The sequence below is a fragment of the Marinifilum fragile JCM 15579 genome, assembly GCF_001310955.1.
Taxonomy (GTDB): domain Bacteria; phylum Bacteroidota; class Bacteroidia; order Bacteroidales; family Marinifilaceae; genus Marinifilum; species Marinifilum fragile.
The window spans coordinates 115,343-173,013 of sequence record NZ_BAZX01000003.1 but is presented as its reverse complement, the minus strand read 5'-3'; the positions used below and the strand labels follow the sequence as shown (position 1 = coordinate 173,013).

Here is a 57,671-nt window from a genome sequence, read left to right as displayed (position 1 = left end):
CGTATCAACCTCCTTTAGGATTTTTAGGAGCCATTGCCAATAAGCTATTTATAAAATCGAAGCTGAATGAAATATTCGAATATCGAAGAAAAGTTTTAGATCTGAGGTTTAATGTTTCCAAAATGAAGGAGAAAATAACACCAGCACCGTAAACAATTCTAATCTTCCCAACATCATTAGGAAAGAAAGAAACCATTTTGCCAAATCTGGTAATTGATGGAAATTTTCCATTGGACCAATTTCTCCAAAACCTGGTCCAATATTGCCTAAAGTTGTAGCTACAGCACTAAATGCCGAATAAATATCAGGAGTCCAAAATGACATTAAAACTGCCGACATCATAAATATCAGAATATAGAAGACAAAGAAGGCCAAAATGTTAGTAACAGTTCTTTGATCAACAACTTTTGAATTGTACCGAATAGGAATTACAGCATTCGGATGGACCAATCTTTTTAGTTCGTAAAAACTATTTTTAAAAAGCAATAAAATACGAACCACCTTAACTCCTCCACCTGTTGAGCCTGCTGATCCGCCAACAAAGAATAAAACGAAAATTAGCATGCCCAAAAATGGTGACCAAAGCAGATAATCTGCCGTTGCATAACCAGTTGTTGTAATAATAGAAACTACAGTAAACAGTGCATCTCTAAATGCTTGCTCCCCAGTCACATTACCTGCTGCAATTAATCCAAGAGTTATTATAAAGGCAAAAAACAATACAACAAAGGTGTAAAACCTAAACTCCTCATCTCTGAAAACCTTGGTAAAACGCCCTGTTATCATTCCATATGAAAGTGTAAAGTTGGTACCCGCTACAAACATGAAAAAGATAATTGTATACTGGATATATGGTGATGTATAAAATCCTACACTTGCCTGTTTTGTAGAATATCCACCTGTAGCCATTGTTGTTAATGAGTGATTTATGGCATCAAAAAAACTCATTCCACCCACATACAATAGAATTGTTTCCAATGCAGTAAAAAAGATATACAATCCCCAAAGGTTTCTTGCTGTTTCTTTAATTCGTGGAGTAAGCTTGTCTGGTGTAGGTCCTGGAACTTCAGCTGCAAATAACTCGCGTCCTCCAATACCTAAAGTTGGCAGAATGGCAAGAAACATAACGATAATTCCCATACCACCCATCCATTGAGTAAGCGATCTCCAAAACAGAATGCCATGAGGCAATTCCTCAATATTGTTCAATATGGAAGACCCTGTAGTGGTAAAACCAGACATTGTCTCAAAAAATGCATCAGTTACAGAAGATATTGCACCGCTAAATAAATAGGGCAAACATCCAAACATTGAAAAAACAACCCAAACTAAGCTTACAATAATATACCCTTCTCTCTTACCTAAATCTTTTTTTACTCCTTTCGACGATAAATAACTAAATATTCCTACTGAAAAGGTTACTAATCCCGATTTTAAAAAAGCTGTGGTGTCATTTTCCTGATAGATTAATGAAACCAATAATGAAATGAAAAGAAAGAAACTTTCGCCAACCAAAAGCTTCCCTAGTATATTTAATATAACCTTAAATTTAATCACAGAATTTAGGATGAGATTTTAGCTAAAGATAAATGACAATTACTTGTTATAAAAATTTCCTTATCGATTCTTCCAAAAAGCAGGAACAAATATAATTAATAAGGTAAATAACTCTAAACGTCCTAGCAACATTAAAAACGAAAGTACCCATTTTGCTGCATTCGGTAGCATAGCAAAGTTGTCCACTGGCCCTACTTTTCCTAAACCAGGACCTATTCCCCCCATTGTAGTTGCAACTGCTCCCATGGCTGATATGAAATCTAATCCTAAAAATGCCAGTACGATGGTACTTGCAAAGAAAATGATAAAATACAATACTACGAAAGCTTGTATTTTAAATATAATATCCTTTCCAATTGCCTCATTATTATATCGAACAGGTATCACTGCTGAGGGATGAATCATCCTTTTAAACTCCAAAAAGCTATTTTTAAACAAAAGCAAATGACGAAGAATTTTTACTCCACCTGAAGTAGATCCAACACAAGCCCCTGTAAACATTAAACCAAAAATCAGCATCCACAGATAAGAAGGCCAAGCCGTATAATCAGCACTAACAAAACCTGTACTGGTAATCACAGATACTACCTGAAAAAGTGCATCGCGAAAAGAATGTTCCAAAGGTAAGTGATTTTTGAGTGTTAAGGTTAAGGTAATGATTGCTGTTATCAGCAGAATTAAGCCAAAATAAACTTTAAATTCCTGATTTTGAATCACCTTCTTCAAATTTCCTTTTATCGCAAAGTAATGAAGCGTAAAATTCACGCCAGCCAAAAACATAAAAAAGATAATTACATATTGAATGTATGTGGAATACCCCATAATACTATCATTCTTTGTAGAAAAACCTCCAGAAGCCAATGTTCCAAAAGAATGACAAACTGCATCAAATAATCCCATGTCTCCTAACATCAGGAAGATGATTTCCAAAGCAATTAAAAGCATGTAAATCCCCCACAATCTTTTGGCTGTTTCCTTAATTCGTGGGTGGAGTTTATCAACAGTAACTCCTGCTGCTTCAGCATTAAACATAGCCATTCCACCAAATCCAAAAATTGGTAAAATTGCAACGGTTAAAACCAAAATTCCCATTCCCCCTAAAAGGTGAGTAAGCGATCTCCAAAACAAGATACCATGTGGTAATGATTCTATATCACTAATTACCGATGCTCCTGTAGTAGTAAAGCCTGATATGGTTTCAAAAAAAGCATTGGTATACGAAGGAACATACGATCCAATCCAATATGGTAGTGCTCCAAAAATCGAAAAAAACACCCAAACCAAACTTACCACAAGAAAAGCTTCTCGTTTGTGAATTTCTGTTTTGTGGTTTTTTGTTATCAGAAAAAGAATTCCTCCTACAGCAATTGTAATAATAGCTGATTTCAGGAAACATCCCAAATCTCCTTCACAATAGAAAAATGCCATCAGTGCACAAAGAATCATAAAGACTGATTCAATTAGAGCTAACACTGACATTAAATAAAAAACATATTTTAAATTCATAGCTCCAAGAAAAACCCTTATCTACAAGACGATGAGTTATTAACAAAGAAAGAGCTTGTACAAGCTCTTTTAATATCCTATTTAAAAAATTTCTCTACTTTTTTGATGGCTGAAGGTAAAGTAAATACAACCACTTTATCATTAGCCATAATTTGAGTGTCTCCTGTTGCAATAATACTTTCATCATCGCGAATGATTCCTCCAATATTGGCATCATTTGGAAAATCTAAATCTTTTAATTCAGCTTTGGTTATTTTAGATCCTTCTTTTGCGGTAAGCTCCATTACCTCAGCATCTGAAACTGTAAGCCATTTGCAATGCTGAACATCAGCATCCATGGTGAAACGATAAATATAACTTGCTGCAAGAAGTTTTTTGTTAATCATGGTTCCCACTCCAATATTATCGGCAAGATCTATATAATCGATGTTTTCAACTTCGGCAATGGTTCTTCGAACACCCATTTTCTTAGCAAGCAAACAGGCTAGAATATTGGTTTCTGAGTTTCCCGTTACTGCGACAAATGCATCCATTTTATGAATCCCTTCTTCTTTTAGCAATTCTTTATCACGCCATCGCCATTAATCACCAAGGTATCTTGTAAACTATCGGCTAGTTTTAAACTTTTTTCCTTGTCAATTTCCAAAAGTTTCAGATTCATTTTTCGGCCCAACTCCATAGCAGTCTTTTGTCCTATTCTGCTACCTCCAAGAATCATGGCATTCTTCACTTCGTACTTTTGTTTTCCCGCCAAGAGCATTACTTTTTCGATACTCTCAGGCTTACTTACTACGAAAACCAAATCTCCCCTAGAGAATCTATTATGACCTCTAGGATAATAGTTGCATCCTCACGTTTAATTGCTACAGCACGAAAGTCAACATCACTAGTCATTTGAGCCACTTCGGCCATGGTTTTATCCATTATAATAGACTTACTGCTGATTTTGATTCCGTATAACAAAAGTTTTCCGCCTGAAAATTCATACATCTGACGAGTACCAGAACGAGATAAATAGCTTATTACCTCTTTTGCAGCTAGTTTTTCAGGATAAATCAATTCATCGATTCCTAAACTTTGCAGGTATTCTTTGTTTTCAGGAGTTAAATACTCTTGATTGTCGATACGTGCAATTGTTTTTATTGCTCCTAATTTCTTGGCAAGAATTGTTGAAGTAATATTTGTAGTTTCCGATTGCGTTACTGCAATAAATAAATCTGCCTTTTTAACGCTCGCTTCCTTTAAATCCTTCAACGAAGAACTAGATCCCACAATGGTTAATAAATCCAAATGAGAATCAACTTCTTTCAATTTTTCTTCATCCTGATCCAATAAAATTATATCATGATCCTGATGACTTAACATCTTCGCCAAATGAGTTCCAACAGCTCCTGCACCGGCAATAACAATCTTCATATCTTTATTCCGTTAACTAATATTTTTGGAAAAATTCGAGGCAAATTAACACAATATCGAGCAAATTCGATAATAAATCGTTAAAAAAAATTAAAAAGCCAATCTCTCTAAATTACCAAATCAGAATTTAAAATCAAAAGCATTAATTGAATATTATATTTTTGTACACCAATACTATTTATACAAGGACAAATCAACAATAAAAGCTCCTTTATCCATTATAACAAATAGTTTATCCAAACTATCTACCTTAGTATTTTGTAATCGTTGTAAATCATTTTTATATACAGATCCATCAACCACAATTGTACAATTGATCTGATGTTTCATTAATTTTTCTGCCTTTTTCAACGCTGATTTCCTCATCAAAACAATATCAGGATGGAGATGATTAAAAAGCTCAACCGATAAGTCATTATACCTTTGGATAATTAGAATTTTACTTCCAGCAAATTCCCAAAAATCTACTTCTTGTATTGTGTCTGTTTGGAGTTTATCAAGGTGATTTTGAATTTGATAATTATTAGCCAAGAACTTCTGCTTCGACATTTCCATATTTTTATCGCACAGATAACTTACTTGATTACCACTCCTAAATCCAATTAAGGAATTCCCCCCAGCGTTAAAAACAATCAACTCCTGTTTTTTAGGTCGAAAATGATTTAAAAGTTCTGGTATCTGAAAAAAGACAAGTAAAATCAAAAAACTGTAAACAGCCATTTTTCTTCTTAAAACCACAACAAAAACCAAATTGATGATTAAAGCATACATCAATAAAACCTGAAATGAAGAAAAGCTAATGGAATGAATAACGGCTGCTGGCAGTTCATGTATCCAAACAATAATTTGGTTTAATATTTTAATTAGATGTTGAAGTATCCATCCCAGTATATTTGAAAGTATTTCAACCTGGGACAATATCAGCAATAAGGCGGATAGGTAAATTAGTATACCCGCCATTAAGATTACCACATAACCCGATAATAGAAAATAAGAAGGAAATTGATTGAAATAATAAATTGTTAAAGGAAAGGTTGCAATTTGTGCAGCTAATGCCACAGTTGTTAATTGCCATAACTTATTCAAAATAGGATTTCGGACAAAAAGCAACTTATCAAATTTGGGTTGAAAGAATACGATTCCTACAACTGCCAAGTATGAAAATTGAAATCCCACCGTGAATAACAAGTAAGGATTATAGAACAATAGAAAAAAAGCCGACGCAGCAAGAGAATTAAAAACTCCTCCTTTTCGTCTCATTGCTTCACCAACAACAATGAAGCTAAACATGCAAGCTGCCCTCATTACTGAAGGCGATAATCCTGTTATCAAGGCATACAGCCAAAGAATGATTAAAAGAAGTAAACTACGAATCCACCGCCCATATTTTATTTTTAGCAAGAAACCCAATAGATAACTCATGATCAAATAAATGATTCCTACGTGTAGTCCCGATACTGCTAAAACATGCATAGCTCCAGCATCTGCCCAAGCTTTTCGCACTTCGGGATCGAGGCTTGTTTTGTATCCCAAGGTAAGAGCTGCCAAAATATCGAAACTTTCATTTTTAATTCCGTTATCACGATATATTTGCAAAAGTTGATCTCGCCACTTCCAAGCCAACGTGCGGACATTCATTCGATGATCTGTTGGCAGTTTAATCCAATTTGTGGGACTTACATAGGAGGTATATAAGATGTGACGCGTTTTTAAATATCCCGAGTAGTCAAATTCGTTAGGATTTCCTGCATTTTTAACACGCTCCACCTTAGAGTTGATTAACAATCGATCTCCAACATTCAACGGGTTTACTAAACTATCCTTTTTAAAGTATAAAATGATATTGGCAGTCTCTTTAATAGTCCTGTTCTTATTAACAGATTCTGTAATTCTTGCAACACACGAAAAAGTATTTGCCTTCTCAATCGGATTTTCAATTAATCTCAACTGATAAGCTTCGCATGAATCCATCTCACTCAAAAACATACTTTCCTTAACTACTTGGGTTCTAAAAACTCCTAAACAAGTAAACAGGACAAGCACTATTAAACCGAAAAAAGGTCGCAATTTGTATGATTTCTTCAGTTGTGGTATCAACACAAACAAAATCATTAAAACAAAACCAAAGGAAATCAGAATAAGAGCCAACTTATTAGATATTTCAAGCGATTCGGCTATAAAAATTCCAATTATCAGAAAAAATAGAATTCGCAAAAAAGGATATTGTCGTAGTAATTCCCGTAAATCCATGCAAACACATTTTATGGTTAATTGAATTTAAGAATTCCTACTCGAAAAAAAAAGTCCTTGCTAAAAAAAGCAAGGACTTATCTATTTATTATACAGAGCAATTGCGCTCACTAACTTTCTTTATCTGAAGCTAAATGCAATACCTCCTGTAATTGTATTGTATTCCTGAATGGTATAATCACCAAATATCTTAAAGAAGCCAAGATTTAATCTAGTACCAAGAGTTGCACGAACACCGCTTGCATCAAAATCAACGGATACTGGATCTACAACAGTTTCTTTTACAGTTGCTCCTGTTCCTTCCAATGTATATTCCAAATCATATGAGCCTTTGATATCCACATCCATTTTTGCTGTGTTGTAACCAACTGCACCATAAAATTCAATCAACTTTAAGTTTACCGATGCAATCGCCTGAAATGTATATGCATTGGTTTTGAATTCCATCTTTTGTCCCGAACCATTTAATCCTGAATCTTCCTGAATGTCATATTCCGAAGTTAAACGAGTATATGCAATTAGTGCAGAAATATCAACTGGAGTTTTATCAATCTTCAACATTTTTGACAAACTCTTCTGAAGACCAATACCAAACATTCCCACCTCTAAATCGGAAGATCCTACTTTAGGTAAGTACCTTACTTTTAAATCGGAATTGATTCCTGGAATACCAATACCAACTTGCAGCGTTGCAGTAGGAACAGCATTCATTGGCAAATCATCACCAATACCATCTGGCATAACAAAATCAGTCAACTTAACTTCTCCCATATCAGTTTTTATTCTCGCTTGAAGAGTTGTATTGTTTTCTCCTCCCATCAAGGTTTGAATTTTTGAAGATCCATTTACCAAAGTAATGTTTGAATAATCACTTTCTATAAATTGAAATGCTTCATCCTTGCTTGGAACTTTGGCCAAATTAGCTACCAAAGTAATATCGAAACCTAACTTTTTGTGGGTTCTGGCCGTTGAATACCAACCATTGTTCAATCCATACATAAAGCCTTTCGATACAGGATTCACATATTTTTCAGTCAACTTCGAAGCATCCTCGGTCCCTGCTAATAGAAACTGTTCAATATCCTGCGATTTACCCAAAAATGGCGCAAATAAAATAAGTAGTAGAATTAATTTTTTCATAGTATATAGATTTTAATTAGTGGCATAAACAATATCTGCTATTACGGAACAATGTAAAAATTGTTTAAATATTATTAATAATATCACAATTCGTTAGTTTATAAGAACTGATATAAGTCTACCAATTAATCCGTATGAACATTAAAAAACCCTACCGAATTGGTAGGGTAATATATTATCTTGGAAGTGTAAATTTATATTTTGCTTTAAACTTTCCTTTTGAGATTCCGGCAAGTTTTCCTCTTAAAAGTCGCTTTTTAATTGGAGCACAATGATCGGTAAACATGATTCCTTCCAGATGATCATACTCATGTTGAATAACTCTGGCAGCATAACCCGAATACTCTTCTTCATGAAATTCCCAATTTTCATCGTAGTATTCAATTTTAATAGTTTCCGGACGCTTCACATCTTCATTTAAACCAGGAATACTCAAACATCCTTCCGACATGGTCCATTCTTCTCCAGTACGTTCTGTTATTTTTGGATTGATGAACATCTTTTTAAAACCTTCCAATTCAGGTTCTTCTTCAGCAAAAGTTGAGCAGTCAATCACAAACATTCTAATCGATCGTCCTACTTGTGGAGCTGCTAGACCAACTCCATCAGCGAAATACATGGTTTGCCACATATCTGCTTTGAATTTTTCCAAATCAGGATAATCCTTGTCAATATCTTTGGCAACCTTTCTTAAAACAGGATGGCCATAAATCGTAATCGGTAATATCATTTTTATACTCTTATTTACTCTACAAACAATCTAAAACAGGTTTCGTTTGGTTTCCATGTAAGATTGTAAAATTATCGTGGCACTCACTTTATCAATCATAGCTTTATCCTGACGTTGCTTCTTTTTTAAGCCACCATCAATCATTGTTTGAAATGCTATCTTTGAAGTAAATCGCTCATCAACCATTTCTATAGGGGTATCTGGAAATTTTTTCTTTAATTTCCCTAAAAATGGTTTCAAATATTTCATTGATTCGCTATCCTCATTATTCAACTGCTTTGGATATCCTACCACAAAAAGTTCAACTTCTTCACTTGCCATATATTTTTCCAGGTAGTCAAGCAAATCTTTGGCTGCAACAGTATCCAATCCATTTGCTATTATTTGCATAGGATCTGTAACCGCTAAGCCAACTCTCTTTCTTCCGTAATCAATTGCTAATATTCGTGCCAACAGATATTATTTATACTAATTTTGAATTGCAAAGATATAAAATCCATTCAGACTTTTATCTGCTTGGCTAATTTTGGGTGGTTTTTAGAATGGTAAGTTAATTAGAATCCAAGTGAAAAATTTCATAGATCTCCTTTATCATCTCTTCTCTGTCTAATTGAAGTGCACAAAAGGTGTTGTAAACTGAAACATAACAATCTTTTCCCAAATTCAACTCATGCGCTTTAATTTCATCTGCTATGTTTGCATTTAGTAAAGCCGTTTGGCCAATAATTACTGGAACTATATCGATTTCATTCCTATGAAGAATATATAGACCTGGACGATTTTTAATCTCATCCAAATTTGAAAAAGGTCCTCGAAACGAAAAACGCCCAATTTGAATAGTCATATCAGTTCTTGTTTAAACAAAAAATCAGGAAAACTCCTGATTTTGAAAGTAAGAATAATTACTTAAACAACTCGTATATGAGACAATATTTTTAGAATAATATTCCCAAATGAATGCTCAGGCGATTAAATTCCTCCCGTAAAATCTCTTTATCATCGGTGTAATCATTATACCATGTGAGTTTGTTTTTCTGGTATCGATACCCCAATCCCAGACTAAAACTTGTACTTCCTTTTCCACTAAAAACAATACCTATTCCCGGATTTATTAACCAGGCACCTTTGTTGTCCATCTCTTCACCATTGTTGTAGTAATAATTTGTATTTTCCCTATTTTCGAGTGCAAAAGAATAACCTGACTGACAAAACAGATACGTATTTAATCCTTTAACTTTATGATGGTAGCGAATATCCGTGAATAAAGGAATTTGGGTTTCTTCAAAGGTTTCTAAACCAATTCCACCTCCCAATGACAGGCCATTTTTAAAGAGGTAATTTGCCGAACACATCAAACTAAAAGGAGCCTCGTTTTCATTCCCATTACTGCCAAGTAAAACTCCAAATTTAGCATCTACAAAAACTTTTTGATTTCTAATGGTAAGACTGTCTTGTTTAAACTTTGGCAATCTTTTTCTTTCGTATCTTATTTCAGCAATGTCTTCCATATCAAATTTCCAGAAATTTTTATCCAGTGTTTTCAATTCAAGAAATTTTCCAGGAACCTGTCTTACAATAGTTCCTTTTAATACATTGCCATTCTTGAGTTGGACAACATCAATTCTTTTTTGTGCACTTACCTGAGTGGTTAGTAAAATACCAAACACAAGCAAAAGGATCGGTTTTAATAATGGGCTTATAGTCTTCATAATTCTTCATATTGTTTCTCTTTTGATGGAACAAATCAAATTTGGTTGCGTCGCACTACAAATTAACTTTCAAAAACTTACACGCAACCTATATGATCCGAATGCATCTATAGGTTAGGTTGAAAAAGTTAAAATCTAATCCTAAAATGCAATTCATATGAAAACAATAATCAAAACTTCATTGATACTATTCATAGGTGTCTGCTTCTTTTCTTGCGATGACGACATTTCTCATGAGTATACCATTAATGAACCAGTGTATATGAGTACTGCAGATTTTAAAAATGCAGTAAAATCGGAAATCTCAAGAAGTATGGAAGAAACAGGAAAAATATATTTCTATGGAGATTATATATTGGTAAATGAAAAATTCCAGGGCATCCATGTAATCAATAACTCAGATCCTTCCAATCCCATTACAGAAAAGTTTATTACCATTCCCGGAAATATTGATATGGCAATAAAGGACGATATGCTTTATGCCGATTCGTATACCGATTTGGTTGTTATTGATATCAGCAATATCGATCAGGTAACAGAAAGCAAACGATTTGACGATGTATTCTTTTACAGTTTGCCTCCGACAAACAATAATTACAGATATGGTGATATTGATCCTAAAAAAGGCATTGTAGTTGGTTGGGAAGTAAAACGTACCAGCGAAAAATACCAGGCACCAAGATATTACCCAATGTACGATTACATGACGAATTCAGCGGCTGAAGCCAGTTCTAAAGTCGATGGTTCAAACATTGGCAAAGCTGGTTCCATGGCTCGATTCATGATCCAGGGTAATACCTTATATACCCTAAAATCATCATATGCTTTAAATATCTATGACATAGCAAACACAAACGAAGCAATGTTTAGTGGAAGTTTAAATTTAGGATGGGGAATTGAAACAGTTTTTGCACACAACAATCACCTTTTCTTTGGTGCTAACCAGGGAATGTATATTTACAATATCAGCAATCCATTTGCACCCGAATATGTATCGGAATATTCTCATTTTATGAGTTGTGATCCTGTAGTAGTTGAGGATAATTATGCCTACATAACGCTTCGTGCAGGAAATTGGTGTGGTCAAAATACAAGTCAGCTTGATGTTGTTGACATTAGCGATTTAAGCACTCCAAGTCTTCTAAAATCGTATTCAATGACAAATCCATATGGAGTAGGAATTGATGGTGACTTACTTTTTGTATGCGATGGGACAGCAGGTTTAAAAATCTACAACAAATCTGATCCATTAAACATTGCCGCAAATCACCTAAGCACATTTACGGATTTGACTCCTTACGATGTAATTCCATTGGGAAATATCCTGGTAGTAATTTCTCCGGAAGGATTACTTCAATACGATTATACTGACATTAACAACATTCAATTGCTTAGCTCCATAAAAATTAAAAGCGATGAATAAGAATCAACAAAGGCTGCCTCTTACGAAGCAGCCTTTGTTGTAATTTCTTTTTATAGGAAAAACCATAAAACAGAAGGAATAATTACACCAAGTAGAGCCAATTTCCAACCTCTTTTTTTAAAGCCATTCCTTCCTTTGGTAATGACCAATCCAGTAATACAGATCAGCAGTACACAAATGGCGAAAATATCTGAATACCAAACCCAAGCATCACTTGCCGATTTGTGTAAATCGACCATTTGTCCTAAGATTGGACGTGTTCTGAAACTTTCAATCTGACCTTCTCCTGTAAACGGATTGATGTATGCATAAGCATTATCGAAATAGAGATTATATCCACCTCTTCTCCACGCTGTGCCATTCAATTTTAGCTCAATGCCTTGAGTTTTTAGAGCCTTTTGAAAAAACTCATCCGAAATAGCATTTTTATCTTTGGGTAAATCAAATTTTACATCCACCGCATCGTATACATAGTCACGCGGATCCCAGGAGTGACGATGATTCAAAGCAATTCCAGAAATTGAAAATGCCATTAATAGTCCAACATAAAAGTAAGAGAAATCTCTGTGCCAATTTCGAAGTTTCAGATTCCAGTTCATATTCTAAATCCTTTAATAAATTTTTATGGCTACAAAGAAAGAAAAAACTACTCTATTCTAAATCATATGTATTAGTGATTTTTAATTTGGAAATTAGGTTCATTACCAGATTATTTTCTATTCTTTAATCGATTTAATATTGGATTATTTCATTTTTGCCACCTAGACTGGCAAACTTCCATTTAAACACTGTAAAGTACATTCACCAAAACTTTGAGACGACAACTGCATATACTTTGAGACAACAACTGCATGCACTTTGAGACATTGAGTGCATGTACTCTTAGGTGTTGAGTACTGGTACTCTTCAACTCAATAAAAGCATAGAAACAAAAAAGGCTACCCCAATTGAGGTAGCCTTCTATATTGAATCGATATTTCTATCGGATTACTTCAAGTTTGCTTGAGCAGCAGATAGGCGTGCGATTGGCACACGGAAAGGAGAACATGAAACGTAATCCAATCCAGTTCTATGACAGAACTCAACTGATGATGGCTCACCACCGTGCTCACCACAGATACCTAATTTAAGATCAGAACGAGTTGCACGACCTTTTTGTGCACCCATTTCAACCAACTGACCAACACCAGTTTGATCAAGAGCCTGGAATGGATCTTGCTTCAAGATACCTTTCTCAATGTAGATAGGTAAGAATTTACCAGCATCATCACGAGAGTATCCGAAAGTCATCTGAGTTAAGTCATTAGTACCGAATGAGAAGAATTCAGCAACTTCAGCAACTTCGTCAGCAGTTAAAGCAGCACGAGGAATCTCGATCATAGTACCTACCATGTAATCAACTTTAATTCCTTTTTCTTCGAATACTACATCAGCAGTTGAACGGATGATTTCTTCCTGCATCTTCAACTCTTTAACAGTACCGATCAATGGAACCATGATTTCTGGTTTTGGATCGAATCCTTCTTTCTTCAAGTCACAAGCAGCTTCGATGATAGCGCGAGCCTGCATTTCAGTAATCTCTGGGTAAGTGTTACCTAGACGACAACCTCTGTGACCCAACATTGGGTTGAATTCGTGTAGAGACTCTACTTTTTCAGTAACAACCTTCACGTCAACACCAAGTTTTTCAGCCATTTCTTTCTGAGAAGCTTCATCGTTTGGAGTAAACTCGTGCAATGGTGGATCTAGTAAACGAATAGTTACACCGAATCCGTCCATAGCTTTCAAAATTCCGTAGAAGTCTTCACGCTGGATAGGTAATAATTTAGCCAATGCTTCTTTACGACCTTCAAGATCTTCAGCAAGAATCATTTCACGCATCTTCCAGATACGATCTCCTTCGAAGAACATGTGCTCAGTACGACAAAGACCAATACCTTTAGCACCGAAGTTACGAGCAGTTTCAGCATCAGCTGGAGTATCAGCGTTAGTTCTAACATACATACGAGTGTTAGCTTCTGCAAGATCCATGATCTTACCGAAATCACCATCCAAAGAAGGGTTGATTGTAGCAACTTCTCCTTCGTAAACAACACCAGTAGAACCGTTCAATGAGATGAAATCACCTTCGTTGTAAGCAACACCATTAATAGTCATTGTTTTACCAGAAACTACTAATCCTGCAGCTGAAGAGATACAACATTTACCCATACCACGAGCTACTACAGCTGCATGAGAAGTCATACCACCACGCTCAGTCAAGATACCAACAGCAGCGTTCATACCTTTCAAGTCTTCTGGAGAAGTCTCACGACGAACAAGGATTACTTTCTTACCATCAGCAGCCCAAGTTTCAGCATCCTCAGCTGAGAATACGATCTGACCTGTAGCAGCACCTGGAGATGCAGGAAGACCTTTAGAAAGTTCTTTTGCAGCAGCAAGAGCAGCAGTATCAAATACTGGGTGAAGAAGCTCATCCAATTTGTTTGGCTCCTGACGTAATAAAGCAGTCTTCGCATCGAAGTAACCTTGCTCCATCATATCAACAGCAATCTTAACCATAGCAGCAGCAGTACGCTTACCGTTACGAGTTTGCAACATCCAAAGTTTACCATCCTGAATGGTGAACTCCATATCCTGCATATCTTTATAGTGATCTTCAAGTTTTTGCTGAACAGCATCTAATTCTTTGTAGATCTCTGGCATAGCTTCTTCCAATGAAGGGAAGTTAGCTTTACGATCTTCTTCAGAAGTACCGTTACGCTCAGCCCATCTTTGAGAACCGATCAAAGTAATTTCTTGTGGAGTACGAACACCAGCAACAACGTCTTCACCTTGTGCGTTGATCAAGTACTCACCGTTGAACAAGTCTTCACCTGTTGCAGCATCACGAGAGAAACATACACCTGTAGCAGAAGTTTCACCCATGTTACCATATACCATAGCCTGAACGTTTACTGCAGTACCCCACTCCTCTGGAATATTCTCCATACGACGGTAAAGGATAGCACGTTCAGTGTTCCATGAATCAAATACAGCGCAAACAGCACCCCAAAGCTGATCCCATGGATTAGTTGGGAAATCTTTTCCAGCTTTAGCTCTAACAACTGCTTTAAATTCTTCTACAACACCTTTAAGATCTTCTACTGACATTTCGTTATCAGCAGCGTAACCGTTAGCTTCTTTAACTTTGTCAAGAACTTGCTCGAAAGGACAGTGCTCACCAGCTTCAGCTTCAACGCCCATTACTACATCACCATACATTTGGATGAAACGACGATATGAATCGTAAGCGAAGTGTTCGTTACCTGATTTCTCAGCAATCAACTTCACTGTTTCGTCGTTCATACCCAAGTTCAATACAGTGTTCATCATACCTGGCATAGATACACGAGCACCTGAACGAACAGATAACAACAATGGGAAAGCTTCACCTTTAGAGTCAAACTTAGCGTTCATTGCTTTTTCAGTTTCAGCAACAGCAGCTTCAACTTGACCTTTAATCATTTCTACAACAGCTTCTTTTCCTTGCTTGTTGTATTCAGTACAAACTTCAGTAGTGATAGTGAAACCTGCTGGCACAGGAACACCGATTAGGTTCATTTCTGCAAGGTTAGCACCTTTTCCTCCAAGCAGATTTTTCATGTCTGCTTTACCTTCGGCCTTACCGTCACCAAAAGTATAAACGTACTTAGTACTCATAATTATCGCTTTTTAGTTTTAAACGTTAAAGTCCCAAACAACAGGATCCTTAACAACAATTATATTATTAGCTTCTATTTATTTAAAACAATAAATTTAAAGGGATTAAGCATGATTTTTGTCACACAAAAACACGCACACAAAAGTAGTTTTCTTTTTTTAATTTTAAAAATATAATTCCCTCATTTAAGTTGCTTTTGTATAGATTTTTTTAGAGTACGTACACTTTTCTTTTTCAAACGTTTGCGAAAAATTAAACATCTTTTTTTAATACATATATTTCACAATAAAAGCCTGTTCTCAGACAGGCTTTTATGTTTATAATATTAGTATTTTATCTCATCAGATTTTTATTAATAACTTCTTCAGGATGCAAAAGGAAATCAAGATATTGAGCTCTATAATAAACATCCGATGCTTTTAATTCTTTATCTGACAATTTGCCTCTAAATTCATCAACAGACTTGTATCCTTTTTGATCCATCCACTCTTTAATTTCAAACAGTACTTTTTCAATAATCATTGGTGTGTTTTTGTATAAAGAGCTAACCATTTGAACTGCGTTGGCTCCGCTTAGAATCATTTGCAGCACATCAGCAGCTCCATAAATTCCATTAGCTCCACACAAATCTCCTTTAACTTTTCCATGAGTAAGACCAATATATCTTAAGCCAAGTTTAAAATCTCCTGGATTGCTCAAATTAAAATTGGTAACATGAGCTTCCGTTTCAATATCTATTTCTGGCTGGAAAAGACGATTGAATAAAATGAAAGCCGAAGCACCTGCCTCATCTAGCCTTTGGACAAAATTCAAAATATTGGTGTAGTATGGACACAATTTAATTGAAAATGGAATAGAAAGTCTTTCTTTTAGAGTCTTTACAATTTTAACTTTTTCCTCTTCCATTTGCTCTGCAGTTTTTGTACCATCAAATGGCATTTGATAAAAGTTTAGCTCTAAGGCATCCACTCCCACATCTTCTAACTCTTTAGCATACTCAAACCAAGTAACATCGTACAAGCAATTTAAACTGGCAATTACAGGAATATTGACATTTTCCTTTACCTCCTTAAGTTTAAGCAAGTGAGCTTTAGGTCCTGCATGTTCTAACGCAGGAAATAGTGAAGTCATTTCGGCATTTCGATGTGCATATTCGTCCAATTCATCAGAAAGCTGAGCTCGTTCCATAATGATTTGCTCTTCAAATAGAGATTTATAAACAATTGCTGCAGCACCTGCTTCTTCAAGATCTTTAGCTCCCTCAACGGTAGCTGATAGGGTACAAGCCCCTACTATAATGGGATTTTTTAAATTTAATCCCATGAATTCAACATTTAAATTTGCCATATGATTTTGGATTAAAAATTTATTGGGTACTAATAAATTTAAGAAATGAACTTGATAATTTCAACTCTATTTTCATTTTCAACCATCTGAATATCACAATAAATTACATAAAATCCTTTAAATACAAGACATGCAAGTCTTATATTTTTTTTCTGAGAAAGGCAGAATAGTAAGATCCACCAACTTACAATTCTGCCTTTCCGATCCGGAGCTATGCTTTAGGATCTATAAATTCATAACAATTATCGTATACTTTTAGTTCTCAAATCATCAATTAGACACAATCATCCATCTTGGGTACGGTATTTTTAGATATTACTCTCCCATTTTATACAAAACAGTTAGGATGCTAAACTTTACTAAGCTGTCATATTAGCAATAATTCAAAAAAAGGGGCTCTTAATAAAGAGCCCCTCATGATATTATTAGATCAAAAACTTATGCAAGTTCTTTTTCTTCTTCAGAATAATCTAATGAAGCTTGACGCTTGTAAGCTTTATATCTCCACTTCGCATTCTCTTCAGCAGCTACGAATAATTCCTTAGCTTCTTCTGGGAATGATTTCTGTAGAGAAGTATAACGTACCTCACCCATTAAGAAATCCTGGAAGTTTTCCCACTTAGGTTCTTTTGAATCAAGAACAAATGGGTTTTTACCTTCTGCTTCTAACATTGGGTTGTTACGATACAAGTGCCAGTATCCAGCTTCAACAGCTTTTTTCTCTTCAGCTTGTGATTTACCCATAGATGCTTTCAATCCGTGAGAAATACAAGGAGAATATGCAATAATCAATGATGGTCCTGGGTAAGCTTCAGCTTCTTTCAATGCTTTGTAGTACTGAGCCTGGTTTGCACCCATTGCTACCTGAGCTACATAAACATATCCGTAAGACATTGCAATCATACCAAGGTCTTTCTTTCTGATACGCTTACCAGCAGCAGCAAATTTAGCTACAGCACCAACTGGAGTTGATTTAGAAGCCTGTCCACCTGTGTTAGAGTAAATCTCAGTATCCATTACCAATACATTTACATCTTCACCAGAAGCCAATACATGGTCAAGACCACCGAAACCTATATCATAAGCCCAACCGTCACCACCGAAGATCCAGATAGACTTCTTAACTAGGTATTGCTTCAAGCTCAAGATTTCTTTAGCAACTTCGTGATTTTCATTAGCTAAAGCAGCTTCAACTTTTGGAGAAGCAAGCTCTGAAGCTTCAGCATTGTCTTTACCTTCTAACCATTCAGCAAATGCAGCTTTAGTTGCATCGTTAACAGCATCCATGTTCTCTTCCATGCGTTGAGCAATACGAGCACGCATTTTGTTAACACCCTCTGCCATACCATAACCATACTCTGCGTTGTCTTCAAATAAAGAGTTAGCCCAAGCTGGACCTTTACCGCTCTTATTGTTCTTACAATATGGAGTAGATGGAGCAGAACCACCGTAGATAGAAGAACAACCAGTAGCATTAGCTACAATCATTCTTTCACCGTACAATTGAGTGATTAATTTGATGTATGGAGTTTCACCACAACCAGCACAAGCTCCAGAGAACTCGAATAATGGCTGAGCGAACTGTGAGTTCTTCACATTGTTCTTAGGAAGAAGTTCTTTGTATCCTACCTTTTCATCCATATAGTGCCATCTCTCTTTCTCAGCATCCTGAGTTTCAAGGTGCTTCATTTCAAGAGCCTTAGCTTTAGGAGCTGGACAAACATCAACACAGTTACCACAACCTGTACAATCTAGAGGAGCAACCTGAATACGGAAGCTTAACCCTTTAAGATCTTTACCTGTAGCTGGCTTAACAGCAGTTCCTGCAGGAGCTGCAGCTACTTCTTCTTCTGTCAACAAGAATGGACGGATAGCAGCGTGAGGACAAACGTAAGCACACTGGTTACACTGAATACAAGTTTCTTCTTTCCATTCAGGAACACTAACCGCGATACCACGTTTTTCATATTTAGTAGTACCAGCTGGGAAAGTACCATCTTCTCTACCCTTAAATGCAGATACTGGAAGATCATCACCAGTTTGAGCGTTCATAGGATCACAAACATTAGCTACGAACTCAGGACGACCTGTTGATTCAGTCTTGAATCCTTCTGCTTCGATGTTTTTCCATTCAGCAGGAACTTCAACTTCAATTACATTTTCACCACCAGCATCAACAGCCGAGAAGTTCATGTTAACAACTTTTTCACCTTTGTTACCATATGACTTCACAATTGCTTTCTTCATTTCTTCTACTGCCAATTCGAATGGAATTACACCAGTAATTTTGAAGAATGCAGCCTGCATAATGGTGTTGGTTCTTGTACCAAGACCTAACTCTTCACCTAATTTAGTACCATTGATGATATAGAATTTAATATCATTTTCAGCAATGTACTTCTTCATGTGATCAGGTAAGTGCTTCTTAGTCTCTTCAACATCATAGATAGAGTTCAACAAGAATGAACCACCTTTTTTCAATCCTTTCAATACATCGTATAAGTATACGTATGCAGGAACGTGACATGCTACAAAGTCAGGAGTAGTCACAAGGTAAGTAGAACGGATTGGATCATCGCCGAAACGAAGGTGAGAAGCAGTAAAACCACCTGATTTTTTAGAATCGTAAGCAAAATAAGCTTGACAATACTTATCAGTTGATCCACCAATAATCTTGATTGAGTTCTTGTTAGCACCTACAGTACCATCAGAACCTAATCCATAGAATTTAGCTTCGTATAATTTTTCAGAGTTTACTTTCAACTCAGCTTCCAAAGGAAGAGATTTGAAGGTAACATCATCAACAATACCTAAAGTGAATTGGTTTTTAGGTTCGTTCATTGCTAAGTTCTTGTAAACAGCAATAATTTGAGATGGAGTAACATCTTTAGAACCTAATCCGTAACGACCACCAACTACAATAGGAGCATTTTCTTTTCCGTAGAATACTTCTCTTACGTCAAGATACATTGGATCACCATTAGCGCCTGGCTCCTTAGTTCTGTCAAGAACACAAATTCTCTTTACAGATTCTGGAACAACACTTAAGAAATGCTTAGCTGAGAATGGACGATATAGGTGTACACCAACCATACCAACTTTTTCACCATTTGCAATCTTGTAATCGATAACCTCTTTGATAGTTTCTGTTACAGATCCCATAGCGATGATGATGTTTTCTGCATCTTCAGCACCATAGTAAACGAATGGCTTGTATTCTCTACCAGTTAACTTGGTAATTTCGTTCATATAACCTTCTACGATTTCAGGTACTTTTTCGTAGAATGGGTTTGCAGCCTCGCGAGACTGGAAGTAGATATCTGGGTTTTGAGCAGTACCTCTAGTTACTGGAGATTCTGGATTCAAAGCACGGCTACGGAATTCTTGAAGAGCTTCCATATCTACCAATTCTTTCATATCGTCTGCATCAACAGCTTCAACTTTTTGAATTTCGTGTGAAGTACGGAATCCATCGAAGAAGTTGATAAAAGGAACGCGAGACTTAATTGCAGTAAGGTGAGCAACTGCTGAAAGGTCCATTACTTCCTGTACAGATCCTGATGCCAACATAGCAAAACCAGTTTGTCTTGCAGAATAAACATCTGAGTGATCACCAAAAATAGAAAGTGCCTGAGCAGCCAATGCACGAGCACTTACATGGAATACACATGGTAATAACTCTCCAGAGATCTTATACATGTTAGGAATCATCAACAATAATCCCTGAGATGCAGTATAAGTAGTTGTTAATGCACCAGCTTGCAAAGAACCATGAACTGCACCTGCAGCACCAGCTTCTGATTGCATTTCAACTAGACGAACAGTTTCGCCAAAAATGTTTTTACGACCTTGTGCAGCCCACTCATCAACATTCTCAGCCATAGGCGAAGAAGGTGTGATTGGGTAAATACAAGATACCTCACTAAACATATATGCTACGTGAGCGGCAGCAGCATTACCATCGCAGGTAATGAATTTTTTTTCTCTTGCCATTTTACTCCTCCAATTAATTTTAATTAATGGTAGTTTAATTTATTTCTGTTATTTAATTCTCTAATATAAAAAACCGAACAACCACAAAGGAATTTTATTTCCTTCGCCGCGTTCGATCATATCAGCAGCTTCAAATAAATCTTCGGTTCTAATATTAGACTCAGACATATTTGTATTACCTGTAATCTTAAAATTGTATTTGTCATCCACTAAAAAGTGTCCCATATCTGTACTTGTAAAAAGTCTTGTTGGTGCTACCTGGTTGTAAAAAAAGGTTTCACGCAAATTGTCCTGATCAATATTCTCAGGAGATATGGCATACAGTAAATTGGTATTGTGTAAATATACCTTATTAGGCTTTTTAGATGAATCTTTATAGCTATCCTTCGAGTTAAGCAAACGAATTAATCTTGCATTTTTCAGATATCGCAAATAATTCATAATAGTAGCTCGTGATGTTTCCACATCGTTAGCCAACTTGCTTACGTTAGGCTGAAATGGCACATTACTCGAAATGATATAAAGTAGTTTCTTTAGCTTTGGCAGATATTTTAATTCTATTTGGTTCAAATACGTAATATCAAATTCCAACATCAGGTTGATAATTTTCAACAAATTATCAATGAAACTTTTCTCTTCCTGATAACATGGATAATATCCGTAACGCAAATAATCATTAAAATAAGCCAGAGGTCTTACTTTCTCAAGAATTTCATCGACAATCTCCTCATGATTTTCGATAATCTCCTCTAAAGAATAGCTCTTAAATTTGTTCCCAGTTTCGTGATTTAAAAATTCTCGGAATGATAATCCATTTAGGTAGTACACATTCACAATATCTTTAAGCTCTTCGTTTGTCTTTACTCTTAAGATTGAAGAAGCCGTAAATATAATTTTTAAATCACCACATTGCTCGTAGCAAGTTCTTAAGTCTTTTGCCCAATCAGGATATTTATGAATCTGATCCAAAAGTAACAACTTACCACCTTTTTTATAAAATTCATCTACAAACGAAACCAGTCCTCTTTCTGTAAAGAACAAATTGTTCATGTTTATATAAAGACATGATTTATCGTTCGCACAATTTTCTCGAACATAGTCTAACAGGAAGGTTGTTTTACCTACACCTCGGGCACCTTTTATAGCAATTAATCGTTGCGACCAATCAATTTGATCAGCCAATTGGCGACGAATATTACTCTTTTTGTTTTTCAACAAACTATTATGTGTCTGTAGTAAGGTGTTCATACTTTTTCGAAATTTACATCGCAAATGTAGAGAATTAAAGCTTAATTTTGTAATCTCGAGATTACAAAAGTGTTTGTTTTTTGCAATTTATACTTATTTAAAATAACATGCCGCACAACAGCTTTCCCTTGATATTGCTAATCATTCGATAAGAAATCAATTCACAAAAAAAGAGGCAGTAAAATTACTGCCTCTTCTATATTCTATTGTATTTGACTTATTTGTCGTTCATCGAAATCAAGAATTCCTCGTTCGAACGAGTTTTTCTCATTCTATCGCTGATAAACTGCATAGCTTCTACAGAATTCATATCTGTTAAGAAGTTTCGAAGTACCCAAATGCGATTCAACTGGCCTTCGTCCAGTAAAAGATCTTCGCGACGTGTACTCGAAGCTGTAATATCAACTGCAGGGTAAATACGCTTATTAGATAACTTACGATCTAATTGAAGTTCCATATTACCGGTTCCTTTAAATTCTTCGAAGATCACTTCGTCCATCTTAGAACCAGTTTCGGTTAATGCGGTTGCCAAAATGGTAAGCGAACCTCCATTTTCGATGTTTCGAGCAGCTCCAAAGAAACGTTTTGGCTTGTGAAGTGCATTTGCATCAACACCACCAGAAAGTACTTTACCCGATGCAGGAGAAACTGTATTGTAAGCACGAGCCAAACGAGTAATCGAATCAAGTAAGATTACAACATCATGTCCACACTCAACCATACGTTTTGCTTTTTCAAGCACAATATTAGCCACTCTTACATGACGTTCAGCCGGTTCGTCAAATGTCGATGAAATTACTTCAGCATTTACACTTCTGGCCATATCAGTTACCTCTTCCGGACGCTCATCAATCAATAAGATAATCATGTAAGCTTCAGGATTATTGGCAGCAATTGCATTCGCAACTTCTTTCAATAATACAGTTTTACCTGTTTTTGGCTGAGCAACAATCAAACCTCTCTGCCCCTTACCAATAGGTGCAAACATATCAACTACACGAGTAGATAGTGAATTTGAAGGACCTCCTGTTAGGTTAAATTTTTCATCTGGGAAAAGTGGAGTCAAGTGATCAAAAGGAACACGGTCACGAATCACCTCAGGCAAACGACCATTAATCTTTTCAACCTTGATTAACGGGAAATATTTTTCACCCTCTTTTGGAGGACGGATAGATCCATTAACAGTATCACCAGTTTTTAAACCAAATAGCTTAATTTGAGACTGAGATACATAGATATCATCCGGAGAATTCAGGTAATTATAATCTGATGAACGAAGGAAACCATAGCCATCAGGCATAATTTCCAATACACCAGAACTATTTATAATCCCATCAAATTCGAAAAGTTTTTCTTTTTCTCTTTTTTCAAATCTTTTTCTGTGCTGATTTTTATCCTGTCTATCATTTCTGTCAGCTGTTCTTTCCTGTTTCTCTGGTTTTGATTTTTCTTCTTTAGCAACAGGCGCCTCTTCTTTCTGACTTTTTACCTCTTCTTTATTTTCAGGTTCAGCTTTTACTAATTCAGCTTTTTTCTCAACAACATTTCTTGTACTTTTTTGTTGTTCAGGAGCTTCTTCAGCTTTCTTTTCTTCTGGTTGAATCTGAGATGCAGCCTCTTTCACAACCTCTTTAACTGGCTGCTCTGTTTTTCTTCTTCTTCGTAGCTTAATCTTAGGCTGATCTTCTTCTGCTTTCCCTTCAGTTTCAGCCTTTTTAATTCTTTTTCGAGGAGTTTTTTTCTCGTTAGATTTCATTTCAGAAGCTACAATCGCCTGTTGATCAAGAATCTTATAAATTAAATCTTGCTTTTTAAAAGATTCAACTTTCTTAATTTTAAGTTCTTTAGCAATTTCTCGCAATTCAGGCACAAGCTTCTTGTTTAATTCAAGAATATCGTACATATATAATTTATTAATATTTTTTGGGTAATGTTTTTATAGATAGAATTGTATTTGAACAATACGGAACCTGATCTTTCGACCTCTAAATGAGAAGAATCAATCGGAATTCAAATGCAATATTACGCAATTAGTTATAATTCGCAAAAAATAATTGCATAATAATCCTGAAAATAGAAATTATGATGATTTTCAGGATCAATTCCACACCTCAAATTAGTCCCCGTCGATTTCTTTTTTTAAATCATTTTGCTATATTTAAATATTAATGACGGAGTTAGGCTTCATCATTTTATACCAAAATTCCACTATGAGACAGCTAAAAATTACCAAACAAGTAACAAACAGAGAAACTCCTTCACTGGACAAGTATCTGCATGAAATTGGGAAGGTCGACCTGATTTCGGCAGAGGAAGAGGTTCAACTTGCCAGGAAGATAAAAAAGGGAGATAAAAAAGCTCTGGATCGACTTATTAAGTGTAATCTGCGTTTTGTTGTATCTGTATCAAAGCAATATCAGAACCAAGGTCTTAGCTTACCGGATTTAATTAATGAAGGAAATTTAGGATTAATTAAGGCTGCCCAAAGATTTGATGAAACAAGAGGTTTTAAATTTATTTCTTATGCAGTTTGGTGGATTCGTCAATCAATTTTACAAGCCTTGGCGGAGCAAGCAAGAATCGTTCGCTTACCATTAAACAAAATTGGTTCTATCAATAAAATCAACAAAACATTCTCTCAACTTGAGCAAGAATATCAGCGTGAACCTTCGGCTGAAGAAATTGCCCACATTTTAGAAATGAGCCCAAAAGATGTAAAAGAAGCCTTAAAGGCATCTGGTCGTCATGTATCTATGGATGCACCAATCAATCCAGAAGAAGAAAATACGCTTTATGACATCTTATTAAGCAATGATGAAATTAGTCCTGATAAAGCTTTAATTAGAGATTCGCTTAAAAAAGAAATTGAACGATCTTTATCCACATTATCTAAACGAGAGGCCGCTATCATTCGTTTGTATTTTGGTTTAAATGGAAAACCTCCATACTCGCTTGAAGAAATTGGAAAGGAATTTGGTTTGACTCGCGAGAGAGTTCGTCAGATAAAAGAAAAAGCCATTAAAAGGATGAAATCAACTTTTAGAAGTAAAATCTTAAAAACCTATTTAGGAGAATAAAATCATATTTTAATCAATGATACTTAAAGGATAAGGGAAAAAATTCAGCATTTCTTTCTTATCCTTTTTTAATTATATCTTTGCGCCAAAGAAAAATACTAATATTAAACAATCAAATGCAAACAATTGTTTCACCATCGTTATTATCAGCAGATTTCACAAACCTGAAAGCTGACATTGAGATGGTTAATAAAAGCGAAGCCGATTGGTTTCACCTAGACATTATGGACGGTGTTTTTGTGCCTAATATCTCATACGGGTTACCAGTAGTACAGCAAATCAACAAAATTGCTGAAAAGCCATTGGATGTTCATTTAATGATTATTGATCCGGATAGATATGTTGAGGCATTTCAAAAGGCTGGTGCTGATTACCTAACCGTACATTACGAAGCTTGTACTCACCTACACCGCACAGTGCAAAATATCAAACAACACGGTATGAAAGCCGGTGTTTCACTAAATCCTCACACTCCTGTTTCTGTTCTTGAAGATATTATTCAGGATCTTGATTTGGTACTATTAATGAGTGTAAATCCTGGATTTGGAGGCCAAAGCTTTATTGAAAATACTTATAAAAAAGTAAAGCAATTAAAAAATTTGATTGCTGAACAAAATGCCAATACAATAATTGAAATTGATGGTGGTGTTAATTTGGATACCGGAAAAAAATTACTTGAAGCAGGAGCCGATGCCCTAGTTGCAGGTAGTTTTGTTTTTGGAGCTGATGATCCAACACAAACCATATCAAATTTGAAAAATTTATAATATAAGAAAAGACCAAATGAAATTTCATTTGGTCTTTTTCTTTTTACACAGTTACGGCATTTTTACCTTCCAGATAATCCTGCAAATAAGCAAAATGCTTTGTAAGTTTTCCTTCTTTAGCTATGGTAGCTCGTTCTAAAATTCCCTCTGGGTCATCACCAAATAAGGCTTCGTAAACATTCTTAGCTAACGCTTCTCCAAAATCAATGGATGAATCTCGAGGCAATTCACCCGGTAAATTATCAACAGCCATAACCGTAACATTGCGTTTGTCTACAAACGGGATAGCCTCTTCTTCAGTAAATCTATCATATCCATAAAAAGAGGACGCAATGGTAGAGGCTCGTAAAGTCGATGGCAATGGTCCATCAATGTCACAACTAACATCTGCAATAACCGAAATCCTGAAATCATCTTCCTTATAATCCTCAGGAGTTAGAAACCTTGGGGCTTTCGGATCCCAATAATGACATGCTATATATAAATCGGTGACCTTTGAAAATTTCTTAAATGTTGATTGGTACATCTCAGGATGATCGTAAAAATGTTGCAAATCAAAATCCGAACCATCAATTCTTTCAACATATTTATCCGGATCAATCCGGCACACAACAGGTTCATCATATTCTGTCGTTAAAAACTCATCCGGATCAACTTCCTTTAAATTTAAAACTCGAATGGTTTGCATGGCTCCCATTGCAACTCTTCCTCCTCCTGTTATCAGAATCTTAATGGGCTTTAGCGTAATCTTTTTTAAATGCTCATACATTTCATTCATATCCAAACATGTTCCTGCAGGAGGCAAATCGAAGAAATCAGTCCTCATTCCTCTAGCCCGTAAAGCTTTGTATGCCCCAACTACTCCGGCCCAATGTCCAAATGCCACAAGTCTCTGACCCGATAAATTGGTTAAATATTCATAATCAATCAATGTAATGTTTCGTTTAATAACTTGTCGAAGCAATTCTCGATTATGAGCTTGTTGCTTTGCAGTATGCGAAAAAAACAGATAGGTTTTATTTGGAATTAAAGTAGGAATACTCACCTCCTTAACTCCTATTAAAATATCACATTCTCGAAGATCTTCAGTTAAAAAATAGCCTTGATCACGATACTCTGCATCGGTAAAACATCTTATATCGCTAGGTTGAATAAAAATGCTTACATCAGGATATTTTTCCAGTATTTTAAGGCCTGTTATAGGTGGAATAGCCACTCTTCTGTCAGGTGGATTTTTTGTCTCTCGAAGTACTCCTACTCGAATGCGATTCTTCATAATTAAAAATTTTAGGTGTGAGTCAAAGGTGTTCCTGATAATTTAAGCTTAACTGATATCAAAAAACACTATACTTATTTAAATTTAATAAACATTTAACAGATTTCAGAATTTCCATTAAATTTTTAACACACTATTCCATTACTGATTTTTAATCTGATACAAAAAACGGAAGGTAAAAAATGCACTAAAACAGCTATTTCTGATCTAATAAGTTTAACAGCTAAATGTTTTTTACTAATTTTGCGTGAATTCTAGGGGCTGACGTGGTTTTGACAGCATGTAGAATTGATATGTAAGCATGTCGAGCGTTGTGATTCCAGCTCGTAAATATCGGATCTCACACTTTTTAATTGGCGAAACAAATTACGCTCTTGCTGCTTAATCGAATCATAGTAGATTAAAGCTTTATTGCGGCACAAGGATGCTGCGACGAGACATCCCGCTTATGGTTCCACCTTGTTCCGGTAAGTATATGGGGTGCTAGCAATTCAAGGTTAGCAAACTTCAAGCTTCGGGGAGTTCGCGAAATTTAGAAGATAAGTTATGATCCGGGTGTGCTTTCCCAAATCATAATCGAAAACCAATAAATCACTAAGCATGTAGAAAGCCTATTGGTCGCATGTTTGGACCAGGGTTCGATTCCCTGCAGCTCCACACAACACAATACCCGTTTGAATCAATGATTAAGGGTATTGTGTATTTATAAACTAGCCTGAATATTAAAAATACATCTAAACATATTATCCTTCTAAAATAAAAAGAAGCCCTTTATTCATATGAATAAAGGGCTTCTGATATCAGATTAATATTTTATGTGAATTTCTATTTAATTTTCCAAATGCCAAAATACTCTTTTGGGGATAACCTGTCGTTTAATTCCCGGACCTTCCCACTCAACTACCAAATCAATATTATCGGAACATTGATAGAAACCCATCTGTATTTGATGCAATCCCTTCTCCAATTTCAAACTTGCCTGCTGACCAAATGTAAGAGTTTTTCTGCCATCACTTTCAAACAGTTCTTCACCATTAATGCTCAATTTACATCCATCGTTCGAGGACATATAAAAAGTATACTCGCCCGACTTTGGAATATTAATCAGTCCTTTAAAATCAATTCCAATCCATTCTTTTCTTAAACAAACATCTAAAGTGGGAACAGAAACAATTCCTGTTTTCGCAGGCTCATCCAATTCATAATCGTAAACAGAACGATAAATTCCTTCGAAATAAGAATATTGCAATCCTTTTTGGACCTTCTCTGCAAGATAGTTTCCAGAGTTTTGCTTTGTTAATCTTCGCTTTACTACAATTCCAGGTTCACATCCTTCTTTGTAGGTTCTGAAACTCAAATTTGAACTTTTATTAATTTTAAACGGCTTTTTAAATTGTTGGCTTTGTTTATCTGGTTCAGATCCATCGAGGGTAAAGTAAATTTCAGCTTCGGGATCATTGCATTTTATATCTACCAAAAATTTTTCTATAAACACATCTGATGATTCTGTTAGGTAAGCAATTGGTGCAGCTTTAAACTCAACATTCAAATCAAGATTCGCACCCCATCCTTTATTTGGAGTATCCGCCATTTCCAATACCAAATTTCCTCCTTCTAGAATATCTGAATGTGATAAAAAACTCACATTCAATTTTTCACCATTCAGTTTCGCCGATTGTATATACTTGTTCTTCTCGCTATTGTTATTTGCCGTGAGAGTAAAAGTTTTTCCATTATCCAAATGAATTTTCACTTTAGAAAATATTGGTGACCCAATGGCATATACAGGTTTACCCGGACAATCGGAATAAAAGCCCATTGCGCTTAATACATACCAGGCCGACATTTGACCACAATCTTCATTTCCGCACAAGCCATCAGGCGTATCCTGGTATTGTGTAGCCATGATTTCACGAACCATTTTTTGCGTTTTCCAAGCTGCCTCGGCATAGTTGTACAGGTATGCCATATGATGACTTGGTTCATTTCCATGGGCATACTGACCAATTAAACCACTTACATCGGTATCATCGCCCAAATCATGCTCCATTTCGGTTGCAAATAGTTTATCTAGCCAATGTTCCAACTCCTTTTTTCCTCCCAATAAATCGATTACACCAGGAATGTCATGAGGAACAAAGAGGCTGTATTGATATGAGTTTCCCTCGGTATAATTATATCCCACAGCGGTAGGATCAAAATTTGGAACCCATTTGTGCTCATCGGTTTTACCACGCATAAATCCAACTTCCGAATCATAAATGTTGCGATAGTTAGAAGCCCTATTCATGTAGTATGTATACCTATCAGTCTTCCCTAGTGCTTTGGCCACTTGTGCTATGCACCAATCGTTATAGGCATATTCCAATGTTTTGGATACGGCCTGACTGCTTTTATTTGAAGGTACATATCCTAAAGTTCGGTAGGCTTTTAATCCTCTCTTATCGAGCATGGCAGTTCGCTCCATCTCGGTGTAAGCATCCTCCAAACTAAAATTTGTAATTCCTTTTACATGTGCATCTGCAATTAATGAAACAGCATGATAACCAATCATACAACGGGTATCATTAGAAGCCAATTCCCACATTGGATATTCTCCAAACTCTTTACTCTTTTGAACCAAACATTGTGCAAATTCACCAGATCGATCTGGCTCAATAATGGTTAACAATGGATGTAATGCTCTAAAAGTATCCCACAAAGAAAAAACCGTGTAATTCGTAAATCCCACTGCTTTATGAACTTTCCCATCCATACCACGGTACATACCATCAACATCCTGAGAAACATTAGGGGTTAACAAGGAGTGATAAAGTGCGGTATAGAAATTACGTTTTTCCTTCTCGCTTCCTCCTTCTACCTCAATTTTTCCAAGGCTTTTACTCCAACTCTCTTTTGCATTAATTCTTGCTTTTTCAAAATCAATTTCTTTAGCTTCTGCTTCCAGATTTTTACGTGCACCTTCGATACTAACATTTGATAAAGCAACTTTAATTTCTATGGTTTCACCAGCCAAAACATCAAAGAAGGCAAGAGATTGTAGCTGAATTCCTTTCGTTTGTCGTTCTGATATGACTTCCTTCTTATCTTCAAATATTTTAGCAGATTCAAAAGGTTTAGAAATCTCCATTGCAAAAAACAAATGTTGATCACCAGCCCAATATTTAGATCTTCTTTTTCCTTCAATTCGATTATTTCCAACAATTCTTATTTCTGATTCAATTACTGGATCACGATGGATTAGATCTAATAGTAATTTTACTTTGCCCGCTTCTTCGAAAGTATATTTATGGTATCCAACTCTGTTCCCTGAAGTTAACTCAACTTTTACCTTGTAATCATCCAAATAAACAGAATAATAGCCGGGTTCTGCACGCTCCGATTCATGAGAAAAACGTGAACGATAACCTGCATCCGGATTTTCACTTGTTCCTGAATATAGATTTACGTCACCTGTAATTGGCATCAATAAAACATCTCCGTAGTCTGAAACACCAGTTCCCGATAAATGCGTATGGCTAAAACCAATAATAGATGAATCGGAGTAATGGTAGCCACCGCAACCATCCCAGGATTCGTCGTTACGAGTATCAGGGCTTAGTTGCACCATTCCAAATGGCACCTGTGCACCAGGATATGTGTGACCATGAGCACCTGTTCCAATAAAAGGATCAACATACTGTGTATAATCCTTTTTTGTATCACACGAATACAAGATTATACTTAAGACTAAAATCGATATAAAATTTCTCATTATTGTGGTCCAAATTGTTAATTATAACTATTTTTTTATCAAGACACCTCTTAAAGTTAAGTATTTATCCCTTAAACAATTTTTTGTTAAAGTATATATAACGAAAGGTTCCAGCGCAATATAGCTAACTGGAACCTTATGGTTGTTTAGTAGATCTTCTAATTCGAACTATTCAGCAGTACCAAATAACTCCAATTCGCCAATCATTATTCTTTTGTTATCTTTCTCTTCAATTTCAGCAGTCATAGAGATTCTATGGTAAGAGTAATACTCTGAATTGGTGAAAGTAAATTCTTTTCTTTCTTCGAAAGCTACTATTCCTGTTTCAGATACAGAGGTAATTTTAGACCAGTTTTGGCCATCATTCGAACCTTCTAATACAAAAGTATCAGGTGTAAACACATAATCGATACCTAAAATATTAGCAGTTGCTGTAATTGCTACTTTAGTAACATTGTGTTTAGCTTCTGTTTCGAAAATAAACCAAGTGTTGTCATTCATATTAAAAAATGAAGTTCCTGCATCATTATCAAAAGCAAAACTTGGTAATCCCCAATCGAAAAAGTCAAAACCTTCCTCTTGCCAAGTCGCTATAGAATTATCAGTAATATCAACAGTTTCTGAAGAAGAACCAGAATTCCCGCCTTCTTTGGTTCCCATTAGCTCTAATTCAGCTAACTGGAAAATTCCACCTTGATCGGTATTTTCAAAATCGAATTTATAATATTTGTACTCTTTGTTATTATTAAAAGCAAAAGCTTTGGTCTGATGTCTTTCTTCAAAAGAAACATCTTCTCTAGTATCTAAAACATCCCAATTTTCGCCATCGTTACTAGCCGAAAGAATTACTTTTTTAGGGTCTCTACCTGGAGCGTCATCAGCAGATGTTAAAGTGTAAGATGAAACAACAGAAGCAGTTTCGCTCTCCAAACGCACCCATGTGTTATCAGTAAAGATCAAAAATTTAGAAGCAATATTATTATCAATGATATTTCCTACTTCTTCACGAGAAGGAGAGTCAAACTCAGTATCTCTAATAGCTGTAAAGCCTGTATCTGTAACATCAATTAGATCTGCTACAGGCTCCTGATTAGTATATACAGCTCTTCTCTAGCCTCTCTCATTTCTTTTAACTCAGCATCTATTTCAGAAATTTTTCCTGAAGCAATATCCGACTGATACTCGTTCCACAACGCACTTACCGAAGCATCTGCTCCTAATATTATTTTAATTGCTTCTTCCCACGACCATGGGTTGATATTTTTTGCAGTAGCATTAAACTTGTAAATGAACTTAGGATCTTTTGAATGCAACCAATCGATAAAGAAAGCAGAAGTATTGTAACCATCATTCCAGTTTCCACCAGCCTGACGCTTGCTAATAGGAGTAAAGCCTTCAACATAGCGAACGTAATCAGCCAAACCTTCAATAAAGCCATAAAAATCAGTTCCCGACTCATATCCTCCAGCTCCTTGAGGCTCGTATTGGTACCCATGAGTAATTTCATGAATCAATACTCCTTCAATTTCTCTAATCAATTCTTCATCGCTTAAACCTTGATTTTTCTTTTGAACCAAATAGCTTGAGCTAAAATCGATCTTGATATGTGGAGCAGAACCTCCTTTAGCAGAAATGGTTTCAGAATCTTTTACCGTATAGGTAATATCAGTAACCTGATTAACATCATTAGCTAACAAGAACATTTCGAAACATACTTTTAAGCAAGCACGTTTAATAAAATCTTTCTCGTTAGGTATTAACTCCTTATACAAAGCACCATTTTCATTAATGGTTTGATTGGTAAAATGAATTGTTGGAAAAGCAAAGTTATCCCATCCTGCATCATCTGTTACTGTAATAAAATCAATAACTTCTTTAACATTCTCACCATACTCGTTACTAATTTTTAAGCTTGCCTTAAAAGATCCTAATTCGTTATAGGTAACAATAGGATTTTCTTCGGTACTAGTAGCAGGAGAACCTCCTTCGAAAGTCCACTCAATGTTCTTTGCATAAACCGATGAGTTGGTAAACTGTACCGCATCCCCAGGAAATACAATTTGCTTATCAGATACAAACTTGGCTTCTACATTGGCCTCAACTTTATCAAGTTGAAACGATTCTTCTTTATCGCAACTGCTTAAAGTTGCTAGTAATGCAATAAAGAAAACACTTACTAATTTTCTCATAATTAAAATTGTTTAGGGTTATTTATTTTTACAATCAAAATTGATAATTATTATTTATTCGCATTTAAATACGCCTGATACTCATCCCATAACGATTGAGTAGATTGATCAAATATTTTATTGGTAGCTGCATCCCAAGACCATGGAATAATTGTTTTTGCTGTTTGATTCATTTTGTATACAAAATCAGGATCCTTTGTGTGCAACCAATCAATGAAAAAAGCAGTTGTTTTGTAGCCATCATTCCAATGACCGCCAATTTTTCTGTACTTGTAGCTAGAATACCCTGCTTTTAATCGAACATAATCAGCTATTCCTTCTAAAAAACCGAAAAAATCAGTTCCTCCCGCATAAGCTCCTGCTCCTTTTGGAGAATACTGATAACCATGAGCTAATTCGTGATACAAAACACCCACAATCTCATCTACCAAATCCATATCGCTCATTTCTCCTTTTTTATTTTTCAGGTACAATGAGCTAAAGAAGATATTGATATGTGGTGGATTCCCTCCTTTTGCTGATATGGTTTCTAAATCCTCTATAGAATAATCTAAAACATTTAGAACATCAACTTCATCAACACTTCTGTATAAAATCTTACAAACATCTAAACAAACTGTATTGATTAAATTTTTAGGATTTGGCACCAATTCTGTATACAAATCGCCATTTCCTTCCTAAAGTTTTATTTACGAAGTTTATTTTAGGATAAGAGAATTGATTCCAAGCACCTTTGCGTTTAACATTCACATAATCGTTTAAGATTATAGTGTCTTTCAATCCCTTATTCTCGGCTATTAATTGCACAGGATATTTCCCAAAACTTTCATATTTCACTTTTGGATTTTTTGCTGTACTTGTTTCTGGATTTCCTCCTTTAAAATACCAATGGTAAGCATCTGCCTGTACAGACAAATTGCTAAACTCAACCAATCCTTTTGTGAAAAAAGCTCTGTTTTCTGCTTTAAACAAAGCTATTGGAGTGTTATCATTACTATCCCAAGCAGCCAATAATTCTACTTCGGAAAGTTGCAAAATATCGTTTCCATTACTTTCCAATTGCAAACGATAATATTTATAGTTTTCTTTTGCAGATACAGGAAAGCTTAGTTTTTGATTACGACCTGAAAACTGTAATCCTTTTTGCCTATCAATTTCTTGCCACGATTTTTTATCATTACTAGCTTCTAAAACACAAATCATCGGATCACGTTCTTCGGCATCTCCTCCCGATACCAGAGAATAGGAACTTAACTTGCATTTTCTTAAAGTGGTAAATTGAATGCTGGCACTGCTGTTAAATGTTAAATATTTTGAATAACTATCACCATCAACCAACTTACTAACATCCTCACCAACAGGAGAATCATCTCTGTCGGATATTACTTCACACTTGTAACCTGTTACATTTACAGGAGTGGTTTCCTGCAAATTACAAGACATAAGTAGTGCTGTTACACATGCTAACAGCATGAGTTTACTTGTGTTTTTTATCATGTTTATTTTATTTCGCTTACTGTTATTTTTAAGTGATTTAAAAAGGGTTTTCTATAGCCAAAAGTCCGGCTTCCAGCCATAGAAAATCACATTAAAATTATTTTGTAGTAGAATAAGGATAAGAATCCTTTGAAATTCCGCGCTTTTTATTTGGGCGACTGCTCATTTCGAATAACAACTCTCCTCCATTTACAATATCAGTATGGTTCACATAGTTTTTATCCCACTTTTTACCATTTAATTTTACCGATTTGATATAAATATTCTTCGATGAGTAATTTTTAGTTTTTACGGTAAACTGCTTGCCATTTTCTAAATTTAGAATTGCCTGATCAACCGAAGGTGCGCCAATTGCATACTGACCAGAACCTGGACAAACAGGATAGAATCCTAATGATGAAAAAATATACCAGGCCGACATTTGTCCACAATCATCGTTACCGCATAAACCATCAGGTTTGTTCAGGTACTTGGTTTTCATTATCTGATTGATTCTCTCTTGAGTTTTCCAAGGCTTACCTGCCCAATTGTACATGTAAGCAACATGATGACTAGGCTCATTTCCGTGCACATATCCACCCATAATTCCCTCACGAGTAATGTCCTCGTTATGCTCAAAATATTTGTCAGGAATATGCATGGTAAAAAGCGAATCCAAATGATTTGAGAAACGCTTCTCACCACCCATTTTGCTAACCAAACCACTAACATTCTGAGGAACATATAAGGAATAGTTCCACGAATTTCCTTCAATAAAACCAGCTGCATGAGTATCCAAGGGATCGAATGGACTTACCCACTCTCCTGCTTTGTTTTTGGCTCGTACATAGCCTGTTTTATCATCAAATAAATTTCTCCAATTTTCCGATCGCTGTATGTATTCTTGTGCAATCGCATCTTTTCCCATTGCTTTCGCCAATTGCGCAATTGTGTAATCATCGTAAGAATACTCTAATGTGATAGATGCTCCCACTCTGCTTGTTTCGTGAGGCACATACCCATAACTTAGATAATCACCAATACCATCGTATTTTTTATAATTTGCACTTGATAAACAAGCCTCCAAAGCTCTTTCTTTATCAACACCTTCCAATCCATTTACCAAAGCATCGGCAATTACAGGTACTGCGTGATAACCAATCATACACCAATTTTCATTACCAAAATGGCTCCAGATAGGAAGAATTTTATGAACACTTTGATCGTAATGTGCCAACATCGAATTGATCATATCGGCCGAACGTTTTGGCTGTATCAGCGAAAGCAAAGGGTGTTGTGCCCTGTAAGTATCCCACAAAGAAAAAACAGTATAGTTTGTAAAACCTTCAGCCTGGTGAATGTTGTGATCCAAACCTCTGTATTTTCCATCCACATCCATGTATTCAACAGGATTAATGAATGAATGGTATAAAGAAGTATAGAAAGTAACTTTTTTCTCTTCAGACGCCGCCACTTGCACACGACTTAGTTGCTTTTGCCACTCTGCTTTGGTAGCCTTTCTAACTTTGTCAAAATCGAAATTAGGAATTTCTGCTTTCAAGTTTTTTAACGCACCTTCGGTACTCACTGCCGATAAGGCAAATTTTACTTTTATCTTCTCATTTTCCTCAGTAGAAAAATCAAAATTCGCAGTTAATGCTTTTCCGGCCATTTCGGGAAAATTATCCGTTTCGTCGAATTTGCGCCAAAAACCATTGTACACTACTTTTTCATTATTACGACATCCGTAATTTTTAATAGGCTTAGAAAAAGTCATGGCAAAATATTGGTAGTTCGATCTTGCCCAACCTCTTGTTATTCGATAGCCTGTTACCAAAGTATCGTTTTCAACACGAATGGTAGACCACAAAACCTTGCCATCGTAATTATAAATCCCATGAGTTAAATCAAGAATAATATGAGCGTTATCAGTAGCTGGAAAAGTATACTGATGAAATCCTACGCGCTGCGTGGCTGTTAATTCAGCTTTCACTTTATAATCATCCAATTCAACAGTGTAATATCCAGGTTCTGCTTTTTCGGTTTCTTTTCGAAACATTGAACGGTAACCTTTTGATGTATCGTCAATTGTTCCTGGATTGTAATTTACCTTCCCAACAGTTGGCATGATTAGGAAATCCCCTAAATCGGAATGTCCTGTTCCGCTCAAATGTGTGTGGCTAAAACCAACAATTGATTTGTCCTGATATTGATATCCAGCACAGTAACGATAAACTTCTTTATTATACTTTCCTTCGTGAATAAATTGTACACTATCCGTATCGGGACTCAACTGAACCATTCCAAAGGGAGCACAAGCGCCTGGAAATGTATGTCCCATTTCTTCAGTTCCAATAAATGGATCTACATACTTTGTTAAATCAGTATCCTGAGCAAATGCTCCTCTTCCTAAAACAAGAAAGAAACAGCAACTTATGGCAAAAATAATTGATCTCATAAATCTGTATTTTAGTAATTTGTTACTAATTTATAAAAATACTTTTGTCTGGCTTTAAGCGATTACTTCTCATTTAAACCATCAGAAAATGAAGGAGGGCAAGATGATTTTGATGATGCAAAGCCTTTATTCATAACATCACCTAAAACAAACTCTATTTTCCCTCCATTCACTATATCTGAATAACTAAACCAAGCTTTGTTCCAATCAATACCATTTATTTTTACCGATTGGATATAAATATTTTTCTCTGAAAAATTCTTAGCAATAACTTCTATTGCATTACCATTGCTCATATACATTTTGGCATATGGTAAAGCTGGAGAAGTGATTATGTACTGATCGCTACCAGGACAAACTGGATAGAAACCCATAGCATTAAAAATATACCAGGCCGACATCTGTCCACAATCATCATTCCCACAAAGTGAACCTGGTTGATTGCCATATTGCGTTTCAATAATTTTACGTGTTAACTCTTGAGTTTTCCATGCCTGTCCAGCATAAGAATACAAATGACTAATATGATGACTAGGCTCGTTTCCATGCCAGTAATCTCCAATTCTACCGTGAATGTCATCTACTCCTAAATAATCTTTCCCCTCTTTATTGGCAAAAACAGCATCTAATTTCTGAGTAAATTCCTGATTTCCACCATAGCAGTTAATTAATCCCTGAACATCATGAGGAACGGTCCATGTGTACTGCCAGGTAGTACCCTCTGTAAAAGCACCCAAGTGTTTGAAAAAATGAGGATCAAAATCCTGCATCCACTCTCCTTTACTATCTTTAGGTCTCATCCAACCAATTTCTGAATCGAACAAGTTTTGATACGCCATGGCTCTTTTTGAGAAACGCTCAAAATCTTCAGTTTTACCCATTGCCTTAGCCATACGAGCAATGCAATAATCGTCGTAAGCATATTCCAGGGTTTTCGATACTGATTCGTTTTCTATATCGTATGGCACGTAACCTAATTTTTCGTATTCTTTTGTTGCATCGTATTCGGGATGGGTTGCCGAGTGAACACATGCTTGATAGGCCAAATCCCAATCTACACCTTTTACTCCTTTAAAGTAAGCATCAACAATTACAGGCACAGCATGATAACCAATCATACACCAGGTTTCGTTATTCCAAAAAGACCAAATTGGTAACAATTTATCTGGGCTTTGTTTGTAATGCTCCAACATAGAATTAATCATATTGGCATTTCTATCGGCCTGTGTTAAGCAAAACAACGGATGCGTTGCACGATAAGTATCCCACAATGAAAATACGGTATAATTGTCAAATCCTTCTGCTTTATGAGTATTCTGATCAAAACCTCGGTAAGAACGGTCTACATCAAAATAAGTATTGGGTGCCATAAATGCATGATATACGGCTGTATAAAAAGTTTCTTTTTGAGCTTTGCTTCCTTCTACTTCGAATTTAGCCAATTCGTTTTTCCAAAGGGCTTTTCCTTCAGATTTAATTTTTTCAAAATCCCAATGAGGAATTTCTGCATCTAAGTTTTTCATGGCATTTGCAGTGCTTACTGCGGAAATACCCACTTTTACCATAATTTGTTCCGCTTCCTTTGTACTATAATCGGCAACAAATTGAATGTCAGGACCAGCTGACTCGACACTACTTCTAAATCGGTAGGTTTTATATGAGTCGTATTTTTCTTCCTTTTTGTTCGAAAAAATACGAGTAGCATCGAAAGGACGAGAAAATTTAGCAGCGAAATAAACATAGCGTTCTTTTGCCCAACCTTTTACCTGGTGCATCCCAGTAATGGTATTGTCATCCTCAACTCTAATATTCGACCAAATTACCTTATGACGCAATACATGACTCAAATCCAAAACAATATGTGCACTATCTGATTTTGGAAAGGTAAAACGCATTAATCCAGCTCTATTACTGGCTGTTAATTCCGCTTTAATTTGGTAGTCATCCAACAAAACAGAGTAATAATTGGCTTCAGCAATCTCATTTTTATGAGAAAAGCTTGATAAATATCCAGGTTCAGTTAAATCTTTTTTCCCTTCGTTAATGTACAATTTACCTGTTGTAGGCATAAATAAAATATCACCTAAATCAGGAATTCCTGTTCCATGCAAATGAGTCATGGAAAAACCATAGATGGTACTATCAGAATATTCGTAACCCGAGGCAGCTCCCCAATCCCATTTTTCAGTATCCGGACTTAACTGTACCATTCCGAAAGGAACCTGAGCACCAGGATAAGTATTTCCTTCGCCTAAAGTACCCACCAAAGGTTTTACAAACTTTGTGTAATCTCCCCCACTTTTAAGATTTCCATTCTTTTTTGCCGAACATGCTTGCAAAAGCGAAGCTGCAAAAATGAAAACTCCTAACAATAATTTATTCATGCTTTACTATTTTCTATTAACTACAACAATTTAGGCAGCTAAATCTTATTAGTTGAACTGGGCAACAAGTGCCCAGCTCAAATTTCTTAATTAATAACCGTCGTTTTGTTTCAGGTTGGTATTGATATCTCTTTGAGTTTGTGGTATTGGAAATAGAATTCTTGTAGCGTCACTAGTTGATTCTTTTTCCCAACGAGGCTGTAAGTATTTTTCAAATCGAATTAAATCGGTTCTACGGTGTCCTTCGTAAGCAAACTCTCTACCACGCTCTGCCAATAACTCATCTAAAGTTAAGGTAGTTGTAGTGTATTTGTTTTCTGCAAATTTATCTCCAAAGGCACGTTCTCTCACTTCATTTACCAAATCAACCGCAGTTTGATCTGCTTGTCCGTTGCTTTGACGCATAATTGCCTCTGCTTTGTTCATAAGTACCTCTGCATAACGAATTAAAACAATATCGTACTCTTGATTCCAGTTTAAACCTGCAATGGCCTCATATTTTTTACAACGTGCTCCTTCAAACAAACCTTCACTATGAAAAGTTGTTACCTCTTTAGAATAAACAAGCTGTCCACTACCTGGATTTCCAGCTTCAATATATACAGGAGTTCCATCAGCATAAAACTGAGGACCAACCGCAAATTGATTTTTACGAGCATCATCATCACTATAAGAATCATAAAAACCCTCTTGTGTGATAATTCCGTTCCATCCACCTGCATCTACATGGTTGCTCCAGTAACAAGTAAGTGCGTGCAAAGGTGCTGACATAGAAGATCCTCCTTTTTGGGTAAGCACCTGAATGTTTTCTTTTGATAAATTATTATCTTTTGAGAAAGCATCCAAGTAGTCTGCCTCTAACTCGAAGAAATCAGAAGAAATAACAGCATCACACATTTTTATGGCATCCTCGTACTTATCAATGCCAATATAAGTTTCGGCATTTAAATACAAACGAGATAGTAAAGCTTCAACACTTTGCTGACTAAAAAATCCTTGAGCATAAGGTTCGAAAGCATTTGGTAAACTACCCTTAACAGCCAAAAATTCTGTTTCTACAAATTCGAATACTTCTTGTGCTGATTTTGTTTCTGGATAGTAAGGATCTCCTACTTTTGTTACAATCGGAATGTTTCTCCAAAAGTCAAGACCAATCATGTGCATGTATGCTCTGTAAGCTCTCAATTGTGCTTGCATTTCAGCTTTAGAAATGGATACTCCCATTTCTTCAAAATCCTTATCTTCTATCCCTTCAAGAACAGCATTGGCAAAACCAATACCTTCCCAAACCGTATTCCATGATGATTCTATCTCGCCGTGACGAGTACCCCAAGTATGCTTGTGCAATTCAGACCAAAGCGCATTATCATAACCATGATTTTCTGATGTTTTGGTTGTCCATGCTGCCATATCTGTACCTAAAGTTCTCAACTTTAAATAGTAATAGGTATCACAGAAAAGCAAATGTGACCAAGGACGCATATAAGCTCCTTCAATTTCCTCAGCTGAAGTATAAAAATTAGTAGTTAAGTTACTACTGTACACTTTCTCATCTAATTCGGAACAAGAGTACTGCATGAACAATGCTAGAACTCCTACTATAAATAATGATATTTTTTTCATTCTATAATCTCCTCTAATTAAAATTTAACAACAGCGCCAATTGTAAATGTGCGTGTTACAGGGTAAAAATTCAAATTATCAAATCCTGGGGTTATACCAGAATGACCTCCAAGTTCAGGTGATAAGCCTGAGTAATTAGAGAAAGTATGCACATTGCTACATGATACATATACTTTTGCATAGGAGATGTTATTCCATTTGCTTGTATCAAAAGTATATCCTAAAGAAATATTCTGAATTTTTAAATAATCTCCATCCTCTAAATAGTAATCAGAATATTGAGAAGGAGCACGTAATGGACTTGATAAAGCAGATGTATAAATATTACTTTGAGGAAATTTATCAAGATTCTCCATATAAATTCTACCAACATTAAGCACTTGATAATCGAAAGCACCACGCATAAAAATCTCTAAATCGAATCTTTTGTATTGCAAGCTATTGGTTAAACCAACAAAATAGTTAGGCATTCCATTACCAATTACTTCTTTATCGGTATCAGCATGGTAACCTTCAACTTCATCATTAAGATCTTTGAATACCCATCCACCATTTTCATCGAACTTATCGAAACGAGGGCCATAAAAATCACCAATAGATCCACCTTCTTTTACTCTGTAGGCACTACCTAAACCATTGCCTGGTAAATCTCCGGCATAGAAAGGAACAGGTTCTTCATCGGCATTAGATAATTTCTCAACCTCGTTTACATTGTAAGAAGCATTAAAATTAGCGTTCCATTTTACTTCTGTATCCTGAAGAATTTTAGCATTAACACTTACCTCAATACCCTTTGAAGAAATCTCACCAATATTACTAACAATGGTAGGCTTAATTAAAGAAGGAACAGGAGCAGCTGCACTATACAACATATCATCTGTTTTTCTTGAGTACAAATCTACACTACCATCAAAACGATTTTTTGCAACAGCATAATCGAAACCAATATTGTATTCTTTTTTACGCTCCCATTTCAAATCAGGATTTGGGTTTTTTTCTAAAGCGTAAGCACTTACCACATTTCCATTGAACACATAAGGCAAGCCTTCCTGAACAACAGTTGATAATGAATTATATGGTCCTGTAGCCGGGTTACCAGTTTCACCATAACCAACACGCAATTTTAGGTAATTAACAAATGATAGACTTTCCATAAAATCTTCATCAGATATGGTCCAACCTGCAGATACGCCATAAAAATTACCCCATTTGTTATTTTCTCCAAAAATAGAGCTACCCTCTCTGTTGTAACTAACTGTTAATGCATATTTATCATCATAAGTATACACTAAACGTCCTCTCCAGGATTCAAGGATTTTCTCACTTCTTCCACTTCCCATACTTGCTGGCCCATTCAAATCCTGAACTCCATCATCATTAACAGGATTTGTTAATTTAAGTCCTGAACCAATAGAATGCCATAAAAATTTATCGTTTACAAAGCCCGAGTTACTCATAGAGTAGGTATACCAAGTATCCTCTTCGTGAGTGTAGTTGGCCATTACATTAATATCGTGCTTATCGAATCTTTTTCTGTAATTGATGTTTCCCTCGTAAGTATATTTATAGCTATAAAAAGATGATGTACTTGCCACACCCTTAATATCATCTTTTGCTAAATTTTCATTTTTCGATGAAGTATAAGATCCTGAATTTGCATCTTCCACTTTCCAGGCAGCTCTACCTCCAACAGTTAAACCTTCAACTACTTCGAACTCAGCAAAAACATTCGCTAATAAAACTTTCTTAATATTCTCTGTAGAGTAATTTCGTATGTTTCCAATTGGATTATCTACACCAAATTCCTGGAAGGTTGCAAATTCTCCATTTTCTTCATACACTGGTCTGGTAGGATTAAACTTTGCAACAGAACCAAAAGCGCCATAATCTGCTAATCTATATTTTGCTTGAGAAGCAGATAAACTCAAACGCACATTTAATCGATCGTTAATCGCTTTGTGATTGATATTAATACGTCCACTTAAGTTTTTCTTAAAAGATTCTAAAGCAATACCTTTATTGTCCATATAATTAATAGATGCGCGATAATTGGAATTTTTGTTCCCTGCACTAAATGCTATATTATGAACCGTGTTGTGATTAGACTGTAGCATTTCGTCGTACCAATCGGTAGAAGCATCTCCAGTAGCAATGCCCATCTTATTTCCTAAAGCTCGAAACTCATCTGCCGTTAAAACATCAGTCTTTTGCTAATCTGATCGAAAGCATAATAGCCAGAATATTCAACAGTTGGTTTTGATTCTTTCCCCTCTTTAGTAGTAATTAAAATTACACCATTTGTACCTCTGGATCCATAAATTGCAGCTGCAGAACCATCCTTCAAAATTGAAAAAGTAGCAATATCTTCAGGAGCAACAATATCTAAAGATCCAACAGCAACACCATCCACAATAATTAGTGGCGATTGACCTCCTGTAGAAGTTACCCCACGAATTAAGATGTCTGGACTAGCATTAGGATCTGATCCTTTAGGAGTAGACACTGTTAAACCAGCTACACGACCTTGAATTTGTTGCACTGGAGAAGAAGCAGTTACCTTAGCAATATCATCCGTATCAACAGTAGCTACCGAACTGGTAATTTGTTTTCTTTGAACAGCACCGTAACCAATTACAACAACTTCCTCTAAACCTTGTGTATCGTCTTGAAGTGTAATATCGAAACTTGTAGCTTCAGATACTATAACTTTCTGCGTAGTCATACCTATAAAAGAGTATAGAATAACCTGATCTGACTCTACGTTATCGATTTCGTAATTTCCATCAAAATCAGTTACACCACCACGTGTGGTTCCTTCGATAACCACACTAACTCCAGGTAATGGCAATCCATTAGAATCGATTACCTTACCCGAAATTTTCCTTTCCTCTTGCTTATTTTGTTGAAGAGGAGAAATAACAATGTCCGTATCTACAAGCTTGAATGTTAAGTTTGTACCATTTAGTACTCGATTAAGAATTTCCTCAACAGATAAATCCTTAGCATCTACACTAAACTTTTTTGATTGAGGCAATTGCTCATTCTTATAAAAGAAATCAAAGTCAGTTTTTGCTTGTATTTCTTTAAACACATCTACAATAGAAACATTCTGCATTTTTAATGTAATACGTTTCTCTTGATTGATGTTCTGTGCATACCCTACAGATGCAGTAGAAAGCAGCAGCAATATGTTCACCAAACAAACAATTGCAAACCGTCTGCCATATTCTCTCCATTTAGCAGACATTAAAAACGATTTTTTTTTCATAAATTTAACGGTTATTAATTAATGAATCTTCTTTTCAATAAAGAGGTTTATTTTGTGAGGGGAAATGTTACCGCATTTCCCTTTTTACACTTAAAAGCTCCTTACCGGCAATAGTATTTTCAACTTTTTTTGTTCTTTACCACCTACTAAAACGTTTTAGTAAATGGTAAAATAAAAACGAATTGTTAATATTTATTCAACAGGGATTATGACAATAACATCCCCTTTATACTCATATTTGATCTTAGTTATGTGATTAATTAATGACAAAACATGCTCAACAGGTTTAGTTCTCTTAATAACTCCAGAGTAGTGCATATTTTTAAAAAACTCCTTCGGATATTCAAACTGTACATCATACCATCTTTCTACCATTCGAATCAAATTATCGAAACTTTCATTTTCAAAAACATAACGACCTTCACGCCATACGGTATAGTAATTCGTATCTACCTTTTTTAATGATAACCTATTACTTAATCGACTATAAATCAATTGCTGATTAGGCTCTATAATGACCGCTCGTCCTGCTGCTTTTACCTCTACGCTTCCTTCTTCAAGTGTTGTGTATACATTCTCTTCATTTTCGTAAGCTCTAACATTAAAAACGGTACCAAGTACTTTTAAACTTTGTCCTTTCACATTCACAATAAAAGGTTTTTCCTTATCCTTGCTTACATTAAAAAATGCTTCTCCACTTAATGTTACAACTCTCTGCTTCTTGTCATCATCGAACGAAAAATCCAATTTCGAATCAGAATTTAACCATACTTCGGTTCCATCAGCCAGGGCCAATTTAGATCTTTGTCCTTTTGGCACTTCAAGCTTATGAACCAGCTTTTCTGGTTTGTTCATCGAATTTAAAAACATATTGGCGCCCCATCCCAGGCCAAATACTACAATAACTATTGCGGCAACCCTCATCCACAAAGCGAAACTCTTCTTTATGGTGTAAGTTTTCGGAATTTTTAACAGATCAATTCGATTGGATAAAATCCTCCATTCTCTCTTCAGGTTTATTTTTCCTTTTTCAGAATGCATTTTATAGGAATCCCAGATATCCTTTTGCAGGAAATACTCCTTTTTGTTTTCGGCATTCGAATAAACCCAATCAAGAAACTGAATCTGCTCCTCTTCACTAAGCTCTCCCTGAAGGAATTGTACTATTTTATCCTTATTACTCATCTTTAATTCTCGGTTTCTATTCTACATGATCGGAAAAATAGATTTTACCCTACCTCCAATTTTCACTTTTTTTTTATTTTTATTAATCCACAATGATATCTAATGATCAGTTTACTGTAGGGATCAGCAACTTAGGGAAGAAAATTTTTTATTACATTCTAATTCGACCACATCATTTTATAAAAAATCAGAGCCTTTAAAGTATATGTACATCAATAAAGGAAGATATTCCTTTAACTCAAGCTTAAGAATTTTAAGAGCTTTGGTGATTTGTTTTTCAACGGCTTTGACAGAAACACCTAGCTGTTCTGCAATTTCCTTGTTCTTAAGGCCATTAAAACGACTCATAACAAACACCTGACGACAACCATCGGGCATTTTATCCATAGCTTCTTTAAGTTTTTCTTCTAACTCTATTTCGATGATACTTTTTATTCCATCGTTATAATAGGCGAGCTCATCAAGATTTAATGATTCTGTACGATAAGTGTCTTTCACTTTTTGGCTTTCGATTTCCTGAAGACATTTGTTGCGAACCATTCTAAAGAGGTAGGCAGATAAAGAGGATTTAATGGTAATGTGTTCTTTGTTCTGCCAAAATATCATAAATACGTCATGAACCAGATCTCTTGCCAAATCATCATCTACAAATTTGCAGGCATAGAAATACATAGAAGTATAATACTCTTCAAACAATTCTTGAAAAGCATATTTATTTCCTGCCTTTAATTTTGAATACAAATGGTTGCTTAAATCTGTCATGGACTTTTTTCTTCAAAGCCAAATTTAGAAATCTTTTTCTATTTTAAGAATGTTCTGAAATAGCAAGTTGGTTAACACAACAATTTTCAAGACCAATTCCTCCTGAATATATTATCAAATGTTATTTTATTGAATTTGAATAGGATAAATATGTACAATTCATTCAAGCCATTTATATGTTTCAGTTTAAGCAGGCTCCCATTCGGATCACAGCAAATCATTATGGGTTGTTTTTAGCAAATACAATTCAAAGCCTGATTTCCTATCACCACAGCACAGAAGACCAAACGCAAATCAGGGCTCTGCATTTATTTTTTTTATTTATCCTAAAATCCATAACACAAGTTCACTTGATATTATTTTCGTGTTGGTATAAACCTGAAATTCAGCTGGCTTTTTAAATTCTTTCTAAATTAACATAGAATAATATTTAAAAATAGACGCTTATTACAGCAGACAAATCCTTGAAAACATAAACAAATACCAAGCTTTCGTGTAAATGTCACAAATAAAATAAGTAAATGATTCCTACTGTTAACAAAGGTTAATTTTTGAAAGCAGGTTTGAAGCTAGTTTAATTTTTTCTAGCTTTATTATTGATAAGAAAAGCCTCGCAGTCTTTTGAACAAACTTTGGACCGTTTACGACATCAGACTGCGGGCTAGTATTCACAGGTAAATATACTATATAATATGACTTTACCATTTTACTTACGAAAAAATCCTCTCACTCAGCGTGAAGATGATTTTTCGGCGCAAACTTTGGTTTTCGAAACTTCCGAATTGGAAGCCATTGTTTCCAGAGCTGTAAAACGCCACTCTTCCTTAAACGAAGTTGATGCCACCTTGGCTGTAAATGCTGTGTTCGAACAGATTCACGAAGAGCTATTGGCAGGCAACAACGTTATTACACCCATGTGTAACATTCGTTTAAGTATTGCAGGTGTTTTTGATGCTGACCATATGGACTTCGATCCGGAGTATCACAAAGTCAATCTGAACTTTACTCCAGGCGTCAATTTCAGGAATTTAACACAGGAAGTGAAGCTGAAGAAAATAACTGCTTCGGACGTGCTACCTAAAATTGATGGATTCGAGGATTCGGAAACTGCCAGCAAAAATGAAAAGATTACCCCTGGCAAGGGTGGTATTGTGAAAGGTTCCAAGCTAAAATTGAACAAGGACATTGCCGAGGAAGGTTTGTTCTTTATTGCAGCCGACAATACCGAGCACAAGGTAACCACCTACATGCGCAACATGCCATCTGAACTGATCTTTACCATTCCCGATGGTTTAACCGCTGGCAAGTACAGTTTAGAGATTCGTACTTATTTGGAAGGGAAAACCCTACGTACTGGACAATTAGACTATGAATTAACCGTAGACTAATCTCTCCCATTTTCTCAGGAAACTCTCCGAAGCTCTTTTTTCGGGGAGTTTTTTTATGCCTGATATGCTTAGAATGGCCTTCTTACAAAACTTAGTAGGCTTCTTGTCCGAAACTTAGTATACTTGTGGTCCGACACTAAGTATGCTTCTGGTCGGAGACTTAGTATGCTTCTTCTTGGACACTTAGTATACTAAGTTTTTGATTTTGGCTATTTATTGCTTTGGATAGCAGGGAAGTTCTTCTCTTTAATTTATTTGATCGCAATTGTATAAAACCCCAAAGCCCTGAAGGGGCGTAAGCTTGCGCCCATTCAGGGCTTTGCATTAATTTACTTGATAAGTAGGGCGCTGCCCTACTCTAGTGCTTGCGCCTTTTCAAGGCTTAAGGCAAATGACTTTGTTCCCTCAACACAAACTGCCAAACGCCCCCCATTCCAAAAACAATTTAGATTGGCCTGCATTCAATTTTCTTTTCCCAAGTAAATAAATTGCAGTAAATTGAGCTTTAGTTTGCTCGCATGAAAACAAATGGGATACCATTCGAGCTTAGCCCCCAAATTATTTGCTACCCCAAAATTTATATTGGCAATTGGATTGCCCAATCGATCTTGCCAATTAAGATGATGCACTGTAATACTGGTGGATGATCTATTCCCTTTGCAATAATCAACTGTACGGATGAATCCGTAATCAAAATAGGAGGTAGCATATGAGTACAAATATCAATTACGCCAAGCATTTTTTTGAAGCTTGCGAAACAGGTAAAGGCTGGGAAAAGTGCAGCGAGTTCTGTCATCCAACAGCCACTTTCTCTTCTCAAACGGCAGCTTTGTCCGAAATTAAAAGTCTTGAAGCCTATTGCGAATGGATGAAAGATCTTTTCACCCCCATCCCCGATGGTCGTTACGAGTTAAAATTCTTTGCTGCAGACGAAAGCACCAATTCCGTGGCAGCCTTTGCTGTATTTCATGGCACGCAAACCGGACCGGGAGGACCTTTTCCTCCAACAGGAAAAAAGGTTGCTGCTGACTATGTTTATCACATGGAATTCGAAAAAGACAAGATAAAACACATGACCAAGATTTGGAATGATTATATCAGTCTGCAACAACTTGGCTGGGATTGAGCATAGGTGTTTTTTTAGAGTCTCAACAGCATAAACTTGCTTAGCATCGCAAAGATGCTTGGCAAGTAACAGATTTTTCCCATTCATGACATTCAACATCTTTCCTATCAGCGATATTCTTTATCTTGTGCGTGAAAATAAACACTAACAAAAACTAGATATCATGAAAAAACTTACTGCATTTGCTTTGCTATTGGTGAGCATCACCTTTGCAGCACAAGCACAATATGCTGAGTATTTTACGAACGCTACCATGCGTTTGGATTACAATCATATTGGTAATGCCAACGAAGAACACTTTGCTTTCGACCAAATGGTGAACGATGGCGAGTGGGCCGGAAGTAAAACTGCCTTGCTGGATGAACTGAACCTGGGCAAGTACTTCTTCGAGATTAAAGATCCTAAAACTGGCAAATTGCTATACTCACGAGGTTTCTCGAGCATTTACGGCGAGTGGGAAACTACTCCTGAGGCTGAAAAGGAATGGGGATCATTCCACGAATCGGTACGTTTCCCTTGGCCTAAGCAAGAGGTGGAATTGACGATCCTGAAAAGAAATATCAAGAATGGTTTTGATCTGGTTTGGACCTATATGGTAAATCCTGAACATCATCGATCGTTCCGTGGCGAGGTGAAAAATCATTACACCACTCACGATATCGTGGTAAATGGAAATCCTGAAAATCAAGTGGATATTGTAGTTTTGGGCGAAGGATATGCAAAGGAAGACATGCCGAAGTTCAAGAAAGATGCGGAACGTTTTGCTGAGGTTCTTTTAAGCACTGAGCCTTTTGCCAAGTACAAAAATAAATTCTCGATTAGAGCGGTAGAAACTCCTTCTCCTGATTCTGGTGTAAACCATCCTCATCAGGACATTCATACTCGCTCGGCTCTATCGGTTACCTATGGTGCTTTCGATTCGGAACGCTACGCTTTGGGTTACGACAACAAAACCATTAGAGATGCTTCGGCGGCTGTTCCTTACGAGTTTACAGCAATTCTTATGAACGATTCGATTTATGGTGGTGGCGGTATCTACAACCTGTACATCACTGCTGCGGTTGACAATGCTTTCCAGGAGTATTTGTTTGTTCACGAATTTGGTCATCACTTTGCCGATTTGGCAGATGAGTATTACACATCGGCTACGGCTTACGAAATGGATGCTGCACACCTGGAGCCTTGGGAACTAAACGTTACTGCCAATGCCGATCCTGAAACCATCAAGTGGAAAGACATTGTAACGCCAGGCACTCCAATTCCTACGCCTTGGGAAAAGGAAAAGTACGACAAGCACAGTATCGAGGTGCAGAAAAAGCGTGTAGAAATGCGCAAGGCCAAGGTAGAAGAAAAGGTAATGGAAGACTTCTTCATCAAGAAGCGCGAGTGGGATACAGAACTGCTATCGAATATGGAACACAGTGGCAAAGTGGGTGCTTTTGAAGGTGCTCAGTACAAATCGAAAGGTTTGTATCGCTCTGCTGCCAACTGTATCATGTTTACCCGTCACAATCAGTTTTGTCCGGCTTGCCAGAGAGCGATTAAGTTGATTATTGATCAGACTACTAAATAAAAACCTCATCCCTTTGGCCTTCTTGCTAAGGGAAGAAATAGACAAACGGCTGTAAGTTTTATGCTTGCAGCCGTTTTTGTTATTTCTACAGCTCAAGCCGCTGGGGCTCTTACTTTCTGCATTGATCAGAAAGTAAGCAAAGAATCTAGGGCGAGTAAGACCAAACTACTTCTACTTGAAAACTTCAAGTGCGGCGGAGTGATCTTCGAACAAGTTCTCAGCTTCTCCGTCTTACTATAAGTTATTCTTCGTATAAGCAGCTTGTCCTTCCAATGCCCCGGGGGCAACATAGCAAATTAGATTTGTGTTTCCTTCTCCTTGAGGAGAAGGATAGGATGAGGCAAGAAATAAAAGATTGCATATTCCGTCGCAAATAAACGACTCACTCTAAAGTAAGATAGCAGTTGCGACGATTTACATGGCCCTTCAAACCCGGGGTGTTGCCCCGGGCTATTAATATTTGAGCCCTTCAGGCTCTTTCTTCATGAATAAGTTTACCGTATTTGTTTGAAAAGTTGTCAAGAAGAAGATAGATTTAGGTAAATAATATGGTAGCTCCCCAAAGTCCCCTTTAGGGGATTTAGGGGTAGGATGCAGTAAATATATATATAATGGTAAATCCAAGGCATTGCCTTGGATCTACGATGTATACTTTTTGCTATATCACCCTAAGAGATAAAAGTAGAAAGATAGCTTGCGCTAAAAAATAAAAGGACCGTAAGTATTTCAACTTACGGCCCTTTATTTTCTATAGTATCATATGGTAGTTAAAACTCCATTGTCTTTAGATTCTCCTGCCATTTCCATGCTGAAAGCAAGGTTTCATCCAATGTACTTTCTGCCTTCCACTTTAGTTCTTCGTTTGCAAAAGTGGTGTCTGCATAAATCTGCTCGATATCGCCTTCGCGTCTGTCGGTAATTCTGTGTGGCACCTTCTCTCCAGTCGATCTCTCGAACGAGTTGATAATCTCCAATACTGAAACACCGTTTCCTGTTCCCACATTAAAGAATTCGCAATTGGTTTTGTTCTGATCATTCAACAAACGTGCAATGCAACCACATGTGCTTTTGCCAAGTCAACCACGTGAATGTAATCGCGAATGGCTGATCCATCAGGGGTGTTGTAATCATCACCAAATACACTTAATTCCTTGCGAATACCAGCAACAGTTTGTGTAAGGAAAGGGATTAGGTTGTTTGGAACACCCAATGGCAACTCGCCAATTAAGGCAGTCTCATGCGCTCCAATTGGATTAAAATATCTCAAAGCAATTCCTTTCAAACTTGGATTTGCCTTGCACACATCACGGATGATGTCTTCACAAATGCTTTTGGTATTTCCGTATGGCGATTCAGCTTCCTTACGAGGAGTTTGCTCCGTAACCGGCAATTGATCTGGTTGTCCGTACACAGTACAAGATGATGAGAAAACCAAATTCTTCACCTCAAAATCCTGCATGCACTCCATTAGGTTCATTAAAGAGTTTAGGTTGTTGTAGTAATACATCAATGGTTTTTCAACCGACTCGCCCACTGCTTTCGATGCAGCAAAGTGAATAATGGCCTCAATATCCGTATGCTTTTGGAAGAAAGCTTTTGTCTTTTGTTTATCCGTTAAGTCGAAACACTCAAATTCTGGTTTTGTTCCTGTTATCTTCTCGATCTGATCCAGAACTTCCACTTTCGAATTTGAAAGGTTATCAACAATTACCACATCAAATCCATTGCTCTGTAATTCTACTACCGTGTGAGAACCAATAAAACCAGTTCCTCCGGTTACCAATACTTTTTTATTCATTTGTTTTTTTGATTTATTCCTTGCATCACTGTCTACTTTAAAAGACAGGCTTAAGTACAAAACTAAACATATAATCTTTAACTGGAACAGAATATTTGTCATAAGGTGTCGCTCCCCACGAATTATCTCCTGCTACTCCCATCATTTTTAAATCCAGATTAATGAAAACACCATCTTTCTTCACAATGTCATTGGTATGCCTAAAATCCTCATGAGTAATCTGATCGAAGTCTTCCAATGGATTGTGATGAGCAGAAAATCCCAATTTATCCTTGGAAGTGACTCTGATCCCTATTTCATTTTGATTCCTCAGTTCGAACCAGCGAACATCCGTTTTGTAACCATTCTCCTGAGGGCGTACATAATTGAAATACTGGTCGGCAACTTTTCCTTTGTACAAGCCCACAAAAGCTCCACGATTTCTATCTACATAATTCTCATGCGGACCACGTCCAAAATAAGACAGGTTGTCAAAATTTACTGGCAATTCCATACGCATACCAAATCGAGGCATATCTGGCAAATCCTCTTTAGCTAGCTTGATATTTGTGGTAATTTGAATCTCTCCTCCTTTATCAATTGCATATTCCACAATCTGCTCCGAATCAATTTTAGGATGCAGGAAGCTTGCTTTTACCAATATTCTATCTTCTTTCTTTTCACTTTCAATGCTCGATAATTCGATGGAATTGGTGACTTCTCTCCAAATGCCCAATCGCTTGATCATATTGCTTCCCTTGTCATTGTCATTGGGAGCTCTCCAAAAGTTGATGGTAAATCCTTTCTGCAACAGTTCCATTCCTCCCATTTCATAAGAAGAAAGAATGCCTGTTTGCTTGTTAAAGGTAATTTCGAAATTCTCTCCTATCACTCTAATTCTCTCCGATTGATCTACCACGTTTAAATCAGAATGTCCTGTTTTTACGATTTCCTTTTCTTTAAACAAAGGCAATTGAAACTGATCGTGTGCCACTTCAAATCCTTTAGGGCGAAATGGCTGATCTTTCTTCAGCACAACTGAAAAATCAATAAAGTATTCACATCCTGCTTCTATTTCGATATCTCCAATCGAAATATGAACCAATTCGCTCTCTTGTGCAGCCAAGTTAAAATCATCCAATTGACCTGATTTTACAAGCTCACCATTGGCTGAGATATTCCATTGAATTTGGTAATCTTTTAAATCTATAAAGTCGTGGAAGTTCTTGATTCTAAAAATGCCTTTTTCAAGATCTTCTGCATAAAACCTTACATTCTGATAAGCATATTTTACCTCCCACATGGCTGGGTGTGGTGTGTAATCAGCAGAAATGATTCCATTCACCACAAAGTTGTCATCCGATGGCAATGTTTTTGGACCATAATCACCACCATATGCCCAAAACTCTTTTCCATTCTCATCTGTTTTCACCAAGGCCTGATCAATCCAATCCCAAATGTATCCGCCTTGCAACTGTATGTTTTTCTCATTGTAAATTACCTCCCACAAGTCAACCAAATTGCCATTGCTATTTCCCATAGCATGCGAATATTCGCTTATAATCATTGGCTTTGTTTGCTTTTTCGAAGCATAGGAGTTCAAATGCTTTACTCCCGGATATTGAGGACAATACAAATCGGTATTCTCTCCCATAATTGCACGTTCGTAATGAATTGGTCGGGAAGGATCGCGATCTTTAATCCACTTGTAAACGGCAGTAAAATTCTCACCATCTCCTGCCTCGTTGGCCATCGACCAAACAATTACCGAAGGATGATTCTTATCTCGTTCAACCATTCGAATGTTACGATCGAGATGAGCCTCTTTCCATTCCGGATTTTTAGCCAAAGAATGCTTTCCGTAGTACATTCCATGCGATTCGATATTGGCCTCGTTGGTAATGTACAATCCATATTCATCGCACAATTCGTAAAATCGCTCATGACAAGGGTAATGACTGGTGCGAACAGCATTGATATTGAATTGCTTCATCAAAGCAATTTCTTTTATCATGTTCTCTTCACTTACCACATGTCCATGGTACTGATCGTGTTCGTGGCGGTTGACTCCTTTTATTAAAACAGGCTTTCCGTTGATATAGAATACCGCATCTTTGATTTCTACTTTTCTGAAACCTACTTTGCAAGTAAGTACCTCATCGATATTATTCTTTTTATCCTTAAGGAGGATTAACAAGGTGTACAAATTAGGTGTTTCTGCAGTCCATTTCTTCGGGTTCTGAACCTCTGCAGCAAAGCTCAGCTTTAAATCTTTCCTTTTGTGAATCTTTGCTACTTGCGATTCATTCACAATTACTTTCTTGCTTGCATCTAATAGTTTGTACTCTACCAAATAGTTCCCTGATTTTAATTGATGTTCATGGTTTTGTAAATCTACATCTAAAGAGAATAATCCATTCTGATATTGGGAATCTAAATCTGCCTTGGCAAAGAAATCACGAATTCGAACTTTAGGAGTTGAATACAGGAAAACCTCTCTTTCTATTCCACTAATTCTCCAAAAATCCTGGCACTCCAGGTAAGAACCGTCCGACCAGCGATATACTTCCACTGCCAGAACGTTTTCACCTTTCTTTAAATATTTTGTAATGTCCCATTCAGCAGGCGTTTTACTGCCCTGCGAATAACCGACTTTCTTGCCATTCACCCATAGGTACATGGCCGACTTTACCGCTCCAAATTGTATAAAGATTTGTCTTCCATCCCAGTTCTCAGGTAGGGTAAATGATCTGCGATAAGATCCAACCGGATTGTAGTCATGAGGAACTTTTCCCGGGTGTTTGGGATAGATCTTTTCTGTAAATTCCAATTCGTCCGAAACGGGAGCTTTGTAATCGGCGAATTCGTATTGATGATTCACATAGATCGGGTAACCATAGCCTTCCAGTTCCCAATTCGAAGGCACTTTGATATCCTTCCATTTAGAATCATCATATGAAGCTTGGTAAAAGTTTGCTGGACGATCTGCAGGTTTTCTAACCCAGTTGAACTTCCAAACTCCATTCAAGCTTTTGTAATATACCGATTGCTGCTTTTTCTTAGTTAGCGCAGCATCAATACCCTTAAACGGAATAAAGGAGGCATGTGCTGCCTCCTTATTTTGATCAAACATTTTTGGGTTTTCCAAATCATTCCAAATATTCTGTCTTTCTTGAGCTTGTATAATTAAGGTTGATATTACCAACAGAAATAAACCCAAAAATGTTTTTCTACGCATCTTATTCTTTTTTAATTAATGAACATTCAACTGACCTTTTGAATCTGCCTTTTTCAGGTTACGAACACTTGTGCTTCCTGCACCTTTCATGCTCAAATCAATTGGTTTATTTGTTTTCCATGCTCCACGAGTAAAGTCAGGAATATCGATTGGACGAGAATGGTTTGCAATAGACCACTCACTTAATGGTGTGATACAACTCCATGCTGCAGCATCGTAAACATCCATATCTACTGGCAATCCGTTACGCAAACAATCGATCAATCTCCAATCCATTACAAAGTCCATTCCTCCGTGACCACCAACTTGCTTGGCCATTTCACCTACTCGGCGAATGATTTCTGGAGTGTATTTTTCTTCCAACTCTTTAAACTGCTCATCGTCGATAACATTGTGTCCAAATGCGATGTGCTGTTTTGGCCATTTTTGTGCGAAACATTTGGTTCCACTCAACATGTGAATTCTTGAATAAGGACGTGGAGAGCTGATATCGTGCTGAATCATGATGGTTCTTCCTTTGTTGGTACGAATCATTTGCATGTCCATATTACCACGCATATCCCAGCCTACAAATTGCTCGAAGAATGGATCTTCCTGAGCCATTTCTTTAATTCTGTGTTTCAAAGTGAAATCATCCGACATCATTGCTGTAAGATAATCCATCTTATCTCCACGGTTGATGTCCATTGCCTGACAAATTGGTCCTAAACCGTGAGTTGGGTAAACATTTGCTTTACGCTTATTTTCATGTAAACGCCACATTTTGGTGTAAGCACCATCGGTCATTTGTGCGTCTTTTGGCTTGTTAAAATGCCAGTAGTCCAGGTCGTGAATGTAAGCACCTTCACCATGAATCAAATCACCAAATGCTCCTTGTTGCGCCATGCTGATGGTCAACATTTCGAAGAAATCATAACAACAGTTTTCCAGAATTACACAGTGCTTGCGTGTACGCTCTGAGGTTTCAACCATTTGCCAACACTCATCTAAAGTTTTGGCTGTAGAAACTTCAACAGCTGCATGCTTATCACCTTCCATTGCAGCAATTGCAACAGGTACGTGCCATTCCCAAGGAGTTGCAATGTATACCAAATCCACATCACCGCTATCACAAAGCTCTTTAAAGCCTAAATCTCCATTCACGAACTCTTTGGCTTTTGGTAAACCTGCATCAGAAAGTATTTTTTGTGCTCCATCAACAGCTGCCTGACGGATGTCACAAACTGCAGTAATTTCAACACCTTCTATATAGGTCATGCGCTTCACAGCTCCAGAACCTCTATCGCCAATTCCAACAAATCCTACTCTTACCGTTTCAAGTTTAGGTGCAGCATAACCACACATGTTAAAACTCATTTTTGGTAGTTTTCCCGCTAATTCCTTAATATGCGGTAAGTTGCTTTCCTCTTTGGTTCCTGCACACGATGCTAAAGGTGCAGCTGCAATAACTCCGGCTCCTAAAGCCAGGTTACTTAAAAATGATCTTCTGTTCGTTGCCATTTATCTAATGTTTTAATAGTCTGTTTATCAACTCAGTTTTACTGACTAAATTTAATCTTTTTATCTACATTTTGATTAACAAAACCATAATTAAAAGGAGAAAATGAGCCCCTCCTATTAATTAAGGTAATTTGGTGAAATCAATATATGGTTGTGTTTGTGTTTTCTTTCTAATAAAATCGGTATCAAATGCTACTCTATCACTAAAAAAGCCACAGTTTCTTAAATAGAATTTTCCATTTTCTTCTCCACCTGCATAGTCTCTTCTAGCATCTTTTCTGGCAGTAGCATCTGCAGTAAACTTAGCCTCGTTTAATTCATGCCATACACCATTTGTATCCACTACCCATTGATTGTTGTAATAAGCTTTTCTGCCGATAGGTCCCATTTCTGTTATGAAATTCTCTAAAAATGAGTGAGGCCTTTTCAAGTAAGTGCTTGTTTTAGGTCTTCTAAAACTTGCAATAAGTTCCCATTCTCCTTTTTCAGGAGCATAAAACCATGCTGTATAGTCGGTACAATTATTATCAGCAGGACCCCCTTTCAATAAGAATTTGTAGGTATTATCCGCTTTCCAATTGTATACTTTGTAACTCTGTCCACCTGATCCTTCATTACCAAATTTACCAGTTGTTACCCCTTCTCCTTTCTTCAATAATTTAATCTTGTATTCATCAGGAATACTGTTTGGGTCATCAGTTTGATAAGGACTCCAAACTGAAAATAGAACTCTTCTTTCTGTTTCCGAATTTACCTGAATGCCAAAATAACCTTCGCCAAAACCATTGGCCATAAAGTAAGAACCAACTACGTCCTGACCTTTAGGTA

42 protein-coding genes and 1 other RNA gene (2 of these 43 running past the window's edge) are annotated in these 57,671 nt (G+C 36.4%); 8 read left to right on the top strand and 35 right to left on the bottom strand.

The window, feature by feature from the left end; genetic code table 11:
• Window positions 1-152, top strand: the 3' portion of a protein-coding gene (locus JCM15579_RS03985; RefSeq protein WP_054716072.1) for an SRPBCC family protein. The gene continues 343 nt to the left of window position 1, outside the view; only the last 152 of its 495 coding nucleotides appear in the window; its start codon lies beyond the left edge, outside the window; the stop codon is at window positions 150-152.
• Here the strand turns inward: JCM15579_RS03985 and JCM15579_RS03980 are convergent.
• From JCM15579_RS03980 to JCM15579_RS03940, 11 genes are all read right to left on the bottom strand, one after another.
• Entirely contained in the window at window positions 109-1,557 is a 1,449-nt protein-coding gene (locus JCM15579_RS03980; RefSeq protein WP_054716069.1) for a TrkH family potassium uptake protein, read from the bottom strand. The two genes, JCM15579_RS03985 and JCM15579_RS03980, sit on opposite strands and share 44 nt — an antisense overlap.
• Window positions 1,558-1,617: 60 nt before the next feature.
• Window positions 1,618-3,036 (bottom strand): TrkH family potassium uptake protein, encoded by a 1,419-nt coding sequence (locus JCM15579_RS03975; protein ID WP_054716066.1) that lies wholly within the window; start codon window positions 3,034-3,036, stop codon window positions 1,618-1,620.
• A 104-nt stretch (window positions 3,037-3,140) separates the two neighbouring features.
• Window positions 3,141-3,596: a TrkA C-terminal domain-containing protein gene (locus JCM15579_RS21300; RefSeq protein ID WP_245625818.1), complete on the bottom strand. Its 456-nt coding sequence runs from the start codon at window positions 3,594-3,596 to the stop codon at window positions 3,141-3,143.
• A 20-nt stretch (window positions 3,597-3,616) separates the two neighbouring features.
• On the bottom strand, window positions 3,617-3,817 hold the full coding sequence (locus JCM15579_RS21295; protein ID WP_245625817.1) for a hypothetical protein: 201 nt from the start codon (window positions 3,815-3,817) through the stop codon (window positions 3,617-3,619).
• Window positions 3,818-3,852: 35 nt separating this feature from the next.
• On the bottom strand, window positions 3,853-4,479 hold the full coding sequence (locus tag JCM15579_RS21290; protein ID WP_245625816.1) for an NAD-binding protein: 627 nt from the start codon (window positions 4,477-4,479) through the stop codon (window positions 3,853-3,855).
• A 174-nt stretch (window positions 4,480-4,653) separates the two neighbouring features.
• Window positions 4,654-6,729 (bottom strand): ComEC/Rec2 family competence protein, encoded by a 2,076-nt coding sequence (locus JCM15579_RS03965; RefSeq protein ID WP_054716062.1) that lies wholly within the window; start codon window positions 6,727-6,729, stop codon window positions 4,654-4,656.
• 120 nt (window positions 6,730-6,849) lie between these two features.
• Window positions 6,850-7,869: a DUF6588 family protein gene (locus JCM15579_RS03960; protein WP_054716059.1), complete on the bottom strand. Its 1,020-nt coding sequence runs from the start codon at window positions 7,867-7,869 to the stop codon at window positions 6,850-6,852.
• Between the two features lie 175 nt (window positions 7,870-8,044).
• Window positions 8,045-8,599, bottom strand: coding sequence for a peptide deformylase (gene def / locus JCM15579_RS03955; RefSeq protein ID WP_054716056.1), 555 nt, complete (start codon window positions 8,597-8,599; stop codon window positions 8,045-8,047).
• A gap of 30 nt (window positions 8,600-8,629) precedes the next feature.
• On the bottom strand, window positions 8,630-9,052 hold the full coding sequence (gene ruvX / locus JCM15579_RS03950; RefSeq protein ID WP_054716053.1) for a Holliday junction resolvase RuvX: 423 nt from the start codon (window positions 9,050-9,052) through the stop codon (window positions 8,630-8,632).
• Window positions 9,053-9,149: 97 nt separating this feature from the next.
• Complete coding sequence (locus JCM15579_RS03945) at window positions 9,150-9,443, bottom strand: hypothetical protein (protein WP_054716050.1); 294 nt, start codon at window positions 9,441-9,443, stop codon at window positions 9,150-9,152.
• A gap of 91 nt (window positions 9,444-9,534) precedes the next feature.
• Window positions 9,535-10,308, bottom strand: a complete 774-nt coding sequence (locus tag JCM15579_RS03940) for a hypothetical protein (protein ID WP_054716047.1) — start codon at window positions 10,306-10,308, stop codon at window positions 9,535-9,537.
• 157 nt (window positions 10,309-10,465) lie between these two features.
• On the opposite strand from JCM15579_RS03940, the gene JCM15579_RS03935 reads away from it, so the two are divergent.
• Window positions 10,466-11,731 carry an LVIVD repeat-containing protein gene (locus tag JCM15579_RS03935; protein WP_054716044.1) on the top strand — a complete coding sequence of 422 codons (1,266 nt, stop codon included), beginning with the start codon at window positions 10,466-10,468 and terminating at the stop codon, window positions 11,729-11,731.
• A gap of 50 nt (window positions 11,732-11,781) precedes the next feature.
• On the opposite strand, the gene JCM15579_RS03930 is transcribed toward JCM15579_RS03935, so the two are convergent.
• The 6 genes from JCM15579_RS03930 to rho form a co-directional block, all read right to left on the bottom strand.
• Window positions 11,782-12,330 (bottom strand): PepSY-associated TM helix domain-containing protein, encoded by a 549-nt coding sequence (locus JCM15579_RS03930; RefSeq protein WP_054716041.1) that lies wholly within the window; start codon window positions 12,328-12,330, stop codon window positions 11,782-11,784.
• A gap of 388 nt (window positions 12,331-12,718) precedes the next feature.
• Window positions 12,719-15,433: a pyruvate, phosphate dikinase gene (ppdK, locus tag JCM15579_RS03925; RefSeq protein WP_054716039.1), complete on the bottom strand. Its 2,715-nt coding sequence runs from the start codon at window positions 15,431-15,433 to the stop codon at window positions 12,719-12,721.
• 334 nt (window positions 15,434-15,767) lie between these two features.
• The gene (locus JCM15579_RS03920) at window positions 15,768-16,781 is read right to left on the bottom strand and encodes a dihydroorotate dehydrogenase-like protein (protein ID WP_054716036.1); all 1,014 of its coding nucleotides are present in this window, start codon (window positions 16,779-16,781) and stop codon (window positions 15,768-15,770) included.
• A gap of 438 nt (window positions 16,782-17,219) precedes the next feature.
• Window positions 17,220-20,774 (bottom strand): pyruvate:ferredoxin (flavodoxin) oxidoreductase, encoded by a 3,555-nt coding sequence (nifJ, locus tag JCM15579_RS03915; RefSeq protein ID WP_054716033.1) that lies wholly within the window; start codon window positions 20,772-20,774, stop codon window positions 17,220-17,222.
• Between the two features lie 60 nt (window positions 20,775-20,834).
• Window positions 20,835-22,022: an AAA family ATPase gene (locus tag JCM15579_RS03910; protein WP_054716031.1), complete on the bottom strand. Its 1,188-nt coding sequence runs from the start codon at window positions 22,020-22,022 to the stop codon at window positions 20,835-20,837.
• Between the two features lie 217 nt (window positions 22,023-22,239).
• Window positions 22,240-23,925, bottom strand: a complete 1,686-nt coding sequence (gene rho, locus JCM15579_RS03905) for a transcription termination factor Rho (protein ID WP_054716028.1) — start codon at window positions 23,923-23,925, stop codon at window positions 22,240-22,242.
• 307 nt (window positions 23,926-24,232) lie between these two features.
• On the opposite strand from rho, the gene JCM15579_RS03900 reads away from it, so the two are divergent.
• On the top strand, window positions 24,233-25,099 hold the full coding sequence (locus tag JCM15579_RS03900) for a sigma-70 family RNA polymerase sigma factor (RefSeq protein WP_054716025.1): 867 nt from the start codon (window positions 24,233-24,235) through the stop codon (window positions 25,097-25,099).
• A gap of 116 nt (window positions 25,100-25,215) precedes the next feature.
• The gene (rpe, locus tag JCM15579_RS03895; protein WP_054716022.1) at window positions 25,216-25,866 is read left to right on the top strand and encodes a ribulose-phosphate 3-epimerase; all 651 of its coding nucleotides are present in this window, start codon (window positions 25,216-25,218) and stop codon (window positions 25,864-25,866) included.
• A gap of 43 nt (window positions 25,867-25,909) precedes the next feature.
• On the opposite strand, the gene JCM15579_RS03890 is transcribed toward rpe, so the two are convergent.
• Window positions 25,910-27,142, bottom strand: coding sequence for an NAD(P)-dependent oxidoreductase (locus JCM15579_RS03890; RefSeq protein ID WP_054716019.1), 1,233 nt, complete (start codon window positions 27,140-27,142; stop codon window positions 25,910-25,912).
• Between the two features lie 257 nt (window positions 27,143-27,399).
• On the opposite strand from JCM15579_RS03890, the gene ssrA reads away from it, so the two are divergent.
• Window positions 27,400-27,802, top strand: a transfer-messenger RNA (tmRNA) gene (gene ssrA, locus JCM15579_RS19980).
• 169 nt (window positions 27,803-27,971) lie between these two features.
• Here the strand turns inward: ssrA and JCM15579_RS03885 are convergent.
• The 12 genes from JCM15579_RS03885 to JCM15579_RS03830 all read right to left on the bottom strand — a co-directional run bounded on the left by JCM15579_RS03885 (window position 27,972) and on the right by JCM15579_RS03830 (window position 46,241).
• Complete coding sequence (locus JCM15579_RS03885) at window positions 27,972-30,896, bottom strand: GH92 family glycosyl hydrolase (protein WP_054716016.1); 2,925 nt, start codon at window positions 30,894-30,896, stop codon at window positions 27,972-27,974.
• A 168-nt stretch (window positions 30,897-31,064) separates the two neighbouring features.
• On the bottom strand, window positions 31,065-31,856 hold the full coding sequence (locus tag JCM15579_RS03880; protein WP_054716013.1) for a discoidin domain-containing protein: 792 nt from the start codon (window positions 31,854-31,856) through the stop codon (window positions 31,065-31,067).
• A 116-nt stretch (window positions 31,857-31,972) separates the two neighbouring features.
• Window positions 31,973-33,085 carry a basic secretory protein-like protein gene (locus JCM15579_RS03875; protein ID WP_054716010.1) on the bottom strand — a complete coding sequence of 371 codons (1,113 nt, stop codon included), beginning with the start codon at window positions 33,083-33,085 and terminating at the stop codon, window positions 31,973-31,975.
• Window positions 33,086-33,135: 50 nt separating this feature from the next.
• A complete protein-coding gene (locus JCM15579_RS03870; RefSeq protein WP_054716007.1) occupies window positions 33,136-33,747 on the bottom strand; it encodes a basic secretory protein-like protein in 612 nt (203 codons plus the stop codon).
• Window positions 33,719-34,582: a PKD domain-containing protein gene (locus JCM15579_RS03865; protein ID WP_157471321.1), complete on the bottom strand. Its 864-nt coding sequence runs from the start codon at window positions 34,580-34,582 to the stop codon at window positions 33,719-33,721. Before JCM15579_RS03865 ends, JCM15579_RS03870 begins: the two co-directional genes overlap by 29 nt.
• A gap of 97 nt (window positions 34,583-34,679) precedes the next feature.
• On the bottom strand, window positions 34,680-37,019 hold the full coding sequence (locus tag JCM15579_RS03860) for a GH92 family glycosyl hydrolase (RefSeq protein ID WP_054716002.1): 2,340 nt from the start codon (window positions 37,017-37,019) through the stop codon (window positions 34,680-34,682).
• Window positions 37,020-37,081: 62 nt separating this feature from the next.
• Window positions 37,082-39,403, bottom strand: a complete 2,322-nt coding sequence (locus JCM15579_RS03855) for a GH92 family glycosyl hydrolase (protein WP_054715999.1) — start codon at window positions 39,401-39,403, stop codon at window positions 37,082-37,084.
• Between the two features lie 90 nt (window positions 39,404-39,493).
• Entirely contained in the window at window positions 39,494-41,026 is a 1,533-nt protein-coding gene (locus JCM15579_RS03850; RefSeq protein WP_054715996.1) for a RagB/SusD family nutrient uptake outer membrane protein, read from the bottom strand.
• 17 nt (window positions 41,027-41,043) lie between these two features.
• The gene (locus JCM15579_RS03845) at window positions 41,044-43,185 is read right to left on the bottom strand and encodes a SusC/RagA family TonB-linked outer membrane protein (RefSeq protein ID WP_054715993.1); all 2,142 of its coding nucleotides are present in this window, start codon (window positions 43,183-43,185) and stop codon (window positions 41,044-41,046) included.
• Between the two features lie 32 nt (window positions 43,186-43,217).
• Window positions 43,218-44,294: a SusC/RagA family TonB-linked outer membrane protein gene (locus tag JCM15579_RS03840; protein ID WP_054715990.1), complete on the bottom strand. Its 1,077-nt coding sequence runs from the start codon at window positions 44,292-44,294 to the stop codon at window positions 43,218-43,220.
• Between the two features lie 192 nt (window positions 44,295-44,486).
• Window positions 44,487-45,479 (bottom strand): FecR family protein, encoded by a 993-nt coding sequence (locus JCM15579_RS03835; RefSeq protein WP_054715986.1) that lies wholly within the window; start codon window positions 45,477-45,479, stop codon window positions 44,487-44,489.
• 177 nt (window positions 45,480-45,656) lie between these two features.
• Window positions 45,657-46,241 (bottom strand): RNA polymerase sigma-70 factor, encoded by a 585-nt coding sequence (locus tag JCM15579_RS03830; protein WP_054715983.1) that lies wholly within the window; start codon window positions 46,239-46,241, stop codon window positions 45,657-45,659.
• A gap of 692 nt (window positions 46,242-46,933) precedes the next feature.
• Here JCM15579_RS03830 and JCM15579_RS03825 point away from each other — a divergent pair.
• The 3 genes from JCM15579_RS03825 to JCM15579_RS03810 all read left to right on the top strand — a co-directional run bounded on the left by JCM15579_RS03825 (window position 46,934) and on the right by JCM15579_RS03810 (window position 50,328).
• On the top strand, window positions 46,934-47,629 hold the full coding sequence (locus JCM15579_RS03825; protein WP_054715980.1) for a DNA-binding domain-containing protein: 696 nt from the start codon (window positions 46,934-46,936) through the stop codon (window positions 47,627-47,629).
• 709 nt (window positions 47,630-48,338) lie between these two features.
• A complete protein-coding gene (locus tag JCM15579_RS03815) occupies window positions 48,339-48,755 on the top strand; it encodes a nuclear transport factor 2 family protein (RefSeq protein WP_054715974.1) in 417 nt (138 codons plus the stop codon).
• A gap of 163 nt (window positions 48,756-48,918) precedes the next feature.
• On the top strand, window positions 48,919-50,328 hold the full coding sequence (locus JCM15579_RS03810; protein WP_054715971.1) for a M64 family metallopeptidase: 1,410 nt from the start codon (window positions 48,919-48,921) through the stop codon (window positions 50,326-50,328).
• 767 nt (window positions 50,329-51,095) lie between these two features.
• Here JCM15579_RS03810 and JCM15579_RS21285 read toward each other — a convergent pair.
• The 5 genes from JCM15579_RS21285 to JCM15579_RS21280 form a co-directional block, all read right to left on the bottom strand.
• Window positions 51,096-51,368 (bottom strand): Rossmann-fold NAD(P)-binding domain-containing protein, encoded by a 273-nt coding sequence (locus JCM15579_RS21285; RefSeq protein ID WP_245625815.1) that lies wholly within the window; start codon window positions 51,366-51,368, stop codon window positions 51,096-51,098.
• Window positions 51,365-52,126 carry a UDP-glucose 4-epimerase GalE gene (gene galE, locus JCM15579_RS03800; RefSeq protein ID WP_245625814.1) on the bottom strand — a complete coding sequence of 254 codons (762 nt, stop codon included), beginning with the start codon at window positions 52,124-52,126 and terminating at the stop codon, window positions 51,365-51,367. Before galE ends, JCM15579_RS21285 begins: the two co-directional genes overlap by 4 nt.
• A gap of 37 nt (window positions 52,127-52,163) precedes the next feature.
• Window positions 52,164-55,343, bottom strand: coding sequence for a beta-galactosidase, LacZ type (lacZ, locus tag JCM15579_RS03795; protein ID WP_054715964.1), 3,180 nt, complete (start codon window positions 55,341-55,343; stop codon window positions 52,164-52,166).
• A 15-nt stretch (window positions 55,344-55,358) separates the two neighbouring features.
• Window positions 55,359-56,843 carry a Gfo/Idh/MocA family protein gene (locus JCM15579_RS03790; RefSeq protein ID WP_054715962.1) on the bottom strand — a complete coding sequence of 495 codons (1,485 nt, stop codon included), beginning with the start codon at window positions 56,841-56,843 and terminating at the stop codon, window positions 55,359-55,361.
• A gap of 121 nt (window positions 56,844-56,964) precedes the next feature.
• Window positions 56,965-57,671: the 3' portion of a DUF3472 domain-containing protein gene (locus tag JCM15579_RS21280; protein ID WP_373280233.1), read on the bottom strand. The gene runs 88 nt beyond the window's last position; 707 of the gene's 795 nt are visible here — the last part of the coding sequence; the start codon falls outside the window, past its right edge; the stop codon is at window positions 56,965-56,967.

Coding starts and splice junctions, on each gene's coding strand:
- JCM15579_RS21290 (WP_245625816.1), bottom strand. CDS start 4,479: ATGAAGATTGTTATTGCCGGTGCAGGAGCTGTTGGAACTCATTTGGCG.
- rho (WP_054716028.1), bottom strand. CDS start 23,925: ATGTACGATATTCTTGAATTAAACAAGAAGCTTGTGCCTGAATTGCGA.
- JCM15579_RS03965 (WP_054716062.1), bottom strand. CDS start 6,729: ATGGATTTACGGGAATTACTACGACAATATCCTTTTTTGCGAATTCTA.
- JCM15579_RS03835 (WP_054715986.1), bottom strand. CDS start 45,479: ATGAGTAATAAGGATAAAATAGTACAATTCCTTCAGGGAGAGCTTAGT.
- JCM15579_RS03935 (WP_054716044.1), top strand. CDS start 10,466: ATGAAAACAATAATCAAAACTTCATTGATACTATTCATAGGTGTCTGC.
- JCM15579_RS03830 (WP_054715983.1), bottom strand. CDS start 46,241: ATGACAGATTTAAGCAACCATTTGTATTCAAAATTAAAGGCAGGAAAT.
- JCM15579_RS03940 (WP_054716047.1), bottom strand. CDS start 10,308: ATGAAGACTATAAGCCCATTATTAAAACCGATCCTTTTGCTTGTGTTT.
- JCM15579_RS03865 (WP_157471321.1), bottom strand. CDS start 34,582: ATGATAAAAAACACAAGTAAACTCATGCTGTTAGCATGTGTAACAGCA.
- JCM15579_RS03840 (WP_054715990.1), bottom strand. CDS start 44,294: ATGAAAAAAAAATCGTTTTTAATGTCTGCTAAATGGAGAGAATATGGC.
- JCM15579_RS03810 (WP_054715971.1), top strand. CDS start 48,919: ATGAAAAAACTTACTGCATTTGCTTTGCTATTGGTGAGCATCACCTTT.
- JCM15579_RS03945 (WP_054716050.1), bottom strand. CDS start 9,443: ATGACTATTCAAATTGGGCGTTTTTCGTTTCGAGGACCTTTTTCAAAT.
- JCM15579_RS03885 (WP_054716016.1), bottom strand. CDS start 30,896: ATGAGAAATTTTATATCGATTTTAGTCTTAAGTATAATCTTGTATTCG.
- JCM15579_RS03960 (WP_054716059.1), bottom strand. CDS start 7,869: ATGAAAAAATTAATTCTACTACTTATTTTATTTGCGCCATTTTTGGGT.
- JCM15579_RS03930 (WP_054716041.1), bottom strand. CDS start 12,330: ATGAACTGGAATCTGAAACTTCGAAATTGGCACAGAGATTTCTCTTAC.
- JCM15579_RS03910 (WP_054716031.1), bottom strand. CDS start 22,022: ATGAACACCTTACTACAGACACATAATAGTTTGTTGAAAAACAAAAAG.
- JCM15579_RS03920 (WP_054716036.1), bottom strand. CDS start 16,781: ATGGCAAATTTAAATGTTGAATTCATGGGATTAAATTTAAAAAATCCC.
- JCM15579_RS03850 (WP_054715996.1), bottom strand. CDS start 41,026: ATGAAAAAAATATCATTATTTATAGTAGGAGTTCTAGCATTGTTCATG.
- JCM15579_RS03815 (WP_054715974.1), top strand. CDS start 48,339: ATGAGTACAAATATCAATTACGCCAAGCATTTTTTTGAAGCTTGCGAA.
- JCM15579_RS03860 (WP_054716002.1), bottom strand. CDS start 37,019: ATGAGATCAATTATTTTTGCCATAAGTTGCTGTTTCTTTCTTGTTTTA.
- JCM15579_RS03900 (WP_054716025.1), top strand. CDS start 24,233: ATGAGACAGCTAAAAATTACCAAACAAGTAACAAACAGAGAAACTCCT.
- def (WP_054716056.1), bottom strand. CDS start 8,599: ATGATATTACCGATTACGATTTATGGCCATCCTGTTTTAAGAAAGGTT.
- JCM15579_RS03975 (WP_054716066.1), bottom strand. CDS start 3,036: ATGTCAGTGTTAGCTCTAATTGAATCAGTCTTTATGATTCTTTGTGCA.
- lacZ (WP_054715964.1), bottom strand. CDS start 55,343: ATGCGTAGAAAAACATTTTTGGGTTTATTTCTGTTGGTAATATCAACC.
- JCM15579_RS03825 (WP_054715980.1), top strand. CDS start 46,934: ATGACTTTACCATTTTACTTACGAAAAAATCCTCTCACTCAGCGTGAA.
- JCM15579_RS03790 (WP_054715962.1), bottom strand. CDS start 56,843: ATGGCAACGAACAGAAGATCATTTTTAAGTAACCTGGCTTTAGGAGCC.
- JCM15579_RS21300 (WP_245625818.1), bottom strand. CDS start 3,596: ATGGATGCATTTGTCGCAGTAACGGGAAACTCAGAAACCAATATTCTA.
- JCM15579_RS03855 (WP_054715999.1), bottom strand. CDS start 39,403: ATGAATAAATTATTGTTAGGAGTTTTCATTTTTGCAGCTTCGCTTTTG.
- ppdK (WP_054716039.1), bottom strand. CDS start 15,433: ATGAGTACTAAGTACGTTTATACTTTTGGTGACGGTAAGGCCGAAGGT.
- galE (WP_245625814.1), bottom strand. CDS start 52,126: ATGAATAAAAAAGTATTGGTAACCGGAGGAACTGGTTTTATTGGTTCT.
- nifJ (WP_054716033.1), bottom strand. CDS start 20,774: ATGGCAAGAGAAAAAAAATTCATTACCTGCGATGGTAATGCTGCTGCC.
- JCM15579_RS03875 (WP_054716010.1), bottom strand. CDS start 33,085: ATGAGAAAATTAGTAAGTGTTTTCTTTATTGCATTACTAGCAACTTTA.
- rpe (WP_054716022.1), top strand. CDS start 25,216: ATGCAAACAATTGTTTCACCATCGTTATTATCAGCAGATTTCACAAAC.
- JCM15579_RS03845 (WP_054715993.1), bottom strand. CDS start 43,185: ATGGGCATTGCTACTGGAGATGCTTCTACCGATTGGTACGACGAAATG.
- JCM15579_RS03890 (WP_054716019.1), bottom strand. CDS start 27,142: ATGAAGAATCGCATTCGAGTAGGAGTACTTCGAGAGACAAAAAATCCA.